Below are 44,103 nucleotides of genomic sequence, written 5' to 3' on the forward strand. Positions count from 1 at the left end.
TTTGCAAACTCTTCCTTGTATTTGTTCATTCCATCTTCACGGCCTTTATAAATAACACCGCGAGAATCTGTCATAATTAAGTTTTCTGGCTTTACTCCAAGGTGGAAGAAAAGCTTAGCACATGCCATTGAAGCGGCACCTGCACCAGAGAATACTACTTTTACTTTATCAATTTTCTTTTTAGATAATTCTAGAGCATTGATGAAACCTGCTGCTGCAATAATTGCAGTACCGTGTTGGTCATCGTGGAAAACTGGAATATCCATTTTTTCGATTAGTTGTTTTTCGATTTCAAAACACTCTGGTGCTTTAATATCTTCAAGGTTGATACCACCAAAAGTTGGCTCAAGTGCCTTAACAACATTAACCATTCCATCAACAGTTGATTCTTCAACTTCAATATCAAAAACATCGATATCGGCGAAGCGCTTGAAAAGAATCCCTTTACCTTCCATTACTGGCTTACCAGCAGCGGCTCCGATATTTCCAAGACCAAGAACAGCTGAACCGTTTGAAACAACCGCAACAAGATTTCCTTTTGCAGTGTACTTGTAAACATCATCTGGGTTCTTTGCAATTTCTAGACATGGGTGAGCAACACCTGGAGAGTATGCTTTTGTTAAATCAGATGCTGTTAAACATGGTTTTGTTGCAACAACTTCGATTTTTCCAGGGCGTCCCATTGAGTGGTAATTTAGTGCTTTTTCAATTTTTTGAGCATCCGCGCTCGATTTGTCCGTGACTTTTTTATTATCAGTCATATGTAATCCTTTGAACTTAAAATCCTACGAAATTAAGTACAAAGGATACACTTGTTGCCCCTTATCCGACTAGTTTTTTATCCCTAATTAGGTGATAAATGAACAGAGTTAGACTTGTTGCAATAATACCAATATAGAGCTCGTCGATATTGGCGTAGAAGCCAGCTTTTGAAATATGACGCCACGTGGCCGTTGAGACAACACCCACCAAACAGGCCGTCACAAACTGGTTATCACTAATTCGTTTCGGAAAGAGGTAACCATAGACGACTGGCAGCAATAGACATGATGCAGAAAATGATCCAAGAGTCTTCCAAACAGATTTTATATTACCCTGGAAGTATTCAGACATAATCACAGTTAAAACGGCAACAAAAATAACCCCGAAGTGATGAATCCAAATACGACCTTTGTATTTCTTAGGTGCAAGGTCATAGGCCAAGTTTGTTCCTGCGATAAATAGGTATGAGTCGAGAGTTGATAAGATTGTGGCAAGAATCCCAGCTAATAAAAATCCCTTCAGTCCATGAGGCAGGATTTGAATTGCATATGTTAGGTAAGCATGCGCGCTCTGGGCATCTGGTATCGCGGCTTTTGCATACATCGCTCCAAACGTCGTACAGATATCAAAACAAAACCAGATGAAAGTTGAGATTAAAATACCTTTCTTTGAAACTTCACCACTTGTGGCCGAAAAACAGCGTTGATAAAAGTTTGGATCAACTAGAGTTGATAGGGCAATAAAGCCCCAGACAAAAGTCGTTGCTAATGAGTTCTTACCTGTCAAAGACCAGTAGGACTCAGGTAGGTTTGCTTTTAAATAAGAGATGCCACCAAATTCAAAGAAAGAGAATCCTAGAACTAATGCAACTGCAAGGCACATCACAAAGAATTGAATGAGATCGGAGAATACAACTGATCTCAGTCCGCCCCACATTGAGTAGAGAACAACGAATCCAACACCAAGACTTGTGTTAAGTAATAGTGAGCCTCCAAAAATTAATTGCAGAAAAATACCTAAACTAATTCCGTAAGCAATTGGGAGAACATTGAAGAAGTTAAAAACTGCAGTGAGTTTTGCTGAGCGTGGCCCAAACATTTTTTCAACTAGATCTGGTAGAGTAACTGCGTGATAAGGCTCAATTTTATCAATGAGAAAGAAAGCAAAAATAATATAGGCGATGTACCAGAAAACACCTTGAGTGATGAAGTTGTAAATCCCCTGTTTGAAGGCAATCTCAGTTACTCCAAAGATTCCACCGTACCAAGTTGCAACAAGTGTCGCGACAAAAAGAGGTAGAGTAAGCCTTCTTCCCATGATTAGAAGATCGAGAAATGACTCTTTTTCTGTGGATTTATTCATGCGATATTGGCCGTAAATTACACTGGCAATAGTTAAGCCTAAGATGGCAAAAAATATAAATAAGTCTAAAGATGATAGACTTTGAAATAAATCAATGCTGTTGTTCATATAGTCTCCGATTATGAAGTATGATATAGTATAGAAATTATAAATCAACCTTCAGGAACTCTTGTTATGACAATAACTCAACTGGAATATGTATTAGCAGTCGATAAACACCGTCACTTCAGAAAGGCATCTGAAGAGTGTCATGTTTCTCAACCAACATTGAGTATGCAAATACAGAAGCTAGAAGATAGTTTGGGTTTTGTTATATTTGATCGCTCTAAGAATCCAATCGTTCCAACAATTGAAGGTGAAACTTTCATTGCGCAAGCAAGAGTAGTTAATAAAGAATTTAAAAAATTAAAAGATATTGCAAGCGATCCAATCGTCGGTATTGAAGGGGAGTTCAAGCTTGGAGTCATTCCAACCTTAGCACCGTATCTCGTTCCACTTTTTCTAAGCCGCTTCGTAAAAGAATTTCCAAAAGTTGATCTTATTATTGAAGAGAGAACGACTGATGAAATTATTGAAAAACTAGATCGTGACGAATTAGATGCAGGTCTTCTTGTCACTCCACTTCATAATAATCAGCTCGTTGAAAGAGTTCTATTTTATGAACCACTCTATGGTTTCATTGCAAAAGATCACGAACTCTATCACAAGAGCCAATTAGATTATTCTGACCTAGACAAAGACGGACTTTGGCTTCTTCAAGAAGGCCATTGTCTACGTGGCCAGGTTTTAAACCTTTGTCAGAAAGTTAAAGGCTTTCAACACTTTGAGAGTGGATCTCTGGAAACAATTAAGAACCTTGTGGCCAAGGATAGTGGATATACGATTATTCCTCACCTCGATATGCTTGATTTAACAGGTGTTCGAAAGAAAATGATTCGCTCATTTACACCTCCGGTGCCAACTCGTGAAGTTTCAATAGTTTACGGCCGAATCTTCTACAAAGAGAAGGTTATTGATGCGCTGGAAAGTATGATCCTCAAGGTAATCCCAAAAGAGCTTAAAAGTTATAAAAATGCCGATGTTTCAATAATTCCTATTGATTAAGTGACATTTTAGCACCGCTGTTTGTTGTAATTTTTAATTCATTTCTTACATTTGCTTAACTTTAGGCATTATGGGCCTATAAAAAAGACACCTCGGTTCTTATATCATGTTTATTTTTCTATAAATTACTCAATCAACAAGTTCACAAAAGAGCTTGAAAGATTCCATAAGGAAGATTGGAGGAGAGGGTAATGTCAGTAAGAAGTTCCATGTTTTTATTAGTAGTTGTTTCCACATTCTTAACAGTTTCATGTGGAAAAGGTGTTCCAGCTTCAACGAATGCAGATGTAGCAACAGGCTCAATCATTGTTGGTGATGTTAACTGGCAAGAAGTTATAGCCTTTGATGACTCTTCAGATGTTAGAAAGAATTCAAAAGCGGTAGCTGACATTCAATTTTCAAACACTGGCCGTTGTACTGGTTTTTTAATCTCAGATAACGTTCTAATGACAAATCATCACTGTATCACAAGTGCAGCTGATGTTGTGGGAATGAAAGTTTTTATGAAACATGAAAAAGGTGTTTCAAAGTCAAACCAAGGTGAGATCACATGTGACGAGTTCATCGGTAATGATGAGGAATTAGACTTTGCACTTGTAAAGTGTGAGGGCACTCCTGGTCAGACTTACGGTAAAGTTGTTTTAGATACAACAGAGCCAGTAGAGGGAGATAGCGTTTATGTTATCCACCAAAATTGTGATTATTATACTGACTACAACTGTGACTGGACGAAAAAAGTTTCTGAAGGGAAGGTTGTAGGGCTTAGAGGAGATGTTTTATACGATGCTGATACTTTAGGAGGATCATCTGGTTCACCAGTATTCAATGCAGACTCTGATAAGGTATATGCTATCCACCACGCTGGTTACGGCGGATGGGGAGGACGCGGAGTTTATAATGGTGCAGTTTCAATGAGTCGAATTGTTCCATTCATCTTAGAAAACTTCCCAAGTGTATTAGCGCAAGATCAAGATGATAGTGATTCAACTGATAAGCCAAGTTCTGACAATAATACTGCTGAAACAGCAACAGATTTAGGCGAAGGATTTTCTCAGAATGTTGAAATCGATAGTGAAGATGATGTTGATTTCTACAAGGCCGAAATGAAGGCAGGTGAAGTTTTAGACTTTAGAATCTTCTTCTCTCACAGCGAAGGTGATCTAGACTTTGAAGTTTTAAAGAAAATGGGATCAAGTTACAAAGTTGTATCTCGTAAAGAATCTTCAAGTGATAATGAGGCCGTGAGATTAAGAGTGAATTCTTCTAATACTTACTATATCAAGGTATTTGGTTATAAAGGGGCCAAGGCAAAATACAAAGTTCAATTTAAAAAATAAATAATAGGGCCTCCAATCGGAGGCCTTTCTTATATCTTCATTTTTAAAAAATCTAAGATTCTTTGTTCATACCAATAATACTCTTCTGAAGGGGACTTGATAAATCCCACATGGCCGCCGTTTCTTGGAACCTCAAGATAGATATTACTTTTTCTTTTTGCTAACTCGTAGGGATAGCTCTCTTCCGATAAGAAGGGGTCATCGTAAGCATTCAGGATATAGAATGGGACGCGAATTTTTTCCAAGTGAGAGATAGGTGAAGCCTCTTCACGATAGTGGTAACCATCGCGATAGCCGTAAATAGGGGCCGTAACATACTCGTCAAAGTCATCAATATGCTTAATGCTTTTTACTTTGTTCAGGTCTACCGGTAGCTCCATGAGCTTGGCCTTTTCAATAACTTTCTTTCTCATGGAGTAAACAAAGACATGACGATAGATATGACGTGAAATTTCAGTTTTCAATTTCACCGAGCAGCCATTTAAGTCCATAGGTGAAGACAGAATAAAGCCACGGTAAACCTTATGATTTACGACCTCCGGGTGTCGTCCTAGGTAGTTTGCGGTGATAGCGCCGCCAAGACTTATGCCCATTAGTGAAACATGATCGTAGTCTTCAGAAACACTATCAACGAGAAATTTTAAGTCGTGATAGTCTTGAGCATTGTAAAACTTTTGAGTGCGATTAAGGGCACCTCCACATGATCGCATATCCCATGAGATGACGTCATAGCCTTGAGAGTTAAACTTCTTCATCATATCAACAATATAACGATCACGGCCGTTACCCTCTAGTCCATGCGAGATGATAATGAGGTGTTTTTTCTCAAGAGGAGAGTCTGTTGATGATTTATAATAGCGAAGAAAGTCACCGTCTGGTGTTGTTAGGGTTCTCTTTTCAAATTTGTGTTTTGGAGTTCTTCTAATAAAGAATGGAATGATCGTTTGTAGGTGACCATTTTGTAGAGACTGATGACAAGTATAGCTTGATTCGATTACAGGCATTTCGTTTCCTCCATTCCTCCATTATAACGCAAAAAGTGAAAATAAAAAAAGGAGGTCGTCGACCTCCTTTCTTATAAATTTATCTAAAATTTAGTTTAGAAAATTAATTAAAGTAGTTCTTTTGGAACACCTTTTGGAATAGCACTTAGAAGCTTCTTCGTGTATTCATCTTTTGGATTTTGATAAACGTCTTGTGCTGGACCGTACTCAACGATTTTACCCTTGTTCATTACACCGATTTCATCTGAGATATACTTAACAACAGATAGGTCGTGTGAAATGAAGATATAAGTAAGACCTAGTTCATCTTGAAGATCTTGAAGTAGGTTAAGTACTTGTGCCTGAACAGATACGTCTAGTGCCGAAACTGACTCATCACAGATAATAAATTCTGGCTTAAGAGAAAGAGCACGGGCGATACAGATTCTTTGACGTTGTCCACCAGAGAACTCGTGTGGGTAGCGGTTAAGGTGATCACCTTTTAGACCTACTTTTTCTAGAAGGTCAGCAGCTACTTGATATCTATCTTTCTTTGTTCCACCGATTCCGTGAATAACCATTGGTTCAGTTACAATATCACCAATAGTCATACGTGGGTTTAGAGAAGAGTATGGATCTTGGAAAATGATCTGCATTCTCTCACGCATCTCTCTCATTTGTGTTTTATTTAAATTAGTTACGTTAACACCGTCGTAAATTACTTCACCAGCTGTTGGCTCTAGAAGTCTAAGGATTGTACGACCTAGAGTTGTCTTACCACAACCTGACTCACCAACTAGACCAAGAGTACGACCTTTTCTTACTTGAAGAGTTACATCGTCAACGGCCTTAAACCAATCAACTGTACGACCAAAGATTCCACCTTTAATAGGAAAGTGCTTGTTGAAGTTTTTAACTTCAAGAAGAATTGGGTTCTTCTCTTCGCTAATTGGTCTTGGCTTCTTCATTTCTAGGCTTGAAACATCGATATCTTCTTTTGCATTTAGGAAGTCATCAACAGTAAGAAGTCTTACTGGGTTCTCATCTAGACTTGGACGACAAGCTAGAAGACCCTTTGTATATGGGTGTTTTGGATTTTCGAAAAGTGCTTTTGTTGTATTTTGCTCAACTAGGTCACCTCTGAACATAACTGCAACTTCATCAGCAATATCTGCAATAACTGCAAGGTCGTGCGTGATGAAAAGCATACTCATATTGTGTCTTCTTTGAAGATCAAACATTAGTTCTAGAACTTGCTTTTGAATTGTAACGTCAAGAGCTGTTGTCGGCTCGTCACAAATTAGAAGTTCCGGCTCACATGCCATTGCCATCGCAATCATTACACGCTGCTTTTGACCACCTGACATTTGGTGTGGGTATTTATCAACTGATTCTTTAGGAGAAGGAATACCAACTTCTTCATATAATTCGATTGTTCTCTTACGAGCTTCCTCTTTAGTCATTCCTTGGTGAAGCATAAGAACTTCATCAATCTGATTACCAGTTGTGAATACAGGGTTTAGAGAAGTCATTGGCTCTTGGAAGATCATTGCAATCTTATTACCACGAAGTTGTCTCATTCTTTCATTAGAAGCCTTTGTTAGGTCTTCACCATTGAATAGAATTTCACCTTCGCTAACTCTTCCAGGAGGATTAGGAATAAGTCCCATAATTGCTAAAGATGTTACTGACTTACCTGAACCAGATTCACCAACAAGCCCAACAGTTTTTCCTTTAGGAATACTTAGGTTTAAGCTTTTTACGGCCTTAACTCTTTCATCTTCTGTTTGAAATTCAACTGTAAGGTTTTTAATTTCCAGCATATTCTCTGCCATAGCATCTCACTTTTTAAACAATATTGATCAATTCTTAATTATAATAAAATCTTTTTGAAATCTTAATAGTAACTTAAATTTGTACCACTAACGACACATTATTTCACGACTTAATTCATCAAAAAATCTCGACAATTCAATATGATTTCAATGACTTAGTATTCTACATGCTTGCGAATTTGCTCTGTAAGGCCTTGTTGCGTTGTGACAATTTGCTCACTATAGCTTTTTAAATAGTCATTGTTTAGGTTTTCTACCTGAAATGGACGGCCATAGGCAACATAAATGCGCCCAAATGGTTTTGGGATCTTCGTTTTGTCCCAGCTCTTGCTAATACAAAAACGACGAGTTGATATTGACTGGATGCAAAGAACGGGAGCTTCACATTCGTGACTAACGACAAGTATTCCCTTTTTGGGAACATAGCTTGGCCCACGAGGGCCGTCGACAGTAATGGCAGAGTTAAGTCTCTTCTCATTGATTTGCTCAATCATGGATTGTAGGGCCTTGGCCCCTCCGCGCGAAGAGCTGCCACGAGTTGGCGTAAAGCCAAGTTTGGAAATTGTATCTGCGGCAAGGCTTCCATCTTTTGACTGAGAGGCCATTGTAACTAATCCACTGTCTAGCTCTGTTAAGACAGAAGTAGGATAGTGCTCGTGCCATACAGCTAAAGCGTAGTTACCATGCTTTCCCATTTTTTTAGCAAGATCTAAGTTCTCTGGGTTTAGAACAATAACTTTTGATGTGAATTTAACAAATCTTAGGTACCAAGAAACTAATGTAGGAACTAATTTTAATAATATAGACATTTAATCATTATCTCAAAATTAAGATTCTTCGTAAATTAAGCAATTTAAAAAAAACCTGTGTTTATAACTTAGACAATAATCTCTCAAAAAGTCCATATAATGGGCAATGATGAAGATCAGCTGACTAAATTTTTACCTACGAATTACCATCTTTTAACTTAATTAAGATGAGCGTCATCCATGAATCGACTATGATCAAAATAGAAAGAGTTCTCGACCAATTAGCTCGGGAGCTACTTGTTCTACGCTGACCATGAAGGAGGTGTTATGGCAGGTTTACGAGAAATCAAGAAACAGAGAACGAGAGAAATGATTCTGAAGAACTCAATGGAATTATTTACTCAAAAAGGGGTTGATGAAGTAGGAATGCGAGAATTGGCCCAGGTGTGTGGATTGGGGATTGGAACTTACTATAATTACTTTAAGTCGAAAGAGGATGTCATCTTCAGTCTATTTAGAGAAAACTTAAATTCTGCAATTACGAACAAGCCTTTCCGCGTTGAAGAAAATGAATCAAACGCAGATAACCTTGCAAATAATTACAAAGCGATTTTTCAAGAATTAATGATTCATAAGAATATCGCTGATGAATTTTTATCTCTTGCTTATAATACTAAAAATATGGCCGATAGTGACTCTGTTGCCGCGAGGTTGACTCCACAGATCGTTGATCTTTACTGGGGGTGGGTGCAGCCGCTGTTTAGAAGTGCTGGAATTATTATTCGCACTGAAGAGGAAGAAGGCTTTAGAAGAATGCTTTGGCATCACTTTTTATCAAGCTTTCATGCTTACACTTCTTCTTTTGGGGCAGAGGAGAGTATTGATTATATACGCTTCACTTCGCGCCACTTACTAGGTGGACTTAATTCGAATTAATATTAAGGGAGCAGTTGCTCCCTTTTTACTTTAATTAAGTCTGCTCATATCGCCCATTGTCCGAAATAGAGAATATGTCCTTCAAGAAAATATTCTCAATCATATTCTTTATCATTCTCTTATTGTCTTGCTTTAATGAGGGAGTCGATTCTCCTCTAAGAGCACCTGCAAGTATTTACCAGTATAAAGTTATCTCATATACAACGAGTGCAATTGAATGCCGTGGACACGTTGATGAGAGAGATGTCGAGGGAACCCTTTTAGAGACGGTACCACTAGGGCCAGGGGGACAAGCACCAATCAATATTTGTGGTGAAGAACTAAGCACTTTAAAGAGTGATCGAATTCGTCTTTACTAATACTAAGTGAACCAATTCTAAACTGGCATCCCTATTGCAACATAATATTCCAAATAAAAGAAATTGAACGAAGTTTCAGCCTTCTATGGACTTAATTGCTGAACAAACTTTGTACAACTGTTTAAGGAATATTATGCGAAACCTAATTTTCAAGAGTTTACTGACTACTTTATTAACAGGGGCGACATTTGCTTATAGCGGGCAAGTTCTCAAGCTTAATAAAGATAGTGTTCCAAAAGAATTTGTTAAAACTCTTGAAGTGTTTATCACACAGGTTGATGAGAAAATTCCTGCTTCTGTAAGAGATGCCATCGGTGAAGAAGTTGAAGTTACTTTTTCTGATTTCAAAGAGAATAAAAATATTAGAAGCTTTCCAAAAGATCGTTGTAACGAATCAGTACCTGTAAAGTACGGAAGCGTGAGCTACTTTAATCGCGATGAGATTAAAATTACATCTCTATTTATCAAAGAAATTATCAATGGTGATGAAAGTATTGAACAGTTTGATTGTGGGCATAAGAATTATGTAAGAAAAGCACAAGCGACTATTTTACACGAGCTTGCACACCTATATGACTTAAAGAAAGTTAGAACAAAAGAGCATAAGCAAAAAGCAAGAGTTTGTCGTAAGGAAAAAGAAGAGCGCAATCATTTAAGTGATGAGTGTCGTGCCATTCTTTCTCAGGATACAAATAAGAACTCAATTAGTGGATTATTCTCATTCTATAAACTTGCGAATTGGAAGAAAGGCTTCTTCTCTAAGAAGACAAAGAACCTTTCATCGAAGCGATCTGTTGATGCCTATGAATTTGAAAACTTAAAAGAGCATAACGCTGTTAACTTTGAGTTCTTCCTAATGGACAAAGAGTATAAGTGTAGAAGGCCATCTTACTACAAGTTCTATAGCGAACTACTTAACCATATTCCATTTCCTAATTACGACTGTAAGATCTTTTCTGAGATCGTTCTAGATGACCTAAAGGTAACTAGGGATATTGATCCAAGTCGTGTTTATCGAGTTGATTACTTATTAGCTTCTAAAGGTGACTCAATGATTTCTGGATTTGGTCACTCAATGTTTCGTATCGTTCTTTGTGCTCCTTTTAGAAAGAAGGTGGATGAGAAGTGTTTAAAAGATAAGCTTTATCACGTCGTTCTATCTTACCGTGCAAATGTAACTGATATCAAAAGTGACATGTTAAAAGGTGTTCTAGGTGGATATGACTCTGTTCTATTCATGCTTTCTTTTCCTGAGGTTATCAATGAGTATAACGGTGGAGAGTTAAGAGATCTTATTAGCCAACCAATTTATCTATCAGAAGAACAAAAGACAGACTTCATCAATAAAGTTTTAGAAATTTATTGGGAGTATGAGGGTGATTATAAGTTTATCACTAATAACTGTGCATCAGAGTCAAATGAACTATTTCAATCAGCTCTGCCAAATAATGAATTTGCTTATGAGAGAGTAATCTTACCTTATTCTCTACTTGATAAGTTTACAGAAAGTGAATTCTCAAAAGAAGAAGATTTAGAAAATATTGAGAAGGCACAAAAGAAAGGAGTGTTCTTTCCGAGTGATATCGAGCTTCTTAAAGAAGTGAAGACGTCTCTATTTGGAGTTGAAACGTCGGACTACAACATTAGAAGACGTCGTGTTCCTGGACGTGATCACAAGTATAAGACAGTAAAAAGAGAAAAATTTATTAAAGATATCTTAGAAGAATTTGATGTTGATCGTCTGTTTTCTAAATTTGAAGAATTAAATGAACTTAGTGAAACAGTTGATGTTGAAGGAAAGCTGAATGATCTTTCAATCTTAACAGGTGCAATCTTTAAGATTAAACAGTCTTCAATAGATGAAGAGGTAGGGAACTTTCTAGACAAGAATATGGAAGAAGAAACACCTCTTGGTAAAAGAATCCAAGAATGGAATGAAATGAGAAAATCTAGCCGTGTGAAGGCCAATGATTCAAGCTACGGAATTCCATTAGTCTTAAAAGACTCTGACTTTGATAGACATAATGTAAAAAGCGCAGAGCTAGAAAAGATTGAAAATCAACTGCTAGAAGACGTGAAAAGTAATTATGAAAAAGAGGTTCAGGACCTAGCAAGACTACTCGATTTGATTAGAAATATTCGTGATCAAGCAAGAATAATTTCAATGAAAGCATATAACTAATAACAATTTATTAAAAAAGAAAACAAAAACAAAAAAGGAGAAAATTATGAAAAGACTTACTACAGCTACTCTTATGACACTAATCGCACTTCAAGCAAACGCTATTGAAGTAAGAGATGCAACTCTTGGAGCTTCTTCAAAAGTATCTGAAGCAATCTATGATGCAGGTAAGAGTGCAACTGATAAAACTGTTGAAGTTGCTGACTTCACAGGTGAGCACCTAAAGGCATTTATCTCAAAGAACTTAGAGTCATCTTATAAGGCTTCTGAAAAACTAGCAAAAGAAATCGTTAAACTATCTGAAGTTTCTAAGCCAGCTTTCCGTTTTACTGCTGATGGCCTTGCTATGGTATTTGAAATTTCTGGAAAGGGAACGAAGCAAACTTTAAAAGTATCTAAGAAAATTTATATCTTCCTTGAGCCAACTCTTGATGCAACAGGTGAGTTCCTAACAGAACTTCTTGAACTTGCATTTGAAGGAACGTCAGAAGCTTCTGAGCTTCTTACTGATATCAATGAATTCCTTTCAAGAGTACTAGAGAAGCCAATTGATGTAACAAAAATGACTGTTGAAGAAATCTTTAAGCTAATTGAGAAAGCAAGTGAGAAGTCTTCTGAAGTATCTGAGTTTCTTTTAGGTGCAGAAAACTTAGAAAAAGGTATTGAGTACTCAGGAAAAGGAATCTCTCTAACTTCAAATGGGATTGGAGCTGCATTCTACCTTGTATCTCAAGCAACAACAGGTATTTCTGAATTATTTGATTTCAACAGAAAAGAAAGAGAGCAAATTGAGCAAATGGTTGAAAGAGGAGACGTTGAAGGACTAGCTGGTCTACGTGATCTAATTAGACACAATATCAATGAAGAGATTGTAAATGGTGAAGACCTAAACAGACTTCTTGATGACAATGCTATTGATACTTATATCAAGCTTAGACTATCGGTTCCTAATCTAGATCTTAAATTAGAAGAAATTTACGGTAACCAAATTGTAAAATAATTAAAGAATAAAGGGATTAATAATGAAAAAGACAACTACGACAATTCTACTCACTCTCTTATCTCTTCACGCAGTAGGAGCCGATATTAGAGACGCTGCATTCGATGCTTCTTCCAAAGTTTCAGAAGCAATTTATGATGCAGGTAAGAGTACAACGAGACAAACGATTAAGGTTGCGGACTTTACTCGTGAGAAGTTAGAGGCCCTAATCTCTAAAGGTCTTCAATCTTCATATCGTGCTTCGGAAAAAGTTGCTAAAGAAATTGTTAATCTCTCAGAGTTTTCAAAACCAGCATTCCGTCTAACTGCAGACGGAATTGCTATGGTTTTTGAAGTCTCAGGCAAGGCGACGAAGTCTTCCCTTGAGGTTTCAAGAAAGATCTATGTCTATTTAGAGCCTAGTTCAGAAAAGACAGAAGAGTTTTTAATTAAGATTCTTGATCTTGCTTTTGAGGGAACATCTGAAGCTTCCGAGCTATTAACTGATATCAATGAATTTCTATCAAGAGTTCTTGAAAAGCCTCTTGATATTTCAACAATGGCCACTGAAGAGGTTGCAGATCTTCTTTTAAAGGCCACGAGAATGACTCATATTGAAAGAATAATCGAGCTAGCAATCGATGGAACAACTAAGGGGAGTGAGTTACTAACTGACCTTAATGAGTTTCTATCAAAAGTTCTTGAGAAGCCAATCGATATTACAGGAATGACTCTAGAAGAAATTTTAGAACTAATTGAGAAAGCAAGCGTTGAATCATCTAAGTTAACTGAGCTTTTAATTGGTGCTGATAATCTTGAGAAGGGTACAGAGTACACTGGTGAAGGAATCACTTTAACATCCGAAGGTGTTGGGGCCGCTTTCTACCTTGTTTCTCAGGCAACTTCTGGAATTTCACATCTTTTTGATTTCAATAGAAAAGAAAGAGCACAAGTTGAGGCCATGATTGAAAGAGGTGATATTGAAGGGCTGGAGGGGTTACGTGACCTGATTCGCCACAATATCAATGAACAGCTTGAAAATGGTGAAGACTTAAATCTGCTTCTAAATGACAACTTAATTGATACTTATATTAAGATGAAGTTGACAGTACCGGAGCTCGATCAAAAATTAGAATCGTTATACGGATTAAAATAATAAAAAAGCCTAGGATAACCTAGGCTTTTTTTATAACTTAAATTCTCTGTGAAAGTATTTAAAATTAATTCCATCATATTGATTAAAACAGCCATAGACTTTCCCATCAATAATTGCAGGAGTTGATGCGAGATCATCACCAGCAAAATCAAAGAGCCTTCTTTTTGGCCAAAGAGTTTTGGCCTTTCCAAAGTCACTGATCTTATAAAAATATAAATTTTGAATATTTTTTGAAACTAAGTATCCGTCATGAATGACTGCCTTTGGCATATGTAGTGCTTCTCTATTTTGACGAATCGAAATGACCTTTTGTTGATTCATATTATCATCTAAGATCACAAGTCCTTCAAAGGCCCTCTTCTTTGTTGAAAAATTATAGGTAATATTATCGAGCATAACAAAGAGCTTCTCTCCATCGTTGTCGATCCCTGTTGCAGTCGATACTTGGCTTGGGTCATGTGGAAGATCAAAATTGTGAATTGATTCAATACTGTAAGCAGTAAGATCAATCTTAATTAGTCCAAGGGAGCCATGAGCGATAAAGAGTTTATCATCCATGATAGTCATATCTTGAGCAGTTTGATGCTTCTTTGCTATATGTTGGTTTGTTGATGGAAAACTTGTGATGAACTCGTAATCGTTAAGACTATGAACAAAAACATAATCTGGTGTTAGGATGTAGAGCTTACCATTAAACTCTTTAACAGAACGAATCTCGTACTTTGAAAAGATTAACCTAATTTGTTCCTCTTCGAATTTATAAAGAAATGGCCCTTTGAAAATATAGTAATTATCTCCCGATTTGTAATGGCCAGTATCGCCCTTTTTAGAAGCACAGAATGAATCAAGGTTGGCCTCCGATGCAAATGCGATTAAAGATATAATCACGACTAATAGAACTTGTTTCATCTCTTCCTCCCTGAATTTATTTAATATAAATATTATCGAGTCGTATTTCTTCTTCGTCAAAAAAACCTGACAAATCTTGATGAAGCGTGTTAGAAAGTCTCATGCTAGACAGAATCTTTATCGAAATTTCAAATATTTGCAACTTACAGTGTACGTTCTGTCCTGTTGTTGAGCGCGATAAGAAGGTTATGGGGCCAGAGGACTTTGAAAAAATTCTCGTTCAGGCCAAGCCCCTGGCAAAACAAGTATGTCTTCACTTAATGGGTGAGCCCTTGGCCCATCCGAACTTTACAAAGATCATGGAGATCTGTGAAGACAATGGTGTTCCTGTGCAGATTACGACTAATGGAGTTGTCATTGCAGGACGTAAGGATGTTCTTTTAAAGAGCAAAGTCTTAAGACAAATCAACTTCTCTATCCAAAGTTATAAGGATAACTTTCCTAATCGAGACTTCAATACATACCTAAGGCCAATTTTAGACTTTTCTAGAGAACTTCACGAAGCCTCTCCTGAAACATATGTGAATTATCGTTTATGGAATCTTGGGCGAAGTGAACAAATCATGAAAGAGAATGAAGAGGTTTTTCAGACTCTTGAGCGCTTCTACGATATTGAAATTAATCGACGTACACAGGTTGAATCGATAAAGAGTAAGAGGATCTGGAATAAGGTATATCTTCATTTTGACTCTCATTTCGATTGGCCATCTTGGGATTTACCTCATCAAGGTGAAGTCGGGAAGTGCCACGCTTTAAAGACTCATATTGGGATTCATGCAGATGGAACAGTCGTTCCTTGCTGTCTTGATAAAGAGAGCCAGATACCACTAGGTAATGTTTTAGATGAGAGTTTAAAAAGCATTCTTAGCTCACCTCGAGCAGTCGCAATGAGACAGGGCTTCGATAATAATATTCGTGTAGAGAAATTTTGTCAGCACTGTACGTATATCAATCGTTTTCAAAAAAATTAATCAATAATACTCTTTAGCTTTTGAAGGTTTGCAACCATCATCTTGCGATTTTTGATTGGAAAGTCTTTTAGCTTAAGTGAAATCTTCTCTTGAACTTCGCTCCACACATCATTGTATAGCTTTTGACCTTTTGTACTTAGAGTTAAGATCGTCAATCTCGCATCTTCACTCGATTTATTCTTAGTCACAAGGTCTTCATCTACCAAAATATTAATTGTTTTAGTCATGGCCGGCTGGCTAATTCCGTGGTGATCGGCCAATTCCCCAACAGTATTTAATCCTCTTCCAATATTAGAGAGCGCCCTAAATTGAGGGTAGGAGATATGAGGGGATGCCGCTTGTCTGAGCTCACTACGAATTGAGCGGATAATGATTGGCATTACATCTAAAAGTATTCTTGAAAATTCTAGGTCTTTCACGTCTTTAGTATAAACCAAGGAGACACCGATCGTAAATTAATGCAGCAGCTGGAGAGCTGCTGCGGAAGGGTTTTTAATTATTGCTCAACTTCCAGATCAGAATCGTCTGAAAGTTCAGCATCTAGAGATGTATCTGAAGCTTCTGTTGTTTCAACACAATCACCAGTTACTGTACAATCAGCTGCTGGAGCAGACTCTTCAACTACTGCTGATTCATCTGTAGCAACTGAATCCGACCAGTCTTCATTAGCGTAAGAAACGAAAGCCGATGATAGTAGAACTAGAAGTAATAACTTTTTCATAATTAATCCTCATTGGTTTATGTTAAATATATAATGTAATTATATATCCTAGTTATATAACTTGGTTATATATTATTCCTTTCCAAAATTCCGTACAATAAAAAAATACACTTTTTGTGTAAAACTTTTGTCGTTATAATAAAATCTGTCAGTTAAGCTCGGATAAAGAAGGAAGAATTATGTGGCAACCACCAAAAATTGAAACAAAAAGACTTGTTCTAAGAGAAGTAAGGCTTAGTGACAAGGATGCGGTATTTGAATATGGAAAGAAGCCACATATCTCCAAGTATACCCTTTGGGAGCCTCATGAGACGGTGGAAGATAGTGTCGACTTTATTGAGAAGTATGCTTTTTCAAACTACGAACAACAGGTTCCTGAGCCATTTGCAATTACCCTTAAAGGTGATGATAAGCTAATTGGTTGTGTTGGTTGTTTTTGGGTTTCAACAAAGAATAAGTGCATGGAGCTTGCCTATGTACTTAATGATGACTTTTGGGGGAAGGGGATTGTTGTTGAAGCTGCCCAGGAAGTTGTTAATTATTGCTTTGAGAATTTTGATATTGAACGAATTCAGTGTCGTTGTAAGGCCGAGAATATACAAAGTGAAAGGGTCATGCAAAAGCTAGGTTTTAGGTATGAGGGACTTCTTCGCAATGAAATCTATCATCGTGGTCAGCATTGGGATATGAAGTACTATTCAATTTTAAGATCAGAAGTAAAATGATGTCTCAAGGGTCGCATATGTATGGTCAGAGGCTCCTTTAAACTGAGGTCCATGCCAATTGGCCTTTAGCGTGATTCTCATAACACTAAAGAAGAAGTTAAATCCCGCATCTGCTTTGTAGTAAATATCTTCCATGTCTTCATCTGCAATAACATAGACTGAATCGACTTTCTTTGAGCCCTGAAGGACAGCATCAAAATAATTTGCAACAGCTGAGCCATTGGCAAAGAATTCTAAGAAGCCAAGCCTCATCCCAAGTTTTAGGCCAATTTCAATATCACGTTTGAGACCGCCATAGTGTCCTTGTAGCCATGGAGATAGCTCGAAAATTGGGCCACGATTTATCTTTATTAATTTAAGTTCACCATTGTAGAAGTACTGATTACTCGTTTGATTCTGCCAACCATTCACTTGGGAAGAAGGCAGCATTTTATGAAAGAGGTTTTGTAAGATTCCTGCCTTTGCGTTCGGTCCTTGTTGTCCTGTCCAAAGGTCAGCACGGAAGTAATAGCTGCTATTAACGTGGGAGAACCCTAATATTCCGTAGAGTAGTCCTGTATATGGATGGTCTCCATCAACGACTGTCGTACTTAAAGTTGCCTCTGGGGTGTAGATCTTATGGGCAACACCTAGACGCAGTTTCGTTAAAGATCCTTGGGAGTATAATCTCCTTTGATACATGAGTTCTAGGCCATTTGAGTAGTATTTATCCGTCTCAAAAGCAGCATCGTTATCAATCTTGATTGAAAACTCATTATTGGGCTTACTTTGCGCGAAAGTAGAGATGGCCAAGGTGAATAGGGATAAGATGAAGAGCAACTTCATTAAACAATTGTATCACTTTCAATATCTCACAGCTTATAGATGGCCAACTTTGCTTGTTTAGAAAAATGAAGCTCTGTAATTTTAGTATGTTATAGGGACTAAATTAAGAATGTCTTGTATTGTTTACAATAAATCTCATTGCTCGCCACTTCGGTGTTATAAGCAGTCCACTATGAATAGAATTTGCCTAAAGAATAAAGTTATTGCCATTACGGGCTCCACAGGAGGCCTTGGCCAAGCTCTAAGTTTAGAGTTAGCAAAGAAGGGTGCTTTGTTGGCCCTAATGGATATCGATTCTGAAAAGCTAAAGCTACAGGCAAGAGAGTTAAGTGGCCTAGCGCTTGAAGTTGATGTGACAAGCCTGGATTCAATTGAGGCCGCTATGGCAAAGGCCAATGATCATTTTGGAAAAATCGATATCATCATTGCAAATGCGGGTATTACAAAAATGGCCCCAATGATTTCTTCAAGTGAAAAAGATTTTTCACAGGTAATCGATATCAATCTCAATGGGCCTTGGCGAACTTTTAAAGCTGCCCTTCCTTATATTTCTGAAAGTTCTGGCTATATGGCCGCAATATGTTCCATGGCCTCATTTGTCCATTGTCCACTTCAGGCATCATACGCCGCTAGTAAAGCAGGGCTTCATGCCGTTTGTAACAGCGTTAGAATGGAAGTGAAGCATCTGGGAATTGATGTTGGAAGTTATCACCCAACTTTTTTTCCATCGCCATTAATGGATGGAGTGACAAGTGATCCAGTAGGGAACAAACTATGGGGCGGTAATAAAGAAGGACCTTGGAAGATGATTACTATTGAGGAGGTTGTCTCTGATATCATAAGTGGTATTGAAGAGAGAGCGGAACTTGTCGTCATTCCAAAACGCAAGACTCTAGTTGCGAAGGCCAGTGGCTTCTTTAGGCGCTATATAGAACGTCGTGGATTTAAGGGAAGTGAAATACAAGAAGCAATCTCCCTTTCTCAAAGAAGCTAATTCCACATTGATTACAGGCTTTCCTGTGTTCTTTTAAGATGATCATCATTATTTAATAAGTGGACAACTTCTGTGAAGTTATGGGCACTTTCGATGACTTCTTCAGTATCGCTTTCAAGCTCTTCATTATACAAATAGTGGTCGATACTATCTTGAAGCTTTTGAAAAAGAGGAAGGAGTCTTAGTTCAATCTCTTGAGAGAACATCATTGAAGTTTCTTGCTTAACAAGTTCCTTAATACTTTTATAAATTGACTCTTGTTTATGGAAGAAGCCGATTACAACTTTTGAGAAATAAACAATAAAAGCGATAAACATAATACTATCGACAACATCATTAACGACTAGCGACAGTAGGCATGCTGTCAGTGTGAGACTATAGATATATTTAACTCTGGTGTTGGCGGCCAAGACAATCGTAAATAAGTAACTACTTAAAAGTAGCGGAAGCGCAATCGGTGAGTTTGAGCTCAAGTAGAATTTTAGAGTAAATAGTAGTTGAGCATTGAAGAGGTAAATATAGCTGATCTTTTGAATCGAAAAATGATTTGTCGTTCTATACAAATGAAAAGCAAAGAGTAAGAAATTTAAAACAATTGCCAGACCAGTATAAGAAATATTTGAAATTGGCCTAAATAAATCAATTGCAAAGAAAGTATAGAAGACGCTCATCGATAGGATGACGATGATTGAAGACCTTTTGAAATTATTAAAAATTGGTACATTAAAGATATCAACTTGATGGTCGAGTAAGTGATCAACATCATCAAACTCTTTCTTTAAAAAGTCCTCCATACGACTACTGTTGGACCTTAAGCTGTTTTTGATTCTTTCTTTATCATCTAGACCAGAAGAGATCATCGCAAGCATATTGTTGATAGGGTTTAATAAATTGTGAGTAAAATAACTCTTTAAGTTTAAAATATTTTTATGAAGTTCCTTCTTATGCCAAATTTGATTAGCATTCTCCTTAAAGGTAATCGACTGAATTGAACTAACTGTCGTAATGAAAATATGAAGAAACGTTACGAGAACGAGATTTTGATCCGCAAGAAAGTAGTTATTTGTAGCTATAATTATAAAATGTAGGAGACAGTACTTGATATTTGTATGCTGAAGATGGAAAGCGAGGACAATGATTCCACCAATGTAGCATAGGGAGCTTGTAGCAGTATAGTCTGCTAGGCGTGGGTAGATCGACCAAATTAGACTTTCGATAACAACTGAGAAAAAAATGACAAACGTAAGGTTATTCTTAAAAAGCTTCTTGTAAAAGACGACTGCCATAATGGAATCGAAGGCGATCATATAATTGAACGTCGTTAATAGGTGTGGTTCAATATTGTAAAAATAGAAGACGACATACAGAACAGACATTAGGAGAACTGCGAGAAAGTGCATCTCGAAGAATTCTTTATATTTCTGATCTAAATGGTAATAATCATTAACCAAAATCTTGTCCTGTCCAAACATAATTAACTGACTAGTAGTTATAACCTCTTAAAAGTATAATCATTATACAATACATTATATTTGAAAAAAGTACATATTTAGTCCAGTATTAGTTAACGTAATTTTAGTAAGTTATAGAATTTACGTGAATTTAGTGACTTTGAAGGGAAGAAAAAAGCCGCTTAAAGAAGCGGCCCTGGTTTATTTCATAACTTTTAAGAATTCAATCATAAACTCCTTGTAAACGGAGTTGCTGGCCTTAAGGGCCGCTTGGTAGGCTTTCTTTGCATCAACTTTTTGGAGCATATGCAGGTGAGCTTCAAGCTCTTCTTTTGAAAGGCTTTCGTATGACATATCGAGTGCCATCTTTATATTCTTTCCCTGTGCGGCCAAGATCGCATCTGTTTGCTTTTGAGCATTGGCAACGACCTCATTTATATTCATCGTAGGATTCTTTTCCTGCTCAGTATGAATCATCATGGCCTGGATTAAACTCTTAGATGAGGCAGTTGATTGCTCTAGAAGAGAGGCTTCATCAATAATGCCATTCACTAACTCTTTTTTGTCTTCTGGAAGCTCGTAATCTTTCCCATTGGTAATGTGGTCGACTATTTTATCCTGAGTTTGCTGTGCATTTTCTTGCAGCTTTTTAGAAGTCTCACTATCTTGAATTTCTGCGATTGCTTGAAGCTCATCAAGACTTAAGTTCTCGTATGACTTCTCAAGTTTTTCTTGAAATGGAAAATTTCTTACAAGTTCTAGTAGCTTCTCTTTTTTCTCAGGAGCCTGCTCATTAAACTTTTTATTCTTAAATGCATTTTCAAATGTTTGATTAAGTTTAGCTTTTGATATTTCTTTCAAAAGTTTTTTGATAAGCACTTTCTTTTCACTTAGTACTTCCGGTGTATCAACTGTTTTCTTTAATGTTTTATTTTCCACTAGGGGAGTCGAAGATGATTCTGTCGATGCCTGTTGTACTTCTTTTGATACTTCATTTGTTGTTGTCGCTAAAGTGTCATCTTGTGCTTGTTTAGGATTTATGACTAAGTAATAAATCGCAATTAAGATAACTGGTAAAATTAAAATAAGTTTTTTCATAATTCCTCAGTAACTATTTAGAGATATTCTTTTCAATAGCTCTCGTTCTTTGTTGTTCTATTTCATGATGTCTTTGTTTGACCATCTCTTTAATATCTTCAATATTATCAGGAAAACCACTTTCAGAATTAAAGTCTTCAAGAAGTTGTGCAGCTACTTTTGACCCTTCTGAATCACTGTTTTCGATATTTATAACGAGTAATTCATAGCTACGAAGAATATAAAAAGTAAGCTCGCTCTCTGCGTAGATAATATCTCCACTTAGATCATTTAAAATAACTAATGATTCAACAGCATCAAAATCATCAGAATCAAGATTAATAATACTATCGTCAATAGGAGTACTAATGAGCTTATAGTATTCATAATATGAATCACTCAAGTCGATTACAACTCTACGCCATGATTCGATAAGTTCAGTTTCTTCCTGAGTTTTAACTAAGGCCTGATTGGTGTTCTCTTTTGGCTTATCTTCTGAATTAGAGCAACTAGCTACAAAAAAACTGATAACAGTTATTAAAAGCAGTGCTTTTATTTCTCGCATAAATATCCCTTATATTTTTTTTTGAGAATATATTTTATTTACAATAGTTGTAAACAAAGTGTGTAAAAATGAAGGTGCATATCACGTATTAAAGGTAGTAATTCAAGTCTAGCTTGATTGATTGAATACTTCTCGTAGAATTTTCAGATGCATTTAGACTAAAGATAAAGCCTAAGTTCTTGTTAATACGATATGAGGTATCAAGGACTGCTTCTTCGAGATACTCATATTGATTTGGTACATAAAAGCTTAAGGAATACCTAAGGTGAAATTTTAAACTCTCATATGAACGAAGAATTATACCTGTAGAGAGCCCTGCTATATAGAAGTCTGTTGATGTATATAATGAGTTTTGCTGAATTAAGTAAAAATCAATATCGCGGTGAAGGCGAAATGTTTTTCCAATATCGGCACCAATTTTAAAGTCATTTTCAAACTTTAGATGGCGATTGATATAGTCCGTATAACCAATTTGAAAGCCACCGGAAATCCCACCGGTTAAGGGATCTGATATTTGAAAAATCTTTGCACCAATTAGAAGTAGCTTATTAAGTCTTAGTTTTGACTTAGAGTATGATAGCTCAACATTTGCAACTCTTAATTCACTTTCGTTTATATACATTCTATTGTCATCGCTAAGAAGGTGAGAAGCTGGCAGAAGGCCTAGGATACTTCTTTGTTCCTCTTTATCATTTCTAAAATATTGATGTGATAAGTAGACTTGTGAATTCGACGGAGCATTCGCAGGATTCTTATACTGACTAAAATCAAGGGTACCATTTGGAAAACTTTGCTCAAGAGTTCTATCAATTTTATCGCTTAAGAGAGAGAACTCTTTATAGTTTTTACTTTCTTCAAAGTATTGATATCGATTATATGCTTGGGCGAGCTCCAGCTGCGGGAGCTCCTCAATAGAAGCAATTCCTTTCTGCTTTATTTCATTAATGCTTAGTGGATCAATTTCAAGGTTTTCATAAATGGCCTTGACTAGCCACTTATCTGCCAGAATCGCTTTTGTGTCGTTTATTAATCCACTTTTATGAGTTGCACGAACTAAGTCTAATGGAGTCATCCAATTAGCTTTATGATCATTTATACTAGGCCAAACTGTTGCAATAATATAGTTCATTAGTGTGGCACAGTTAAATGTATGAAAGTAATAATCTAGTTTAATTCTTCTTAATTCATATAGGTGTAGGTGGAGTAACTTTTTTTGCTCATTAGTAAGATTGAGGTGATACTTCCATATATTTCGACCTTCTTCTTTAAGGTAACCTTTTTCTAGATGACTTGCTGGAGAGAGAGCGTAGAAGCCCTCTTTACCTGTCACAATGCTCTCAAACATAACTTTAGGAAGGTTAATCCCCTCGAGTTCTGTATAAAAAGTGAGAGCGTGCCTTTTATCATTCCCACCAAACTCGAGATAAGTATGACCCATCATGCTTGATGGATTCGATACATTTTCAGAGGCAAATACCAAGCTTATCTCTTCTAGTGGTGCCTTTGTTAAAAACTCATTGAGACCTTTACAAGAAGAGAAGCTAAGAGCTTCACGATTAAGCTTTTTACTCAACCAGTAGGCTCTTGCTGGAAAACGACACTTAATGACTTCTAAATTGGAGTCCAATTCTTTTTGTAATAAATGAAGCTCGCTTTCTGGAGTAGGACTATGTGAAGATAGATAAAACTTTTTATCTTCGATAACCTGCTTGCCGTTTGTTAAGTAGAGTAGGTTAACCCAGTGTGGATCTTGTGCAATACTTTGTGCATTTACATTTTGAATAATGAAAAAGAGGGCCCCTAGCATAGGGGCCTTTATTAAATTAGAAATAGATTGCTGAATATTACATGCAGTTAATTTGAATTGGCTCATCAAATTGCCACATCTTTTCTGAACCGTAATCTGTTGAAGAACCAAATGTTCCACCAGTTAGAATATTGATAAAGAATTTTGGGTCAACAGTACTCTTTGCTAGGTACTGTGTACATTTCTCATTTTCAGATTGGATAATTACATCATCCTTTTGTCTCTTTAATTCAACGATTCCAGGAACAATATAAGTACGTCCTTGAATATTGATTTTTTCTTTCTTGTTGTGTGATGTCGTAACATTAACCTTTTGTGTTTGATCATTTAAAATCGTTGCACAACTAGTGAATAGAAGTGCGATTAAGATAAATTTCATTCATCCTCCCTCATTATGTTCTTAATTAACCTAAATTATATTTGCGATGTCTTAAGAGTCCAGTGATTTAAAGGGGTTAGAATCTTCCGGTGTGGGGTACTAGCATGAGATATGCTTCGTGATTACAGCAGATTAAGCGCCTATATTTCATTTATTATCTTCAAATTTAAAAATAAAAAAATAAAAAAACGCCACTTTTTATCATGGCGCTTTCTAAACTGAGTTTCTTATATGTTTTCGATAGTAACGTCACCACTTCCAGTACTTGCTTTAATGGAAATTTTTGAGTCGTCACTACTTCCGGCCTTGTTTGTAAGTTTTCCGCTGGCCGATTCTAGCTTTGAATTCACTTTCATGCCTTTTGGGACAATCACTGTAATGTCACCACTACCTGAACTAATATTGGCCTTCAGTGTTTTGATCTGTGGATTGATAAGCTTAATATTACCACTTCCTGATTCAAGGCCTACCTCTTTAAATTGACCTTTAGCATTTATATCTCCACTTCCAAGGAATGCTTTTAATGAGTCCATTGCTGAGTTTGTAATGTTAATTTGTCCGCTACCTGAGCTAAGATCACTGTTGGCATTAAGGCCTGTAATTGACGTATCTCCAGAGCCTAGTTTCGATAATAGCCTCACTTGTTTTGGCATTGTAATATTAAAGTTTACTTCACATTGTGGCCCAACAGAAAACCAGCCAGAGCTTTTTTTCTTAGTCTTTTGAACCTTTACACTTACAACATTATCACTTTGTTCAATATTTAAGTTGCAGCCTTCGTCCCAGCTCTTTTTTGTGTAAGAGATCTTCATTAAGCTACTTTCTGTACCTGTAATTGAAACATTCCCACTAGAGTTTTCAAGGGCAAGTAAACCTTTTGAGATTTCAAAGCTCTTCTCTTCTGCAAAAAGCATTGATGTGAATAATAGGGAAGCGCCGGCAATAAAATATTTCATTATCTATTCCTTTTTTACTTAAAGTGAAATTTCAATATGATAGTTAACTATAATTTTTTGAGCTAATTAGAAAATGTTTATTTTAGAGTCTGTAGATATTCCATTCTCGTTAATGAGCTATGAAATTTTTAATTTAATGAAAACTAAGGTCTAGAAAATAAAAAAGCCAGACTAGGTCTGGCTTCTTTATAAAACTGGTACTCCCAAGGGGATATCCAGACGCAAAAAATAATTCAATATTAACAAAAACTTAGGAGTTAAATCAGTCGTTTACCTTTCTTCCCTTACATCGTATTTCATTTGATTTTATGGCAGTTACGAGATGAGGATTCAGAGTGGCAAAAATATATTATAGAAACGCTTAAAAAGGATCCTGCCCTTTCTGAAGAATATATTGAATAAGCAGAGGAATTAATTGGCTCTGTAGCAAGGTTTTGGCCAACGGAAGTTTTTTTCATGCGAGGTCAGTGAGCAGAAAGAGTGGGCAATTGAATATGATAGTGCTCTTGAAAAAGCAGATGAGATTCTAAAGTTGATTGCATCTTAATACTTCTGTATATCATTAAAAGAATGAATAGTTATTCTAAGAATTAGATTCAATTGTACAATTTAAATATCTCAGATGTTAATTCAAAATGCCTTACTGGCTCAGGGACTGGGAGCTTCTTTGACTCTAAAAAAGAAACCTGCTCTTGTATGATAGTATTGAAATTTACTAATACTCTAGTAATTGAGCTAGTTGTGATATAATTATCTTTAACGTAAACTTCCGTTTCAATATAACTGTATTTAGAAATACTCTCTAAAGAGAGTCTTGCTTGAAAGTATCAACTAACATAGGTTTTCCTTCTCCAAGTTTTACATGCTTGTTTTGCCAATAATACTCAATAACAAGATCACTTACTTGGCCTTTGTTAAACACCTTATAGGTCGAGCAGTCATTAAATCTGGTATATCCTTTATAGCAGTGTGGTTCTTTGTAAATGTTAAAACAACGTTGTTTCCAGTCTTTTGGTGCAGTTAGATGATCAAAATCTAAATTTCCTAAACTTTCATAGTTCCACCATTTACGTTCTTCCCCGTTACTGAATTTAAACTTGAATTTGATATGATGAGAACATCTTGGCCCAAAAAGACAATTGAAGTCTTCTTTTGTTAATTCTTTATCAAAGCAAATATTTAACGCTTCGTGTGTTGCGTCACCTTCTTCCTTTCCATAATTTTCTTTAAATTCGACAATTGAGGCAGAGACAATTTTTAGTTTTTGATCTGGGGCAGAAGTTTCACCATAACAAGAGCTTAAAATAAATAAAAATAAAGTTACTGAAATTAAACGAGTCATTAGTTTTCCTTAGAATTTAAGTAGTCTGCTTAGCCAAGATCTTTTGGTAGGATTGAGTTGTTTTTCTTGCTCAAGTTCCTCCAATAATTTTTTATATTTATAGCGGCTAGAAGCTGGTAGCTTGTTGTAATCCTCTTGTAGTTTAAGAACAAGATTAAATGTTGTTTTAAAGTCTGAAATTTTCTCTATTGATTCAAGCCTCTTTGATGAATTGAAAAGATCTTTAAAAATTCTCTTCCATGGAGTAAAATATTTTAAGCATTGCTTTTCTGTTCCAAATATTTGGCCATAGGTACCACAAATTAAGACATGAGTAATTTGTTTTCTGGGCCCATTAACTTCTTTCGCTTTTTGTATTTGTGTTTCATTGAGTCTTGCAATAATTAAATCTTGCACTGCTAACTCCTCATGTTATGTACTACAATAAAGTGCTTTTAATTTATATGTGGTAAAATAGTATTTAATCCCTGTCTTGCTATACTAATAGCTATTTTAAAAAATGTAATCATTGTTGATGACATAGTCAGATAAGTCAGACTGAAATGTTGAAATAACATCTTTTATCTTTTTGTACTTATTAACTTTTTTGTTAAATATGTTGCTATATTCTTTAGTTATAATTCTTTTTAATTCACAGATATTAATCGAACTAGGGTTTTTCTCGTATTCACTCTTGAATTCACTATAGGCTATTGCATTGAATAGAGTTTCTAGAAAAGTTTTGTGAAATGATTTATGAGACCATATTTCAAGCATCATTAAATCTATTGCTAATGTTGATTGAGTATAATTAATGGTAATTAGCTTTGCTGTTTTAGATTTATAGCTTTTAAATGGTAGATCAAAGCATAACTTGTTAAATAGATTTGCAGCATAGTCCCATTTCCTTGTAAATACATTCCTTGCATTCCAATATAGTCCAAAGAAAATAGCAATAAATAAAGCGTAGCCTTTTGGGTCTAGATTATTAGAGCTTATAGATATATTTTTATATGACAATGAAAATACTAGAATAAGTAAACATGTTGTCCATACAGCTTTTATAAATAAATTTTTTCCTTTTGTATTATTCTTAAAATACTCTATTTTACAAAAAAAGATGGCTTCTAGCATGTTTATAATAGGAACAATTACTTTTGAAAATAATGTTATAAAACATGTTGGTATTCTAAAATATGAATCTTTTGTTAAGTTAAAAGACTCTACTTCAAACTCATTTCTAATTTCAAAAATTTCGAAATAAACATTTTCGAAAAAGTATTCTACTTCCTTTTTCACCTTACTCCCTCTGTTGGCACTTAATAACTAATCGTATTGATGACCTTTAAATATTAGTGTTTTTGATAAGGAGAGCTTAACTATAAGTTTGCTTTGCAAGTGTCGAATTTTACTGTTCTTGTTGTAACAGGCAAAGTTAATAAATTAGAAGAAGTTATCATGGGTTAATTTCTTAATGAGGAGACACTAATAGTGATATATAATTCATGAAATATATTATGTTAGGAAACTATTAAGAGTGGATATGAAAAAAGATAATTCATTAATAAAAGTAAATACAGAAGTTAATGCTGATGTTTCTAAAGGAATGAGGGAGTTAAGGAAAACTTTCCCTAAGTTAAGCAATGCTTTAGATACAACCTTAGCAAATGTTGTATGGAAGGTTAATAATCTAATAACAAATAGCTCACATGAAAAAGATAAAATTGAAGAAACTCTAATTGACTATAATGAAAAAATTGAGAGTGGGGAAGAGTGTGGGCCGTTAGTTAGTATTGCTCCTGAAATTGGCGTGCCTGTTATTGAGAAGCTCTCTTATATTAATTGCCCTGAAATTCGAAAGGTTTATATTGATATCTTATACAAGGCATCTTATGCAAAGTACCAAGATAGAGTTCATCCAAGATTAGTGAATATTGTACCTAGTTTAAGTAACCAGGATATTTTATTACTCAAGTCATTGTATAGAGGTAATTTAATTGAAGTTCGTTATAGACTTTATGAGAGTGGAGATAAGGGAACTTTTTTTTATAATTCAGCTAGGGATTACTTTCCTCGTGAGATTGAAGGTGAAGGAATGACTCCACATATTAGTATTGTGAACTTAGTCTCTTTAGGTCTATTAGAAAATAAAAACGGAGTGAACTCAAGTTTGAATAAAGAATGTGATGCTTATTTAAATGAACATTTTGATTATGAAGAACAGAAATTTGAATTTGTGCGAAGGTACAAACTAAAAAAAGCCTCTAACCTATCTGATACGGAAGGATTTTTGATAAAAGGATTTGATCTTAATCATATTAGATTAGATATCAATGGATATGAATTATCATTTCTTGGTCGTTTATTTTATGAATTCATAGAAAGCAAATAAAAAATATCATTTTTTCATGTGCAGAAGAGAAATGACCACCGTGAACATTTCACGTCACCTAAAATCCCGCACTTATAAAATAAATAACCACCGTGGTTACAGCCTATTGATTTATCGAATTTAAGCATTGTATGTAGAAATTTGGCTTTGCGAATGAGCAGCGATTGCATGTCGATTGATGTGTGATGTTGTGTTGATTGAAGAGGATATGATTTTTTTATCCTTCGTTAAGCTATGGGAATGATTCATATAATTCGCGCCGAGAATTTGACTCCCTCTCTATCACGTTGCTTTTAGAGATGGAGTCAATTTCCGGCGCTAACATGGGGGGAAGGATGTAGTTCGTAGGTAAGGTTTTTGGAGTTAAGTTGTTAGAAGGAGGGGTGTTGAAGAAAAATAGTTTTGATATACATTGCAAATACTGCTTATCAAGGTATCATGGCCAAGAGTTGATATTTGGTGAGGGCGTAAGTTTAGATGGCTTATTTGGCCAATCTGGTGGTTAGGTGGTCGACCAGACCAAAACAGACCAAGTAGGGTCTAGAAAATAAAAAAGCCAGACTAGGTCTGGCTTCTTTATAAAACTGGTACTCCCAAGGGGATTCGAACCCCTGTTACCGCCGTGAAAAGGCGGTGTCCTAGACCGGGCTAGACGATGGGAGCGCTAACTTATTTCCCGGATTTGGAAACCAAAAAACATTTAAAATGGTGATCTCTCTGCGACTCGAACGCAGGACCCTCTCCTTAAAAGGGAGATGCTCTAACCAACTGAGCTAAGAGACCATCTGTGTTTTGGTGAGATTGAATATAAGTAATCTTGGTTCAGAAGTCAACAGGGAATTTAAAAAAAATAAAAAAAAAGTGTAATTTTTTTAAGAAGTTAATTTTATTTACCCTTAGTATTTTTTATCGCCCACCTTGTCATTAAAGGCCTTGTGAGCTAATTTAGCCCATTATTACTAGTGTTTTAAGAGGTAGGCTTCAGTGACAACAGAAGTGGATTCAATAAAAAATAATGTAGAAGACTTGGACGGAAAAAAAGTAGCATTTCATACTTTGGGGTGTCGTTTAAATTTTTCTGAGACGGGAACAATATCTCAAGGCTTTGTTGAGCGTGGGTATAAAGTTGTTGAATTTGGTGAGCAAGCTGATGTTACTTTTATTAACACTTGTACTGTAACGGATAGTGCAGATTCGACTTGTCGTAATCTTATTCGTAAGGCACACCGTTCTTCTCCAGATGGAAAGATTGTTGTGGCCGGTTGTTACGCTCAAATGGATGCACCAAAGATTGCAAAGATGACAGGTGTTGATCTTGTTTTAGGAACAAGTGAAAAATATAAAGTCTTCGATTATTTAAATGAAGATGAAACAGATACAATTCATATTGATAAGTCGAAAGACTTTTTCGGAGCTGCTACTTCTAAAGAAGAAGGACACACGAGAGCTTTCTTAAAGATTCAAGATGGATGTAATTACGTTTGTTCATTCTGTATCATTCCTTTTGCTCGTGGACGCTCTAAGGCAGTTTCAATTGCTCAGGCAATAGAAGAAGCAAAAGCTGTTGTTGCTCAAGGCTTTAAAGAGATTGTTCTTACTGGTGTAAATATTGGTGAGTATGAAACAACTTCAGGTGAAAAACTTTTAGATCTTTTAAGAGAGTTAAATGCTCTTGAAGGTTTAGAGAGAATTCGTCTGGGAAGTGTTGAGCCAAATACAATTACTGATGAGCTTCTTGATTATATGCAAGCTAATCCCAAGTTTCTTGATCACTTCCATGTACCAATGCAAAGTGGAAACGATGAGATCTTAACAAATATGAAGCGTAAGTATTCAGTTGAAGATTATAAAACAATCATTAATAAAATTATCACGCGTTTTCCAAACGCAGGAATTGGTGCAGATGTTATTTGTGGTTTCCCTGGAGAGACTGACGAACAATTCCAAGATACATTTAATCTTTTAAAAGATTTACCAATCACTCACTTCCACGTATTTCCATATTCTAAAAGAAAGAATACGGTTGCTGCCCGTATGGAAGATCATATTCAGCACCCAGTTAAGAAGAGTCGTGTGAAAACTCTGATGATGCTTGGAGATGCTAAGCTTAATATGTTCTCTGAAGATTACGTTGGAGAAACGTCTCAGGTCCTTTTTGAAAGGAAAGACAAGCAAGGCTTATGGGAAGGTTACACTTCGAACTTTATTCGCGTTAAAGTTGCACATGATGGTGATTTAAAGAATCAAATCCGTCAGGTTCGCTTAATTGAGTTTAAAGACAACAAGGTTTTTGCTGAGCTATGCTAGTTGCTGCGGCGCTCACGGTCTTTTTGACAATTAATTAACAATTAAAAACGTTTTCCTAACACAACTTGAACACTCAGGTAGGCCAAGTTTTATATTCTAGTCTTGTCAGTAGGAAACAAGGTTGGCAAGCCTTAGAATTTTTTGTTCTGCTTTTAAAAACTCCACTTGCCGATTTTAATTTCTCAAGTCCCTCTCTGAATCTGAAGAAGTGTCTTACTGATAAAAAATCTTTGTGCTACTGCGTACATCTCTCTCTCTCCCGCGGTGGCACAAGGGCTTTATAAATTAAAAATCCATCGCGCTTATAAAGATGCGATAGAGCATATACCACACACAATCTATGAGTAGCTTTGAATTAGGCACTCGCCTCAATGATGGTTTTCTGCGACGGCCATCTCAAAAAAAACCGACACAAGATGGATATAGGCCCTGAGGTAACTCAGGGCCGAAGTTCTTTATACTTAGAAGTATTCTTTTAGGAATTTTATTTCAGATCTTTCAGGTCCGAAAGCAATAATCCCAACAGGGATTTGAATCGCTTCTTCGATAAGAGCGATATAGTCTTTAACTTCTTGTGATAGTTCACCTTTGAAGTCATCGTTAAAGCCTGCTACTTCTTTTAGAATTGGTTTAACTTTGGCCAAATCAATTCCTGGATAAGCACAATCAATCGTACGACCTTCGTACTCATACCCTGTACAAACTTTTAGAGGCCCCATCTCAGATAAAACATCAAGTTTAGTTAAAGCGATAGAAGTAAGGTTTGAGCACTTAACAGAGTATTTTAGAAGAGGAAGGTCTAGCCATCCACATCTTCTCTTACGTCCTGTTGTCGCACCGAACTCACCACCCTTTGTTTGAATATCTTCACCCATTTGATCAAAAAGTTCAGTAGGGAATGGCCCTTCTCCAACTCTTGTTGTGTAGGCTTTTGTGATTCCTAAGACTTCTTCAACTGTTCCACCTGGAAGACCTGCTCCCGAGTAGATACCTGCATATGCAGTTGATGAAGATGTTACGAATGGGTATGAACCAAAGTCGATATCAAGAAGCACACCTTGAGCTCCTTCAAAAAGGATCTTCTTTCCTGCGCGTTTGGCTTCATCGAGGAAACTAAATGTATCGCAAACAAATGGTTCAATTTCTTTTGCAAGTGTCATCAGTCTTTCAACTTCTTCTTCAACACTTGGGTATTCGCACTCATAGAGATTTTTAAAAAGAGTTTCTTTCTCTAAAAGATTTGCTTTTAATTTTTCAGTTAGGATCTCTTTGTTAAATAGATCTTTTACTTTAATTCCCTTGCGAGAAATCTTATCTTCATAAGCTGGGCCAATTCCTTTTCCTGTTGTCCCAATCTTAACAGGTCCCTTCGCTTCACGTTGACCATCTAGTAGACGGTTATAGTAAGTGATAACAGAAGTGTTTGAAGATATTCTTAGCTTTTCAGGGGAAACTGATAACCCAGAGTTTTTTACATTTTCTAATTCTTTAGAGAATGCTTCTGGATCAAGAACAACACCGTGACCAATAACTGAGACACAGTGATCATGTAAAATACCTGAAGGAATTAAGTGGAGAACAACTTTCTTTGTTCCAACGATAATCGTGTGACCAGCGTTGTTTCCTCCTTGGTAGCGAACAACAACATCGCATTTTAAACCAAGTAGGTCTGTAATTTTTCCTTTACCTTCATCTCCCCATTGAGAGCCAATAATCGCAAGTGATTTCATAATTAAGCTTTAACCTCATGTAGTAAATTATCGTTTAAAAAGAATTCTTTCAGTTGATTTACGGCCATCTCTCCAACTCTTAGTTGAGCTTCATCAGTAGAAGCTCCTAGGTGTGGTGTAAGAACAAGATTAGAAATCTTGCGAAGAGGTGAGTCTTCTTCTAATGGCTCAGTTGCGAAAACATCAAAGCCTGCTGCTTTAAATTTTCTTTCCATAAGAGCAACAGCTAAGTCTTCCTCGTTAACAATTCCACCGCGAGAAGCGTTTACAAGAATTGCATGAGGTTGCATTTTATTAAATAGGTCCTTGTTCACCATTCCTTTCGTTGCATCCATTAGTGGAGTATGAAGTGTGATGATGTCACAAGTTTCAAAAATTTCTTCGACAGTATTTGCTTTAGAAACATAATCAAGTTCACTTGATTCACAAAATGGATCAAAGAATTTAACTTGTGGATCAAATCCTTGAAGACGTTTTGCAACGATCTTTCCAATTTGACCAAAACCAACGATACCAACTTTTTTATTAGCTAGTTCATTTCCTGTGTACTTTGATTTATCCCATCCGCCATTTTTCATTGTGGCGTCGGCAGCAGCAGTATGTCTTAGAACTGTCATCATAAGAGCGATAGCGTGTTCTGCTGCTGAGTTATTATTGGCACCTGGAGTATTTGAAACCTTTACTCCACGCTCGCCACATTTAACTTTATCAATATTATCTGTTCCGGCACCTGCGCGGATTACATATTTAAGATTTGGAGCAAGTTCAAGATACTCTTCTCCAATTGTCGTTGATGATCTAATAACAAGAGCATTTGCTTTTGGTAGTAATTCTTTAATCTCGTCTTGAGTTAATTTTGCTTTTGGGTGAACTTCTAATTCGTTGATAGCTTGTAGAGATGCAAAAACTTCTGCATCCATTCCATCACAAACGACGATAAATGGTTTCACTCAGGCCTCCATGGATTTTTTAAGTTTTTCTTGTATTGCGATTATAGAACGCAACTTGCTACATGTAACCCTAATATTAGAAACTTTTTGTAAGTTGCTATTTAGTTTTTCGTTAACCATAATTATCATGATGCAAAAAAGTAAAAGTATGAAAAATATGAGAATTTTAAAGAAGTTATTAGCTATACTTATATTCGGCCAACTGTTTCTATCAGCTTCTCTTGCTTCCTATATTCCTGAGGGATACTTTGTCAGTCATGAGGATATGATTAGGGATTATCAAATTACTCAAGAGTACTCGAAAAGGGATTTCCTATCTTATATTTTAGAGCAGAATCCGGCCGTTACAGCGGCCGAGGCCACACTGATTACTGAGCGAGTTATTGAAGTTGCTGATCAATTTAGGGTTGATGCGAAGCTATTTCTTGCCTTGATTCGAATGGAGTCAAATTTCATGCGTGAGGCGGTCTCTCCAACTGGTGCAGTAGGCTTAACTCAATTCACATCAATTGGTGCCCAGGAAGTATCTGATCAATTAGGTCAACGTGGCCCAAGTTATGCAAGTTTACAAAATACACTCTATCTAAATAATATTTTACTAGATGGCATGCCTGAGTGGAGTCATTTGTGGCTGCGAGAGAGGAGCTGGGCGCAGCAAAAGTTGCTGTTCTTAGATGATCTCGACCTGTCCCTTGTGTATGGTGCTATCCTCTTAAAGGTCTATCTGGCAAAGAATTACCAAGATGATCTCATGGCCAACTATTATGAGGCACTCGTTGACTACAATGGTGAGCCTGGAGAGAGAAAATATTGGTATGCACGCACAATCTTAAAGTTTTACGATGAAATCTAAACTGATTCGTGCTAGAAATTCCTTATGAAAAATATTCAAGTAATTAAAGCCGATATTACAACTCTTGATGTTGATGCCATTGTGAATACAGCTAATAGTGAACTTAAAGCTGGAGGGGGCGTTGATGGTGCCATCCATGCTGCCTGTGGTGAAGAACTTGCCAAGGAACTTGCTGAAGCAGGTGGTTGTCCAGTTGGCGAAGCAAGATTGACTCGTGCCTTTAATATTCCTGCGGAATTTATCATTCATGCTGTTGGACCAAAGTGGGAAGGTGGAGCAAATGGTGAAGCGGACTTACTTGAAAAATGCTATATCTACGCACTCTCTCTGGCCCTTGAGAATGAATGTAAGTCAATTGCATTCCCATGTATCTCAACTGGAATTTTTGGCTATCCAAAAATTGAAGCGGCCATTACTGCAACTTCAGCAGTAAAAAGCTTTGATGCTATTGAAGAATTTGATGATGTGATCTTCTGTTGCTTTGATGATGAAAGCTATGAGATCTACAAAACAATTCTGTAGCCTCTATAAAAGAGTGATCTCTTAATAATACTTGAGTTAATTTACCCTTCTTCATTTTAGAATTTCTGTGAACGACTGATAAGATACATATCAGAGGCACAGTCATGAAGAAACGAAGAGTGTTCACTATTTTATTCCCCTTATTGGCCATCATTATTCTCGTGGCCTGTCTTGGAAGGGGGCACAATCTTAGAAAAATAAGAAGTGAGATGATTGTAGATCAATCACTAAGCGTCAACTCAAGGGTTCCGGCCAGCACCTTTATTGAAGGCGAAGAAGAAGTCGTTATTGGGAACTTCTTTGATATCTCTAGGCCAAACTCCCTCGATGATAGCGTTGGTTTTATACAAGAAGGTAATTGGTTTCAGGATAACTTGAAAGGTTATCAGGGAAGCATCAGCCGCTACACCAATGATTCAAGTGCAAGGGCCATCTACACGACTGATCTTTTGGGTGATTCGACTTATTGTATTTGGTACTACCGAGTGCCATCAATGAATGCAACGGACAATGCAATCGTTGATATTTTTGATGGTGTTGAAGAAATTGGTCTGGCCAACTTCAGTCTAAGACTTCCAAGTAATGAAAAAGGTCTCTATCCTTTAGGGGAATTCTCTTTTACCTCAGGACAGGAGAGTCGTGTGATTATTTCAAAGGGCGCAGAAGACCCGCTGCTTTTAAGAGCTGATGAGGTCATCTTTAAGAAGCTCGGTGATTACGAGGATTGCCAAGGAATGATTTATAAGGAGCTTGATGAGAGTGCAACGATTGTGGCGAAGGCCATTAATCAGAAAACTTTTAAAGGAACAGATGGTTATCGCGAATATGGTGACTGGGTGGATAGTAAACTTAAAGGAGCACAAGGCAATAGTGTGCGCATGAGTGAAGATGAATATGCCTATTCAACTTATAACTTCATGCCAAAGAGGTCCGATTACTGCTTACAAATATATCGTCCAACTGTTGTTGGTGCTCTATCGAATGTTAAAGTGAGTATCTTTCAAGAAGATGTGGAAATCTTTACGACTTTTGTTAGTTATAATATGCCCGAGGCCAAGAGTGGTTGGGTAGGTTTAGGAAAACATGAGTTTAAAGAAAATGAAGTTGTGACAGTGATTTTTGAAAGAGACCCTCGCGACATCGGCTTACTTCTAAGTGATGCCGTGAGGTTATCGATAGTATCTAAAGATAAAAATTGTAATTAAATAAGTAGGTGGTAAGTAACAAATGCTCCACCATAGGCGAGAATTGTCATATATCCAAACATTAGGAAGACATGTCCCCATCCATCTGTTTCTCTGCGAACAATCCCAAGTGTTGAGATACATTGCATAGCAAAGGCAAAGAAGATTAAAAGTGACCAAGCAACGGCCGTGTTAAATACTGGCTCATTTGTTTCTGGATCAATTTCAGCTCTTAGTCTTTCTCTTAGAGTTGTTGACTCCTCATCCACATCACCAAGGGCATAGATCGTTCCTAGAGTTGAAACGAAGAGTTCACGGGCACCCATTGCAACAGTGATCCCAACTCCCATTTTCCAATTGTATCCAAGTGGCTTGATAACTGGCTCAATTAGCTTTCCAAATTGGCCAATTGTTGAATGCTCAAGAGAGATCGCAGCAGCTTCAGCTTCTGTTTTTCCAACAAGCATCTCTTGTGCTGGTTTTGGAAAAGTTGAAAGAAACCAGATTACCATTGAAAGACCTAGGATGATCGTCCCGGCCTTTTTAAGAAATACTCTTCCTTTGAAAAACATTGACTTAAAAGCAGGTTTTAAAGTTGGCATTTGATAAAGAGGTAACTCAATAATGAATGAAGTCGTGCTTCCTTTATAAAGAGTTAATCTAAAGATCTTTGCAATAATTAGGGCCACAATACTTCCTAGAAAATAAAGGAAGAAAAAGGCAAGTGCTTGAGAGTTAAAGATTCCAAAAACAGTCTTTTCTGGAACAAATGTCCCAATTAGAAGAATGTAGACTGGTAGTCTTGCAGAACAAGTGATGAGTGGAATCGTCATTAATGTTGCAAGTCTTTCTTTCTTATCTGAAATAGTTCTCGTTGCCATAATTGCTGGAACAGAACAAGCAAAGCCTGAAAGGTATGGAAGGAAGGCCTTTCCATTAAGTCCAAAGTAAGACATCGCGCGGTCTGTGATAATTGAGGCACGTGAGATATATCCACTTTGTTCAAGAAGACTAAGTAAGAAGAAGAGAATCATAATTTGTGGAAGGAAGATAACAACTCCACCAACACCTGCAATAATTCCATCAACGATAAAGCTATTTAACATACCTTCTGGAAGTAGTGTTGCAACGTATTCTCCGAATGCACCAACTCCGCCATCAATTAGATCCATGGCAGGACCTGCCCATGTATAAATTGAGTGGAAGATTAAGTAGAAAATTGCCAGAAAGATAACTCCACCTAAGAATGGATGAAGAACGAATTGGTCAATTTTATTTGAGAGTTGAATTAAACTCTTATTTTTACCAATAGCATATGATGCTTTTAGATCTCTTGCTTCTCTTTGGTATTTTTCAATTTGAGAAAGCGCAGAAACTTCATTTTGAAGTTCAACAAATTGATCTTCCTCAAAGCTTACATTAAATGGATTGTATTCCGTTGATTCATTTGAAAGTTTAATCTTTCCTGATGGTAAAAGAATTTCGTCTGAAGCATTCTCTCTTAAGAAGTTCTCAAGAGTTGCTCCACTGTCTCTCATTGTCGAGAATTTGATATAAGGAACACCAATATGTTCACCAATTTTATCAAAGTCATAATTCTTTGTTACATCAAGGTCGTACTTGTTGAAGATGATTTTAATCTTTCCACCAAAGAGCTTCTTTACAGCAAGAGCAAGTGAAAGAGAAGAGTCCAGACGAGCACAGTCAACAACACAAACGATTTCGTGGAATTCTGTTACTTGATTATTTCTTCCAATTAAAGTGGAAACTGTTACAGCTTCATCAATAGAAGAAGGAACTAGTGAGTAGATTCCCGGAAGGTCCACAACTGCTAATTTTTCTTCATGACGGGCATTTGAAATAAGACCTGCTGTGGCCGTATCAACAGTAATACCGTTGTAATTTGCAACCTTGCGATTTGCTCCTGATAGAAGATTGAAGATCGCCGACTTCCCTGAGTTTGCAGGGCCAATAAGTAAAATTTTTCTCATTAATGTAATTCCTCAACATTGATGAGACTTGCTTCGCTTAGACGAAGGGCAACTGTTTCACCATCTGTTAATCTAAGAGTAAGAGGGGAGCCTAGGAATGAAGGAGCGATAACTTGAATTGCATCACCTGGAAGAATCCCAAGTCCTGTCATAATTGTCTTATGCTTAAGCCCCTTATCAAATGAGAGGATCTTAACATTTACGCCTTTTTTAACCTTCGATAAAACCATATTTTACTCCATACGTCTCAATGGGCTTACTATAGTTTTATTAGTCAAACTTGTCTAGGAACTCTTTACTGATATGAACCATGTTTACACGGTGGGTTACTCGCGATAGAAGGCGTCCGTAAAGTGTGCAATGAGAGAATCAAGTACGTGCTCACCAAGTGAAAGCTGACGATACTTAACCCCTGTTAAGTCAAAGATACGACGAGAGATGCGATTTGACTCAGTACCCGCGTGCTTGTCTTGTAAGTATACGATTTCTTTGATCTTTGAAGAAGCTAGAAGCTTGGCACACTCGTGACAAGGAAAGAGAGTCACATAGCAAGTTGCTCCAGAGAGCTTGTGATTAGAGTGAAGAATTGCATTGGCCTCGGCGTGAACAACGTATCCATATTTCTGCTGCTCAAGAGGGAGAGTCCTCTCTTTTCCCCAAGGAAGTTTAGTTTCATCAATTCCCGCAACAAAGCCATTGTAACCAAAAGTTATTTGGTGGTTGTTCTCATCGACAAATACACATCCTACCTTTGTGGCCGGGTCCTTACTTTTGAAGCTGGCCATAATGGCCTGAAGCATAAAGTACTCATCCCAGTTTACGGCGCTCTTTGTTTGAATGTGATTAATCGACTTTTCAAGCTCTGTTCTCATGGCAGCAAGATTAGTTAATAATCCTTCACTTGGCAACTACTGGAAGCTTGTTAAGTCAGATAGGGTGGTGCAAAATATTGGAATGACAAGAGAACACAGGAAGAATTTTTTACTATCCTCTATTAAGATGGCCATCGCGACACTATCAAGTCGTGTTCTGGGTTTTGCTAGAGAAATTTTAATGGCCAAACTTTTTGGTGCCTCAGGACTTACTGATGCCTATCAAATTGCCTTTCGTATACCAAATATGTTGCGTGACTTATTTGCAGAGGGATCATTCTCATCTGCATTCGTTCCAATTTTTACTTCGGCCAAGAAGGATGGTGATGAACATGCTCGTAAGCTTCTTTGGTCCATGGCCATTGTCTTACTTGCTATCACTTCAATTGTTTGTTTATTGATTTTTATCTTCGCCCCACAAATTATTCAGATTTTAACAAATGAGCTTTTTACTTCAGATGTAAATCGCTTGGAAATGTCTGTGCTTTTGACAAGAATGATGTCGCCATTTTTAGCATTTGTTTCAGTGGCCGCATTATTTATGGGGGTTCTTAACACTTATAAGATGTTCTTTGCGCCAGCGATGGCCCCGGCGGTATTCAATATTATCATGATCGTCTCAATGATAACGCTGCCTAAGTTCTTAGAGGCACGAAACCTTCACCCAATTGTATCTCTTGGAGTAGGTGTTCTCATTGGTGGTTTCTTACAAATGCTTATTCAAGTGCCAATGCTCTTTTCAAAGGGCCTTGTAAAGCTAGATGGGATTGAGCTTTTCTCAAGTGATGTAAAAGAAATTTTAAAACGCATGAGTATTGGTACAATTGGTGTTGCGGCCACACAAATTAATCTCTTAGTCTCAACTTTCTTAGCAACGGGAGCAGTTGTCGGTGCCGTTTCTTGGCTTCAATATGCATTTAGGCTCTTTCAATTTCCTGTCGGCATTCTTGGAGTTTCAATTGGAAACTCAAACCTTGTTTACTTCTCTGAACTTTGGAGGGGAGGTAAAGAAGAAGAAGCGAAGGGTGCACTTCAAACAAGTTATATAACGAGTCTTTTTGTTCTCATGCCTGCAATGGCACTAATGTTTGCTCTAGCTCAAGACTGCGTCGCTATTTCTTTTCAACGTGGAGCATTTGGCCTTGATGATACGAAGATGGTAACAGAAGCACTCTATGCTTACTTATTTGGGTTACCATTCTATGGACTTTATAAAGTCTTTTCTCCAAGCTTTTACACATTAGATAAGCCAAAAATTCCTGTGATCATTTCTTCGATCGCTGTTGGGATTAACATTATCTTCTGTTTCTCACTTGTTGATACTTATGGATTTAAAATTCTTGCGATGGGAACTTCGATTTCGATGATTTTTATCATCCTTGTTCAGTCGATTCTATTATTCAAGTTGTTGGACTTGAAACTGAAATTCTTCTTTCCTTTAAGATTTTTTAAAATTGGTTTGAGCTCACTATTAGCTTTTTATGCTACACAGTATGTACGTGGATACTTCCCAAACAATATCTTTTCAACTCTTGATAATCTTGCGGCCTTCGTTGTTGCAGCGTGCGCAGGCGCTTTTGCCTATGTTATTGCGCTAAGTGTCTTGGGTGATTATGTTTTAATTCAGCGCTTCTTAAATAAGATAATCCGTCGAAATTAGAATGGAAGTAATCATAAATTTTCTTGCTTCATGAGTGGCAAGTCGTTAAACTTAAAGAGATTACACATTTGGAGCAGTAAATGAGAACAAATTTTGAAACACTCGAAAATTTAGCGAGTCATACAATTAATACACTTAAGGAAAAGGGTGTTATTGAATTCGATATTGCAAATCGTGAAAAACTTATCGAATCAATGGCGACTGAATTTGGTGTATCACTTGCAACTGATGAAGATATTCGCGATCAAGCAATCGAAGAAGTTGAAGAGAAAATGGGTGTAGATAATATGCCTGAGGACGTAACTGAGTCTGAAATGTTCAACCATGCTCGTAAAGAAATTATTAAGTCATTCAGTGGTGAAAATATTGGTGGTCTATACTTAGTAGAATCACTACACAATATTGCAAACCGCATGACTGCATTCTTAATTGATTGTGAATTCATCGATGATGTCTTCGGAACTGACGAAGAAATTCACAACTTCCTAGTACAAAATATTAGAACATTTAAGACACGTTAATAAAAAAGCTCCGAAAGGAGCTTTTTTTATTTCTTTTTAATATTGTGTAGTGACTGTTCGAAAAACGGTCCTTCAAGCAAACCATTTAAGACAGAACTTTCACTTTCTAAAATGACAATTCCATCTTCAGTTTTTAATAGGGCAGCATCGTAGTAGACACGAAGCTCATGACTTTTTGTGGCCGTTCCTTCCACGCGAAGAGTTTCAATACCTTGTTCATATAATTTTTCAAAAGATTTTGGCCCATGAATAATTGACGTATCTTTATCAAAGACAAGTTCATTATTTATTGCCAGCTCTTCAAAGGCCGCTTGCAAATCAACATAGTTTTTATCAGTAAAGCTAAAGCGAGACTGCCATTCATAACGTGTGTCAGTTCTTTCAAATACTTTTAATTCACTACTGTCGCTTGTGAGGGTCCACCAAGGTGGGATTGGAATTTCAAGTCCATGGAAGGGGAAGCTTACAGCATTCTTTAAGGCGACTTTTTTTTCACCTTTAATAACAAATGCCGCATAAGTAGCAAAAATTAATACGCAAATGAGGAGAATCCACCAAAAAATATTACTCATAATTCGCAATTTATCGCTAAATTTAGGCTTCGTAAACGTAATATTAATCAGTTAAATCAGTACTTTATAGAAAAAGTCGATAGTTTACTCAAGTTTCATTCATAAAGTGTCGTTAAGTAGTTGAGGATTGTTAAAGTTTTTATGGAGAAAACTATGAAGTTAAGACTTATTGGCACAAAAAGCATCTTATTGGCGATGATGATGCTGAATACATATGCTGAGATCGACATCAGTGATTGTATCTACTTAAGAGACAATGGCTATGAAGATGACGCTCAAGCATGTGTAACAAGAGCATCTCGTGGAAGCTCTGGAAGTAATGACTTCTGTGTCGATTGTTTACCTAAACTTCCTGAAAGAAATGAGTGGGCCGAAGTTGCAAAAGTTGCAATTCCTTCACTTGCAGCAATGGGGAGTGTTTTTTTCGCCACTAAACACCAAGCTGATTCTCAAGAGTCATGGGCAAATGCTTATGAAAATGGAATTAAATCATGTCATGGCCAAATCGATGGCTATTTAGATTATAACCTTGAAAGAGGTGCAAACCCTGTTCTTCCAAAAGAACAAACATCAATGCTTAATTCTTGTAACGGTTATGGCTACGGTATGTACGCTGGAGGACTTGGTCTTACTGGTGGAACTTTCGGTGGTGTAGGTAACGGTTGGCTAGGTCAAGGTTACACAGGTGGATTCCTTGGTGGAATGGGTGGACCTAACTTTGGTGGCAATATCTATGGAAATGCCGGATGGGGCATGGGAATGGGTAATGGCATGGGTAACGGAATGGGCATGGGCAATGGCTTTGGTGGAAATTACCAAGCTAATGTTTATATGAACCCACTAGGTTCTCTTGCTGGTTCGGCACTTGCAGGACTTTTAACAGGTGGTAATGCTGGCTTTGGTGTAAATATCAATGGTGGCATGGGAATGGGCGGACACCCTGGAATGTACCCTGGAAATATCTACGGTGGAATGTACCCAGGTTTCGGTATGAACTCAGGCTTTGGAATGGGCATGGGAATGGGTGGATACCCTTACGGAACTGGTTTTGGAACAGGCTTTGGTGCTAACTTTGGCATGGGAATGGGCAACGGTTTTGGAATGGGTAATGGTTTCGGAATGGGGAACGGTTTCGGAATGAATACTGGTTTAAATTTTGGACTTAATATTGGTAACACTGGCGCATACCCTGGGATGAACACTGGCGCAGGTTGGGGAATGTACCCTGGATCTGGCTGGGGAATGTATCCTGGAACAGGTATCAATGCAGGTTTCAATCTCGGTTGGGGAGTTAACGGCGGTGGAAATGGTAACTGGGGTAATGGTGGAGTTTATCCAACATATCCAGGCCCTGGAAACGGTGGAATTATCTCTGGCGGTTGGGGAATCAACGGCGGTGGAAACGGTAACTGGGGCAACGGTGGTGGAAACCCTGCTTGTATGTGTATCTCAGCACCATGTGCTTGTGGAAATACATTTCCTGGTGGAAACGGAAATATTAATGGCGGTTGGGGAGTCAACGGAGGTTGGGGATCTGGCGCTAATAATGGTTGGGGTGTTAACGGAAACGCTGGTTGGGGAGTCAACGGTGGAAACGGTTGGGGCCTAAATGGTAATGCTAACGGTGGTTGGGGTGCCAATGGAAACTGGGGTGCAAATGGAAACTATAATAATGGTTATCAAGCACAACAATTTCAAAGCTACATCAATGGCCTTCAAGGACAAGCTGTTGCTCAAGGTAATTACCAGAACCAAGGAAACGTAGCATATGCTAACCAAGCACTGTATCAGAACTTATACAATGCTCAACAAAATATTTATGCTAACTCTTATAACGGTTACTATAATTCAGGGACTAACTATGGATCAATGGCCGGTGGTGGTCTTAATGGCCAATTTAGTATTGGTGTAAATGGTGGTGCCGGGTTTAACTGGGGTGCTAATTAATCGATTGAATTGAGAGAAGAGAGATATAAGAAAGCCTCCCGGATGGGAGGCTTTTTTTATAAAAAAAATAGCGCCAGTGGCGAACCGAGAAACCTAAAGGTTTCTCTCTCGAATATTATGTGCACCGAATAGGGGCGCACAAATAAAAAAAGAGGTT

General features: G+C 37.0%; 42 protein-coding genes and 2 tRNA genes (1 of these 44 cut by a window edge). 18 read left to right on the top strand and 26 right to left on the bottom strand.

Annotated elements, in window-relative coordinates:
* Both ABMA79_RS05860 and ABMA79_RS05865 read right to left on the bottom strand, forming a co-directional pair.
* Positions 1-761 carry the 5' end (the start) of an NADP-dependent malic enzyme gene (locus tag ABMA79_RS05860; RefSeq protein ID WP_393091021.1) on the bottom strand. 1,573 nt of this gene lie to the left of the window's left edge, so only the first 761 of its 2,334 coding nucleotides appear in the window; it begins with the start codon at positions 759-761; its stop codon lies off the left edge, out of view.
* Between the two features lie 61 nt (positions 762-822).
* Complete coding sequence (locus ABMA79_RS05865; protein WP_393091023.1) at positions 823-2,232, bottom strand: sodium:solute symporter; 1,410 nt, start codon at positions 2,230-2,232, stop codon at positions 823-825.
* 66 nt (positions 2,233-2,298) lie between these two features.
* Between ABMA79_RS05865 and ABMA79_RS05870 the strand changes: the two genes are divergently transcribed.
* Complete coding sequence (locus tag ABMA79_RS05870) at positions 2,299-3,228, top strand: hydrogen peroxide-inducible genes activator (protein ID WP_392858298.1); 930 nt, start codon at positions 2,299-2,301, stop codon at positions 3,226-3,228.
* Positions 3,229-3,419: 191 nt separating this feature from the next.
* A complete protein-coding gene (locus ABMA79_RS05875) occupies positions 3,420-4,565 on the top strand; it encodes a trypsin-like serine peptidase (protein WP_393091026.1) in 1,146 nt (381 codons plus the stop codon).
* A gap of 29 nt (positions 4,566-4,594) precedes the next feature.
* Here ABMA79_RS05875 and ABMA79_RS05880 read toward each other — a convergent pair whose 3' ends face one another.
* The 3 genes from ABMA79_RS05880 to ABMA79_RS05890 all read right to left on the bottom strand — a co-directional run bounded on the left by ABMA79_RS05880 (position 4,595) and on the right by ABMA79_RS05890 (position 8,192).
* Positions 4,595-5,569, bottom strand: coding sequence for a YheT family hydrolase (locus ABMA79_RS05880; RefSeq protein ID WP_393057189.1), 975 nt, complete (start codon positions 5,567-5,569; stop codon positions 4,595-4,597).
* A gap of 107 nt (positions 5,570-5,676) precedes the next feature.
* Positions 5,677-7,383 (bottom strand): ABC transporter ATP-binding protein, encoded by a 1,707-nt coding sequence (locus ABMA79_RS05885; RefSeq protein WP_392858304.1) that lies wholly within the window; start codon positions 7,381-7,383, stop codon positions 5,677-5,679.
* 155 nt (positions 7,384-7,538) lie between these two features.
* Positions 7,539-8,192 carry a lysophospholipid acyltransferase family protein gene (locus ABMA79_RS05890; RefSeq protein ID WP_392858305.1) on the bottom strand — a complete coding sequence of 218 codons (654 nt, stop codon included), beginning with the start codon at positions 8,190-8,192 and terminating at the stop codon, positions 7,539-7,541.
* 267 nt (positions 8,193-8,459) lie between these two features.
* Here ABMA79_RS05890 and ABMA79_RS05895 point away from each other — a divergent pair, with 267 nt between their 5' ends.
* From ABMA79_RS05895 to ABMA79_RS05915, 5 genes are all read left to right on the top strand, one after another.
* Positions 8,460-9,068 carry a TetR/AcrR family transcriptional regulator gene (locus ABMA79_RS05895; RefSeq protein ID WP_392858308.1) on the top strand — a complete coding sequence of 203 codons (609 nt, stop codon included), beginning with the start codon at positions 8,460-8,462 and terminating at the stop codon, positions 9,066-9,068.
* A gap of 74 nt (positions 9,069-9,142) precedes the next feature.
* The gene (locus ABMA79_RS05900) at positions 9,143-9,427 is read left to right on the top strand and encodes a hypothetical protein (RefSeq protein ID WP_392858310.1); all 285 of its coding nucleotides are present in this window, start codon (positions 9,143-9,145) and stop codon (positions 9,425-9,427) included.
* 133 nt (positions 9,428-9,560) lie between these two features.
* Positions 9,561-11,609: a DUF4105 domain-containing protein gene (locus tag ABMA79_RS05905; protein WP_393091029.1), complete on the top strand. Its 2,049-nt coding sequence runs from the start codon at positions 9,561-9,563 to the stop codon at positions 11,607-11,609.
* Between the two features lie 46 nt (positions 11,610-11,655).
* Positions 11,656-12,609, top strand: coding sequence for a hypothetical protein (locus ABMA79_RS05910; RefSeq protein ID WP_393091032.1), 954 nt, complete (start codon positions 11,656-11,658; stop codon positions 12,607-12,609).
* A gap of 22 nt (positions 12,610-12,631) precedes the next feature.
* Positions 12,632-13,744 carry a hypothetical protein gene (locus tag ABMA79_RS05915; RefSeq protein ID WP_393091034.1) on the top strand — a complete coding sequence of 371 codons (1,113 nt, stop codon included), beginning with the start codon at positions 12,632-12,634 and terminating at the stop codon, positions 13,742-13,744.
* Positions 13,745-13,774: 30 nt separating this feature from the next.
* Here ABMA79_RS05915 and ABMA79_RS05920 read toward each other — a convergent pair whose 3' ends face one another.
* Positions 13,775-14,653, bottom strand: coding sequence for a hypothetical protein (locus tag ABMA79_RS05920; RefSeq protein ID WP_393091036.1), 879 nt, complete (start codon positions 14,651-14,653; stop codon positions 13,775-13,777).
* Positions 14,654-14,754: 101 nt separating this feature from the next.
* Here ABMA79_RS05920 and ABMA79_RS05925 point away from each other — a divergent pair, with 101 nt between their 5' ends.
* Complete coding sequence (locus ABMA79_RS05925; protein WP_392858322.1) at positions 14,755-15,624, top strand: radical SAM/SPASM domain-containing protein; 870 nt, start codon at positions 14,755-14,757, stop codon at positions 15,622-15,624.
* On the opposite strand, the gene ABMA79_RS05930 is transcribed toward ABMA79_RS05925, so the two are convergent.
* Together ABMA79_RS05930 and ABMA79_RS05935 are read right to left on the bottom strand one after the other, a co-directional pair.
* Positions 15,621-16,043: a MarR family winged helix-turn-helix transcriptional regulator gene (locus tag ABMA79_RS05930; RefSeq protein ID WP_392858325.1), complete on the bottom strand. Its 423-nt coding sequence runs from the start codon at positions 16,041-16,043 to the stop codon at positions 15,621-15,623. The two genes, ABMA79_RS05925 and ABMA79_RS05930, sit on opposite strands and share 4 nt — an antisense overlap.
* A 77-nt stretch (positions 16,044-16,120) precedes the next feature.
* Positions 16,121-16,345 carry a hypothetical protein gene (locus ABMA79_RS05935; RefSeq protein WP_392858327.1) on the bottom strand — a complete coding sequence of 75 codons (225 nt, stop codon included), beginning with the start codon at positions 16,343-16,345 and terminating at the stop codon, positions 16,121-16,123.
* Positions 16,346-16,524: 179 nt separating this feature from the next.
* Between ABMA79_RS05935 and ABMA79_RS05940 the strand changes: the two genes are divergently transcribed.
* Positions 16,525-17,070: a GNAT family N-acetyltransferase gene (locus tag ABMA79_RS05940; RefSeq protein WP_392858330.1), complete on the top strand. Its 546-nt coding sequence runs from the start codon at positions 16,525-16,527 to the stop codon at positions 17,068-17,070.
* Here the strand turns inward: ABMA79_RS05940 and ABMA79_RS05945 are convergent.
* A complete protein-coding gene (locus tag ABMA79_RS05945) occupies positions 17,056-17,895 on the bottom strand; it encodes a lipid A-modifier LpxR family protein (RefSeq protein WP_393091039.1) in 840 nt (279 codons plus the stop codon). The genes ABMA79_RS05940 and ABMA79_RS05945 overlap by 15 nt on opposite strands.
* Positions 17,896-18,067: 172 nt before the next feature.
* On the opposite strand from ABMA79_RS05945, the gene ABMA79_RS05950 reads away from it, so the two are divergent.
* Complete coding sequence (locus tag ABMA79_RS05950; protein WP_393091041.1) at positions 18,068-18,889, top strand: SDR family NAD(P)-dependent oxidoreductase; 822 nt, start codon at positions 18,068-18,070, stop codon at positions 18,887-18,889.
* Positions 18,890-18,900: 11 nt separating this feature from the next.
* Here the strand turns inward: ABMA79_RS05950 and ABMA79_RS05955 are convergent, their stop codons facing one another.
* From ABMA79_RS05955 to ABMA79_RS05995, 9 genes are all read right to left on the bottom strand, one after another.
* Positions 18,901-20,340: a hypothetical protein gene (locus ABMA79_RS05955; protein ID WP_393091044.1), complete on the bottom strand. Its 1,440-nt coding sequence runs from the start codon at positions 20,338-20,340 to the stop codon at positions 18,901-18,903.
* A gap of 201 nt (positions 20,341-20,541) precedes the next feature.
* The gene (locus tag ABMA79_RS05960) at positions 20,542-21,438 is read right to left on the bottom strand and encodes a hypothetical protein (RefSeq protein WP_393091046.1); all 897 of its coding nucleotides are present in this window, start codon (positions 21,436-21,438) and stop codon (positions 20,542-20,544) included.
* 13 nt (positions 21,439-21,451) lie between these two features.
* On the bottom strand, positions 21,452-21,982 hold the full coding sequence (locus tag ABMA79_RS05965; protein WP_393091049.1) for a hypothetical protein: 531 nt from the start codon (positions 21,980-21,982) through the stop codon (positions 21,452-21,454).
* A gap of 88 nt (positions 21,983-22,070) precedes the next feature.
* Positions 22,071-23,855 (bottom strand): DUF4105 domain-containing protein, encoded by a 1,785-nt coding sequence (locus ABMA79_RS05970; RefSeq protein ID WP_393091052.1) that lies wholly within the window; start codon positions 23,853-23,855, stop codon positions 22,071-22,073.
* Positions 23,827-24,168, bottom strand: coding sequence for an adenosine deaminase (locus ABMA79_RS05975; RefSeq protein WP_392858347.1), 342 nt, complete (start codon positions 24,166-24,168; stop codon positions 23,827-23,829). Before ABMA79_RS05975 ends, ABMA79_RS05970 begins: the two co-directional genes overlap by 29 nt.
* A 227-nt stretch (positions 24,169-24,395) precedes the next feature.
* Positions 24,396-25,124: a DUF4097 domain-containing protein gene (locus tag ABMA79_RS05980; protein WP_393091054.1), complete on the bottom strand. Its 729-nt coding sequence runs from the start codon at positions 25,122-25,124 to the stop codon at positions 24,396-24,398.
* An 802-nt stretch (positions 25,125-25,926) separates the two neighbouring features.
* The gene (locus ABMA79_RS05985) at positions 25,927-26,466 is read right to left on the bottom strand and encodes a hypothetical protein (protein ID WP_393091056.1); all 540 of its coding nucleotides are present in this window, start codon (positions 26,464-26,466) and stop codon (positions 25,927-25,929) included.
* Positions 26,467-26,475: 9 nt separating this feature from the next.
* Positions 26,476-26,862, bottom strand: coding sequence for a hypothetical protein (locus tag ABMA79_RS05990; RefSeq protein WP_393091059.1), 387 nt, complete (start codon positions 26,860-26,862; stop codon positions 26,476-26,478).
* Between the two features lie 96 nt (positions 26,863-26,958).
* Positions 26,959-27,744, bottom strand: coding sequence for a hypothetical protein (locus tag ABMA79_RS05995; RefSeq protein WP_393091061.1), 786 nt, complete (start codon positions 27,742-27,744; stop codon positions 26,959-26,961).
* A 244-nt stretch (positions 27,745-27,988) separates the two neighbouring features.
* Between ABMA79_RS05995 and ABMA79_RS06000 the strand changes: the two genes are divergently transcribed.
* The gene (locus tag ABMA79_RS06000; RefSeq protein ID WP_393091064.1) at positions 27,989-28,837 is read left to right on the top strand and encodes an Abi-alpha family protein; all 849 of its coding nucleotides are present in this window, start codon (positions 27,989-27,991) and stop codon (positions 28,835-28,837) included.
* Between the two features lie 585 nt (positions 28,838-29,422).
* Here the strand turns inward: ABMA79_RS06000 and ABMA79_RS06005 are convergent.
* Both ABMA79_RS06005 and ABMA79_RS06010 read right to left on the bottom strand, forming a co-directional pair.
* Positions 29,423-29,500, bottom strand: a tRNA-Glu gene (locus ABMA79_RS06005).
* A 43-nt stretch (positions 29,501-29,543) separates the two neighbouring features.
* Positions 29,544-29,620, bottom strand: a tRNA-Lys gene (locus tag ABMA79_RS06010).
* 201 nt (positions 29,621-29,821) lie between these two features.
* Between ABMA79_RS06010 and mtaB the strand changes: the two genes are divergently transcribed.
* A complete protein-coding gene (gene mtaB, locus ABMA79_RS06015; RefSeq protein ID WP_393091067.1) occupies positions 29,822-31,144 on the top strand; it encodes a tRNA (N(6)-L-threonylcarbamoyladenosine(37)-C(2))-methylthiotransferase MtaB in 1,323 nt (440 codons plus the stop codon).
* Positions 31,145-31,605: 461 nt separating this feature from the next.
* Here mtaB and ABMA79_RS06020 read toward each other — a convergent pair whose 3' ends face one another.
* Together ABMA79_RS06020 and ABMA79_RS06025 are read right to left on the bottom strand one after the other, a co-directional pair.
* Entirely contained in the window at positions 31,606-32,874 is a 1,269-nt protein-coding gene (locus tag ABMA79_RS06020) for an adenylosuccinate synthase (RefSeq protein WP_392858355.1), read from the bottom strand.
* 2 nt (positions 32,875-32,876) lie between these two features.
* Positions 32,877-33,824 carry a hydroxyacid dehydrogenase gene (locus tag ABMA79_RS06025; protein ID WP_392858358.1) on the bottom strand — a complete coding sequence of 316 codons (948 nt, stop codon included), beginning with the start codon at positions 33,822-33,824 and terminating at the stop codon, positions 32,877-32,879.
* 148 nt (positions 33,825-33,972) lie between these two features.
* On the opposite strand from ABMA79_RS06025, the gene ABMA79_RS06030 reads away from it, so the two are divergent.
* The 3 genes from ABMA79_RS06030 to ABMA79_RS06040 all read left to right on the top strand — a co-directional run bounded on the left by ABMA79_RS06030 (position 33,973) and on the right by ABMA79_RS06040 (position 36,404).
* A complete protein-coding gene (locus tag ABMA79_RS06030; RefSeq protein ID WP_393091070.1) occupies positions 33,973-34,677 on the top strand; it encodes a transglycosylase SLT domain-containing protein in 705 nt (234 codons plus the stop codon).
* A 24-nt stretch (positions 34,678-34,701) separates the two neighbouring features.
* Complete coding sequence (locus tag ABMA79_RS06035; protein ID WP_393091073.1) at positions 34,702-35,199, top strand: macro domain-containing protein; 498 nt, start codon at positions 34,702-34,704, stop codon at positions 35,197-35,199.
* A gap of 209 nt (positions 35,200-35,408) precedes the next feature.
* Positions 35,409-36,404 carry a hypothetical protein gene (locus ABMA79_RS06040; RefSeq protein WP_393091076.1) on the top strand — a complete coding sequence of 332 codons (996 nt, stop codon included), beginning with the start codon at positions 35,409-35,411 and terminating at the stop codon, positions 36,402-36,404.
* Here ABMA79_RS06040 and feoB read toward each other — a convergent pair.
* The 3 genes from feoB to ABMA79_RS06055 form a co-directional block, all read right to left on the bottom strand.
* Positions 36,401-38,374 carry a ferrous iron transport protein B gene (feoB, locus tag ABMA79_RS06045; RefSeq protein ID WP_393057207.1) on the bottom strand — a complete coding sequence of 658 codons (1,974 nt, stop codon included), beginning with the start codon at positions 38,372-38,374 and terminating at the stop codon, positions 36,401-36,403. The genes ABMA79_RS06040 and feoB overlap by 4 nt on opposite strands.
* Entirely contained in the window at positions 38,374-38,604 is a 231-nt protein-coding gene (locus tag ABMA79_RS06050) for a ferrous iron transport protein A (protein ID WP_392858368.1), read from the bottom strand. Before ABMA79_RS06050 ends, feoB begins: the two co-directional genes overlap by 1 nt.
* A gap of 96 nt (positions 38,605-38,700) precedes the next feature.
* The gene (locus tag ABMA79_RS06055; RefSeq protein WP_052607433.1) at positions 38,701-39,246 is read right to left on the bottom strand and encodes a dCMP deaminase family protein; all 546 of its coding nucleotides are present in this window, start codon (positions 39,244-39,246) and stop codon (positions 38,701-38,703) included.
* Between the two features lie 82 nt (positions 39,247-39,328).
* Between ABMA79_RS06055 and murJ the strand changes: the two genes are divergently transcribed.
* Both murJ and ABMA79_RS06065 read left to right on the top strand, forming a co-directional pair.
* Positions 39,329-40,906 carry a murein biosynthesis integral membrane protein MurJ gene (gene murJ / locus ABMA79_RS06060; RefSeq protein WP_393092448.1) on the top strand — a complete coding sequence of 526 codons (1,578 nt, stop codon included), beginning with the start codon at positions 39,329-39,331 and terminating at the stop codon, positions 40,904-40,906.
* A gap of 80 nt (positions 40,907-40,986) precedes the next feature.
* On the top strand, positions 40,987-41,427 hold the full coding sequence (locus tag ABMA79_RS06065) for a DUF507 family protein (protein ID WP_021268496.1): 441 nt from the start codon (positions 40,987-40,989) through the stop codon (positions 41,425-41,427).
* A 26-nt stretch (positions 41,428-41,453) separates the two neighbouring features.
* Here the strand turns inward: ABMA79_RS06065 and ABMA79_RS06070 are convergent, their stop codons facing one another.
* On the bottom strand, positions 41,454-41,999 hold the full coding sequence (locus tag ABMA79_RS06070) for a hypothetical protein (protein ID WP_393091079.1): 546 nt from the start codon (positions 41,997-41,999) through the stop codon (positions 41,454-41,456).
* Positions 42,000-42,152: 153 nt separating this feature from the next.
* Here ABMA79_RS06070 and ABMA79_RS06075 point away from each other — a divergent pair, with 153 nt between their 5' ends.
* Positions 42,153-43,946, top strand: coding sequence for a hypothetical protein (locus tag ABMA79_RS06075; protein WP_393091081.1), 1,794 nt, complete (start codon positions 42,153-42,155; stop codon positions 43,944-43,946).
* Positions 43,947-44,103: the final 157 nt, after the last annotated feature.

Source organism: Halobacteriovorax sp. HFRX-2_2 (assembly GCF_043196705.1).
In the GTDB taxonomy this organism is placed as follows: Bacteria; Bdellovibrionota; Bacteriovoracia; order Bacteriovoracales; family Bacteriovoracaceae; genus Halobacteriovorax_A.

Coding starts and splice junctions, on each gene's coding strand:
- ABMA79_RS05865 (WP_393091023.1), bottom strand. CDS start 2,232: ATGAACAACAGCATTGATTTATTTCAAAGTCTATCATCTTTAGACTTA.
- ABMA79_RS05870 (WP_392858298.1), top strand. CDS start 2,299: ATGACAATAACTCAACTGGAATATGTATTAGCAGTCGATAAACACCGT.
- ABMA79_RS05875 (WP_393091026.1), top strand. CDS start 3,420: ATGTCAGTAAGAAGTTCCATGTTTTTATTAGTAGTTGTTTCCACATTC.
- ABMA79_RS05880 (WP_393057189.1), bottom strand. CDS start 5,569: ATGCCTGTAATCGAATCAAGCTATACTTGTCATCAGTCTCTACAAAAT.
- ABMA79_RS05885 (WP_392858304.1), bottom strand. CDS start 7,383: ATGGCAGAGAATATGCTGGAAATTAAAAACCTTACAGTTGAATTTCAA.
- ABMA79_RS05890 (WP_392858305.1), bottom strand. CDS start 8,192: ATGTCTATATTATTAAAATTAGTTCCTACATTAGTTTCTTGGTACCTA.
- ABMA79_RS05895 (WP_392858308.1), top strand. CDS start 8,460: ATGGCAGGTTTACGAGAAATCAAGAAACAGAGAACGAGAGAAATGATT.
- ABMA79_RS05900 (WP_392858310.1), top strand. CDS start 9,143: ATGTCCTTCAAGAAAATATTCTCAATCATATTCTTTATCATTCTCTTA.
- ABMA79_RS05905 (WP_393091029.1), top strand. CDS start 9,561: ATGCGAAACCTAATTTTCAAGAGTTTACTGACTACTTTATTAACAGGG.
- ABMA79_RS05910 (WP_393091032.1), top strand. CDS start 11,656: ATGAAAAGACTTACTACAGCTACTCTTATGACACTAATCGCACTTCAA.
- ABMA79_RS05915 (WP_393091034.1), top strand. CDS start 12,632: ATGAAAAAGACAACTACGACAATTCTACTCACTCTCTTATCTCTTCAC.
- ABMA79_RS05920 (WP_393091036.1), bottom strand. CDS start 14,653: ATGAAACAAGTTCTATTAGTCGTGATTATATCTTTAATCGCATTTGCA.
- ABMA79_RS05925 (WP_392858322.1), top strand. CDS start 14,755: ATGCTAGACAGAATCTTTATCGAAATTTCAAATATTTGCAACTTACAG.
- ABMA79_RS05935 (WP_392858327.1), bottom strand. CDS start 16,345: ATGAAAAAGTTATTACTTCTAGTTCTACTATCATCGGCTTTCGTTTCT.
- ABMA79_RS05940 (WP_392858330.1), top strand. CDS start 16,525: ATGTGGCAACCACCAAAAATTGAAACAAAAAGACTTGTTCTAAGAGAA.
- ABMA79_RS05945 (WP_393091039.1), bottom strand. CDS start 17,895: ATGAAGTTGCTCTTCATCTTATCCCTATTCACCTTGGCCATCTCTACT.
- ABMA79_RS05950 (WP_393091041.1), top strand. CDS start 18,068: ATGAATAGAATTTGCCTAAAGAATAAAGTTATTGCCATTACGGGCTCC.
- ABMA79_RS05960 (WP_393091046.1), bottom strand. CDS start 21,438: ATGAAAAAACTTATTTTAATTTTACCAGTTATCTTAATTGCGATTTAT.
- ABMA79_RS05965 (WP_393091049.1), bottom strand. CDS start 21,982: ATGCGAGAAATAAAAGCACTGCTTTTAATAACTGTTATCAGTTTTTTT.
- ABMA79_RS05970 (WP_393091052.1), bottom strand. CDS start 23,855: ATGAGCCAATTCAAATTAACTGCATGTAATATTCAGCAATCTATTTCT.
- ABMA79_RS05975 (WP_392858347.1), bottom strand. CDS start 24,168: ATGAAATTTATCTTAATCGCACTTCTATTCACTAGTTGTGCAACGATT.
- ABMA79_RS05980 (WP_393091054.1), bottom strand. CDS start 25,124: ATGAAATATTTTATTGCCGGCGCTTCCCTATTATTCACATCAATGCTT.
- ABMA79_RS05985 (WP_393091056.1), bottom strand. CDS start 26,466: ATGACTCGTTTAATTTCAGTAACTTTATTTTTATTTATTTTAAGCTCT.
- ABMA79_RS06000 (WP_393091064.1), top strand. CDS start 27,989: ATGAAAAAAGATAATTCATTAATAAAAGTAAATACAGAAGTTAATGCT.
- ABMA79_RS06020 (WP_392858355.1), bottom strand. CDS start 32,874: ATGAAATCACTTGCGATTATTGGCTCTCAATGGGGAGATGAAGGTAAA.
- ABMA79_RS06030 (WP_393091070.1), top strand. CDS start 33,973: ATGAAAAATATGAGAATTTTAAAGAAGTTATTAGCTATACTTATATTC.
- ABMA79_RS06035 (WP_393091073.1), top strand. CDS start 34,702: ATGAAAAATATTCAAGTAATTAAAGCCGATATTACAACTCTTGATGTT.
- ABMA79_RS06040 (WP_393091076.1), top strand. CDS start 35,409: ATGATTGTAGATCAATCACTAAGCGTCAACTCAAGGGTTCCGGCCAGC.
- feoB (WP_393057207.1), bottom strand. CDS start 38,374: ATGAGAAAAATTTTACTTATTGGCCCTGCAAACTCAGGGAAGTCGGCG.
- ABMA79_RS06050 (WP_392858368.1), bottom strand. CDS start 38,604: ATGGTTTTATCGAAGGTTAAAAAAGGCGTAAATGTTAAGATCCTCTCA.
- ABMA79_RS06055 (WP_052607433.1), bottom strand. CDS start 39,246: ATGAGAACAGAGCTTGAAAAGTCGATTAATCACATTCAAACAAAGAGC.
- murJ (WP_393092448.1), top strand. CDS start 39,329: ATGACAAGAGAACACAGGAAGAATTTTTTACTATCCTCTATTAAGATG.
- ABMA79_RS06065 (WP_021268496.1), top strand. CDS start 40,987: ATGAGAACAAATTTTGAAACACTCGAAAATTTAGCGAGTCATACAATT.
- ABMA79_RS06070 (WP_393091079.1), bottom strand. CDS start 41,999: ATGAGTAATATTTTTTGGTGGATTCTCCTCATTTGCGTATTAATTTTT.
- ABMA79_RS06075 (WP_393091081.1), top strand. CDS start 42,153: ATGAAGTTAAGACTTATTGGCACAAAAAGCATCTTATTGGCGATGATG.